This is a genomic window from Amycolatopsis sp. NPDC004625, from assembly GCF_040609695.1.
Classification (GTDB): Bacteria; Actinomycetota; Actinomycetes; order Mycobacteriales; family Pseudonocardiaceae; genus Amycolatopsis.
Window position 1 is genome coordinate 113,452 of sequence record NZ_JBEXKX010000019.1, and the last position, 51,863, is coordinate 165,314.

General features: G+C 73.6%; 48 protein-coding genes (1 of these 48 running past the window's edge). 22 read left to right on the forward strand and 26 right to left on the reverse strand.

What is annotated here, in order from left to right; all coding sequences use genetic code 11:
• Nucleotides 1-3,927: the 3' portion of a type I polyketide synthase gene (locus ABZW17_RS22950; protein ID WP_354817531.1), read on the forward strand. The gene continues 2,418 nt to the left of window position 1, outside the view; 3,927 of the gene's 6,345 nt are visible here — the last part of the coding sequence; its start codon lies off the left edge, out of view; the stop codon is at nt 3,925-3,927.
• 10 nt (nt 3,928-3,937) lie between these two features.
• On the opposite strand, the gene ABZW17_RS22955 is transcribed toward ABZW17_RS22950, so the two are convergent.
• Nucleotides 3,938-4,789, reverse strand: coding sequence for an NAD-dependent epimerase/dehydratase family protein (locus ABZW17_RS22955; RefSeq protein ID WP_354817534.1), 852 nt, complete (start codon nt 4,787-4,789; stop codon nt 3,938-3,940).
• Between the two features lie 125 nt (nt 4,790-4,914).
• Between ABZW17_RS22955 and ABZW17_RS22960 the strand changes: the two genes are divergently transcribed.
• The gene (locus tag ABZW17_RS22960; RefSeq protein WP_354817537.1) at nt 4,915-5,784 is read left to right on the forward strand and encodes a LysR substrate-binding domain-containing protein; all 870 of its coding nucleotides are present in this window, start codon (nt 4,915-4,917) and stop codon (nt 5,782-5,784) included.
• 55 nt (nt 5,785-5,839) lie between these two features.
• Here the strand turns inward: ABZW17_RS22960 and ABZW17_RS22965 are convergent, their stop codons facing one another.
• The 3 genes from ABZW17_RS22965 to ABZW17_RS22975 all read right to left on the reverse strand — a co-directional run bounded on the left by ABZW17_RS22965 (nt 5,840) and on the right by ABZW17_RS22975 (nt 9,906).
• The gene (locus ABZW17_RS22965; RefSeq protein WP_354817540.1) at nt 5,840-6,973 is read right to left on the reverse strand and encodes a M48 family metalloprotease; all 1,134 of its coding nucleotides are present in this window, start codon (nt 6,971-6,973) and stop codon (nt 5,840-5,842) included.
• 184 nt (nt 6,974-7,157) lie between these two features.
• The gene (locus tag ABZW17_RS22970; protein WP_354817543.1) at nt 7,158-8,147 is read right to left on the reverse strand and encodes an SMP-30/gluconolactonase/LRE family protein; all 990 of its coding nucleotides are present in this window, start codon (nt 8,145-8,147) and stop codon (nt 7,158-7,160) included.
• Between the two features lie 16 nt (nt 8,148-8,163).
• Nucleotides 8,164-9,906, reverse strand: coding sequence for a PQQ-dependent sugar dehydrogenase (locus tag ABZW17_RS22975; RefSeq protein WP_354817546.1), 1,743 nt, complete (start codon nt 9,904-9,906; stop codon nt 8,164-8,166).
• A gap of 206 nt (nt 9,907-10,112) precedes the next feature.
• On the opposite strand from ABZW17_RS22975, the gene ABZW17_RS22980 reads away from it, so the two are divergent.
• The 4 genes from ABZW17_RS22980 to ABZW17_RS22995 all read left to right on the forward strand — a co-directional run bounded on the left by ABZW17_RS22980 (nt 10,113) and on the right by ABZW17_RS22995 (nt 14,836).
• Nucleotides 10,113-11,291, forward strand: a complete 1,179-nt coding sequence (locus ABZW17_RS22980; protein ID WP_354817549.1) for a serine hydrolase domain-containing protein — start codon at nt 10,113-10,115, stop codon at nt 11,289-11,291.
• Nucleotides 11,292-11,501: 210 nt separating this feature from the next.
• Nucleotides 11,502-11,708, forward strand: a complete 207-nt coding sequence (locus ABZW17_RS22985) for a heavy-metal-associated domain-containing protein (protein WP_354817552.1) — start codon at nt 11,502-11,504, stop codon at nt 11,706-11,708.
• Between the two features lie 27 nt (nt 11,709-11,735).
• The gene (locus tag ABZW17_RS22990; protein ID WP_354817555.1) at nt 11,736-12,599 is read left to right on the forward strand and encodes a hypothetical protein; all 864 of its coding nucleotides are present in this window, start codon (nt 11,736-11,738) and stop codon (nt 12,597-12,599) included.
• Complete coding sequence (locus ABZW17_RS22995) at nt 12,596-14,836, forward strand: heavy metal translocating P-type ATPase (RefSeq protein WP_354817558.1); 2,241 nt, start codon at nt 12,596-12,598, stop codon at nt 14,834-14,836. Before ABZW17_RS22990 ends, ABZW17_RS22995 begins: the two co-directional genes overlap by 4 nt.
• On the opposite strand, the gene ABZW17_RS23000 is transcribed toward ABZW17_RS22995, so the two are convergent.
• From ABZW17_RS23000 to ABZW17_RS23015, 4 genes are read right to left on the reverse strand one after another with little or no spacing between them, the layout of a single operon-like run.
• The gene (locus ABZW17_RS23000; protein WP_354817561.1) at nt 14,823-15,752 is read right to left on the reverse strand and encodes a M56 family metallopeptidase; all 930 of its coding nucleotides are present in this window, start codon (nt 15,750-15,752) and stop codon (nt 14,823-14,825) included. The genes ABZW17_RS22995 and ABZW17_RS23000 overlap by 14 nt on opposite strands.
• Nucleotides 15,749-16,111 (reverse strand): BlaI/MecI/CopY family transcriptional regulator, encoded by a 363-nt coding sequence (locus ABZW17_RS23005; protein WP_354817564.1) that lies wholly within the window; start codon nt 16,109-16,111, stop codon nt 15,749-15,751. The genes ABZW17_RS23000 and ABZW17_RS23005 overlap by 4 nt, the downstream gene beginning before the upstream one ends.
• Nucleotides 16,112-16,167: 56 nt before the next feature.
• Nucleotides 16,168-16,701, reverse strand: coding sequence for a DUF305 domain-containing protein (locus tag ABZW17_RS23010; RefSeq protein WP_354817567.1), 534 nt, complete (start codon nt 16,699-16,701; stop codon nt 16,168-16,170).
• A 55-nt stretch (nt 16,702-16,756) separates the two neighbouring features.
• Nucleotides 16,757-17,146, reverse strand: coding sequence for a DUF6153 family protein (locus ABZW17_RS23015; RefSeq protein WP_354817571.1), 390 nt, complete (start codon nt 17,144-17,146; stop codon nt 16,757-16,759).
• A gap of 201 nt (nt 17,147-17,347) precedes the next feature.
• On the opposite strand from ABZW17_RS23015, the gene ABZW17_RS23020 reads away from it, so the two are divergent.
• Nucleotides 17,348-18,805, forward strand: coding sequence for an RICIN domain-containing protein (locus ABZW17_RS23020; protein ID WP_354817574.1), 1,458 nt, complete (start codon nt 17,348-17,350; stop codon nt 18,803-18,805).
• Nucleotides 18,806-18,812: 7 nt separating this feature from the next.
• On the opposite strand, the gene ABZW17_RS23025 is transcribed toward ABZW17_RS23020, so the two are convergent.
• The 11 genes from ABZW17_RS23025 to ABZW17_RS23075 form a co-directional block, all read right to left on the reverse strand.
• Nucleotides 18,813-20,261, reverse strand: a complete 1,449-nt coding sequence (locus ABZW17_RS23025; protein ID WP_354817577.1) for a HAMP domain-containing sensor histidine kinase — start codon at nt 20,259-20,261, stop codon at nt 18,813-18,815.
• Nucleotides 20,258-20,950 (reverse strand): response regulator transcription factor, encoded by a 693-nt coding sequence (locus tag ABZW17_RS23030; protein ID WP_354817678.1) that lies wholly within the window; start codon nt 20,948-20,950, stop codon nt 20,258-20,260. Before ABZW17_RS23030 ends, ABZW17_RS23025 begins: the two co-directional genes overlap by 4 nt.
• Nucleotides 20,947-22,122 carry a streptophobe family protein gene (locus tag ABZW17_RS23035; RefSeq protein WP_354817580.1) on the reverse strand — a complete coding sequence of 392 codons (1,176 nt, stop codon included), beginning with the start codon at nt 22,120-22,122 and terminating at the stop codon, nt 20,947-20,949. The genes ABZW17_RS23030 and ABZW17_RS23035 overlap by 4 nt, the downstream gene beginning before the upstream one ends.
• A complete protein-coding gene (locus ABZW17_RS23040; protein WP_354817583.1) occupies nt 22,122-22,886 on the reverse strand; it encodes an ABC transporter permease in 765 nt (254 codons plus the stop codon). The genes ABZW17_RS23035 and ABZW17_RS23040 overlap by 1 nt, the downstream gene beginning before the upstream one ends.
• Nucleotides 22,883-23,785: an ATP-binding cassette domain-containing protein gene (locus ABZW17_RS23045; protein WP_354817586.1), complete on the reverse strand. Its 903-nt coding sequence runs from the start codon at nt 23,783-23,785 to the stop codon at nt 22,883-22,885. Before ABZW17_RS23045 ends, ABZW17_RS23040 begins: the two co-directional genes overlap by 4 nt.
• A 113-nt stretch (nt 23,786-23,898) precedes the next feature.
• Nucleotides 23,899-25,206 (reverse strand): alpha-glucosidase/alpha-galactosidase, encoded by a 1,308-nt coding sequence (locus ABZW17_RS23050; RefSeq protein ID WP_354817589.1) that lies wholly within the window; start codon nt 25,204-25,206, stop codon nt 23,899-23,901.
• 32 nt (nt 25,207-25,238) lie between these two features.
• Entirely contained in the window at nt 25,239-26,111 is an 873-nt protein-coding gene (locus ABZW17_RS23055) for a carbohydrate ABC transporter permease (RefSeq protein WP_354817592.1), read from the reverse strand.
• On the reverse strand, nt 26,108-27,019 hold the full coding sequence (locus ABZW17_RS23060) for a sugar ABC transporter permease (RefSeq protein ID WP_354817595.1): 912 nt from the start codon (nt 27,017-27,019) through the stop codon (nt 26,108-26,110). Before ABZW17_RS23060 ends, ABZW17_RS23055 begins: the two co-directional genes overlap by 4 nt.
• A gap of 9 nt (nt 27,020-27,028) precedes the next feature.
• Nucleotides 27,029-28,294: an ABC transporter substrate-binding protein gene (locus ABZW17_RS23065; RefSeq protein WP_354817598.1), complete on the reverse strand. Its 1,266-nt coding sequence runs from the start codon at nt 28,292-28,294 to the stop codon at nt 27,029-27,031.
• A gap of 197 nt (nt 28,295-28,491) precedes the next feature.
• On the reverse strand, nt 28,492-29,307 hold the full coding sequence (locus ABZW17_RS23070) for an endo alpha-1,4 polygalactosaminidase (protein WP_354817601.1): 816 nt from the start codon (nt 29,305-29,307) through the stop codon (nt 28,492-28,494).
• Between the two features lie 91 nt (nt 29,308-29,398).
• On the reverse strand, nt 29,399-30,205 hold the full coding sequence (locus ABZW17_RS23075) for a DeoR/GlpR family DNA-binding transcription regulator (protein WP_354817604.1): 807 nt from the start codon (nt 30,203-30,205) through the stop codon (nt 29,399-29,401).
• A gap of 126 nt (nt 30,206-30,331) precedes the next feature.
• On the opposite strand from ABZW17_RS23075, the gene ABZW17_RS23080 reads away from it, so the two are divergent.
• The 6 genes from ABZW17_RS23080 to ABZW17_RS23105 all read left to right on the forward strand — a co-directional run bounded on the left by ABZW17_RS23080 (nt 30,332) and on the right by ABZW17_RS23105 (nt 36,147).
• Entirely contained in the window at nt 30,332-31,447 is a 1,116-nt protein-coding gene (locus ABZW17_RS23080) for an SIS domain-containing protein (RefSeq protein WP_354817607.1), read from the forward strand.
• Between the two features lies 1 nt (nt 31,448).
• Complete coding sequence (locus ABZW17_RS23085) at nt 31,449-32,405, forward strand: BadF/BadG/BcrA/BcrD ATPase family protein (protein WP_354817610.1); 957 nt, start codon at nt 31,449-31,451, stop codon at nt 32,403-32,405.
• Nucleotides 32,406-32,415: 10 nt separating this feature from the next.
• A complete protein-coding gene (locus ABZW17_RS23090) occupies nt 32,416-33,330 on the forward strand; it encodes a DMT family transporter (RefSeq protein ID WP_354817612.1) in 915 nt (304 codons plus the stop codon).
• Nucleotides 33,327-34,241: a PfkB family carbohydrate kinase gene (locus ABZW17_RS23095; RefSeq protein ID WP_354817615.1), complete on the forward strand. Its 915-nt coding sequence runs from the start codon at nt 33,327-33,329 to the stop codon at nt 34,239-34,241. Before ABZW17_RS23090 ends, ABZW17_RS23095 begins: the two co-directional genes overlap by 4 nt.
• Nucleotides 34,238-35,062 (forward strand): class II fructose-bisphosphate aldolase, encoded by an 825-nt coding sequence (locus ABZW17_RS23100; protein WP_354817618.1) that lies wholly within the window; start codon nt 34,238-34,240, stop codon nt 35,060-35,062. The genes ABZW17_RS23095 and ABZW17_RS23100 overlap by 4 nt, the downstream gene beginning before the upstream one ends.
• 104 nt (nt 35,063-35,166) lie before the next feature.
• A complete protein-coding gene (locus ABZW17_RS23105; protein WP_354817621.1) occupies nt 35,167-36,147 on the forward strand; it encodes a winged helix-turn-helix domain-containing protein in 981 nt (326 codons plus the stop codon).
• An 84-nt stretch (nt 36,148-36,231) separates the two neighbouring features.
• On the opposite strand, the gene ABZW17_RS23110 is transcribed toward ABZW17_RS23105, so the two are convergent.
• From ABZW17_RS23110 to ABZW17_RS23120, 3 genes are all read right to left on the reverse strand, one after another.
• Nucleotides 36,232-37,161, reverse strand: a complete 930-nt coding sequence (locus ABZW17_RS23110) for an SDR family NAD(P)-dependent oxidoreductase (RefSeq protein ID WP_354817624.1) — start codon at nt 37,159-37,161, stop codon at nt 36,232-36,234.
• Nucleotides 37,162-37,464: 303 nt separating this feature from the next.
• Entirely contained in the window at nt 37,465-37,824 is a 360-nt protein-coding gene (locus ABZW17_RS23115; RefSeq protein ID WP_354817627.1) for a hypothetical protein, read from the reverse strand.
• A gap of 485 nt (nt 37,825-38,309) precedes the next feature.
• On the reverse strand, nt 38,310-39,215 hold the full coding sequence (locus ABZW17_RS23120; protein ID WP_354817630.1) for an MBL fold metallo-hydrolase: 906 nt from the start codon (nt 39,213-39,215) through the stop codon (nt 38,310-38,312).
• Between the two features lie 87 nt (nt 39,216-39,302).
• On the opposite strand from ABZW17_RS23120, the gene ABZW17_RS23125 reads away from it, so the two are divergent.
• Nucleotides 39,303-40,175 carry an AraC family transcriptional regulator gene (locus ABZW17_RS23125; protein ID WP_354817633.1) on the forward strand — a complete coding sequence of 291 codons (873 nt, stop codon included), beginning with the start codon at nt 39,303-39,305 and terminating at the stop codon, nt 40,173-40,175.
• Nucleotides 40,176-40,199: 24 nt separating this feature from the next.
• Entirely contained in the window at nt 40,200-40,721 is a 522-nt protein-coding gene (locus tag ABZW17_RS23130; RefSeq protein ID WP_354817636.1) for a 2'-5' RNA ligase family protein, read from the forward strand.
• Nucleotides 40,722-40,759: 38 nt separating this feature from the next.
• Here ABZW17_RS23130 and ABZW17_RS23135 read toward each other — a convergent pair whose 3' ends face one another.
• Nucleotides 40,760-41,626, reverse strand: a complete 867-nt coding sequence (locus tag ABZW17_RS23135) for a helix-turn-helix transcriptional regulator (RefSeq protein ID WP_354817639.1) — start codon at nt 41,624-41,626, stop codon at nt 40,760-40,762.
• A gap of 101 nt (nt 41,627-41,727) precedes the next feature.
• On the opposite strand from ABZW17_RS23135, the gene ABZW17_RS23140 reads away from it, so the two are divergent.
• On the forward strand, nt 41,728-42,630 hold the full coding sequence (locus tag ABZW17_RS23140; protein WP_354817642.1) for an SDR family NAD(P)-dependent oxidoreductase: 903 nt from the start codon (nt 41,728-41,730) through the stop codon (nt 42,628-42,630).
• Here ABZW17_RS23140 and ABZW17_RS23145 read toward each other — a convergent pair.
• Nucleotides 42,566-43,150 carry a TetR family transcriptional regulator gene (locus ABZW17_RS23145; RefSeq protein WP_354817645.1) on the reverse strand — a complete coding sequence of 195 codons (585 nt, stop codon included), beginning with the start codon at nt 43,148-43,150 and terminating at the stop codon, nt 42,566-42,568. The two genes, ABZW17_RS23140 and ABZW17_RS23145, sit on opposite strands and share 65 nt — an antisense overlap.
• 105 nt (nt 43,151-43,255) lie before the next feature.
• Between ABZW17_RS23145 and ABZW17_RS23150 the strand changes: the two genes are divergently transcribed.
• Nucleotides 43,256-44,152: an SDR family oxidoreductase gene (locus tag ABZW17_RS23150; protein ID WP_354817648.1), complete on the forward strand. Its 897-nt coding sequence runs from the start codon at nt 43,256-43,258 to the stop codon at nt 44,150-44,152.
• Between the two features lie 18 nt (nt 44,153-44,170).
• Here ABZW17_RS23150 and ABZW17_RS23155 read toward each other — a convergent pair whose 3' ends face one another.
• The gene (locus ABZW17_RS23155) at nt 44,171-45,010 is read right to left on the reverse strand and encodes an amidohydrolase family protein (protein WP_354817651.1); all 840 of its coding nucleotides are present in this window, start codon (nt 45,008-45,010) and stop codon (nt 44,171-44,173) included.
• Nucleotides 45,007-45,858, reverse strand: a complete 852-nt coding sequence (locus ABZW17_RS23160; protein WP_354817654.1) for a fumarylacetoacetate hydrolase family protein — start codon at nt 45,856-45,858, stop codon at nt 45,007-45,009. Before ABZW17_RS23160 ends, ABZW17_RS23155 begins: the two co-directional genes overlap by 4 nt.
• A 190-nt stretch (nt 45,859-46,048) precedes the next feature.
• Between ABZW17_RS23160 and ABZW17_RS23165 the strand changes: the two genes are divergently transcribed.
• From ABZW17_RS23165 to ABZW17_RS23185, 5 genes are read left to right on the forward strand one after another with little or no spacing between them, the layout of a single operon-like run.
• Nucleotides 46,049-47,362, forward strand: coding sequence for an enolase C-terminal domain-like protein (locus tag ABZW17_RS23165; RefSeq protein ID WP_354817657.1), 1,314 nt, complete (start codon nt 46,049-46,051; stop codon nt 47,360-47,362).
• Nucleotides 47,359-48,129 (forward strand): SDR family oxidoreductase, encoded by a 771-nt coding sequence (locus tag ABZW17_RS23170; RefSeq protein WP_354817660.1) that lies wholly within the window; start codon nt 47,359-47,361, stop codon nt 48,127-48,129. Before ABZW17_RS23165 ends, ABZW17_RS23170 begins: the two co-directional genes overlap by 4 nt.
• Nucleotides 48,126-49,193, forward strand: a complete 1,068-nt coding sequence (locus ABZW17_RS23175; protein ID WP_354817663.1) for a sugar ABC transporter substrate-binding protein — start codon at nt 48,126-48,128, stop codon at nt 49,191-49,193. The genes ABZW17_RS23170 and ABZW17_RS23175 overlap by 4 nt, the downstream gene beginning before the upstream one ends.
• Nucleotides 49,194-49,218: 25 nt before the next feature.
• Nucleotides 49,219-50,718, forward strand: coding sequence for a sugar ABC transporter ATP-binding protein (locus tag ABZW17_RS23180; RefSeq protein WP_354817666.1), 1,500 nt, complete (start codon nt 49,219-49,221; stop codon nt 50,716-50,718).
• Nucleotides 50,711-51,736 carry an ABC transporter permease gene (locus tag ABZW17_RS23185; protein ID WP_354817669.1) on the forward strand — a complete coding sequence of 342 codons (1,026 nt, stop codon included), beginning with the start codon at nt 50,711-50,713 and terminating at the stop codon, nt 51,734-51,736. Before ABZW17_RS23180 ends, ABZW17_RS23185 begins: the two co-directional genes overlap by 8 nt.
• The last annotated feature ends 127 nt before the right edge of the window (nt 51,737-51,863 follow it).

Consider the following 51,863-nt stretch of genomic DNA (forward strand, 5'->3'; position numbering starts at 1 on the left):
CGCAACGGGCACCCGGTGCTCGCCGTGCTGCGCGGCACCGCGGTGAACGCCGACGGCGCGTCGAACGGCCTGACCGCGCCCAGCGGACGCGCCCAGCAGGCGCTGATCGCGGCGGCGCTCGCGGACGCGGGGCTGACCGCGGCGGACGTCGACGCCGTCGAAGGGCACGGGACGGGAACGCCGCTGGGCGACCCGATCGAGGCGGACGCGCTGATCGCGGCCTACGGGCGCGGTCGGCGCCGGGAACCGCTCCGGCTCGGCTCGGTGAAGTCGAACATCGGCCACACCCAGGCCGCCGCCGGGATCGCCGGCGTGATCAAGGTGGTGACGGCGTTGCAGCACGAGCAGCTGCCGCCGTCGCTGCACGCGGCCGAGCCGAGCCCGCACGTCGACTGGCCGGCCGGCGGGGTGGCGCTGCTGGCGCAGGCCCGGCCGTGGCCGCGGTCCGACCGCGTCCGCCGGGCGGGGGTGTCGGCCTTCGGGATCGGCGGCACCAACGCGCACGCGATCGTCGAGGAGGCACCGCGGCCGGAAACCCCGGCCGCGCGGCCGTTCCCCGCGGCGCCCTGGCTGCTCAGCGCCGCGGACGGCGACGCGCTCCGGCTCGTCGCGGCCGGCCTGGCCGAGGTGCCCGACACCGCCGACGTCGCCTACACCCTCGCCCGGCGGACGCCGCTGGCGCACCGCGTGCTGGTGCCCGCCGGGAACCGGGAGGCCCTGCGCGCCGTCGCCGAGGGGCGCGTGCCCGGCCGCACGGTCCGCAGCGGCACCCGGCTGGCCGTGCTGTTCGGCGGGCAGGGCGCGCAGCGGGCCGGGATGGGCCGGGACCTGGCCGAGCGGTTCCCGGTGTTCGCCGACGCCTTCGCCGAGGCGTGCGAAGCGCTGGGCGGCGACATCGCTTTCGCGGACGGGGAAGCGCTGGACCGCACCGACCACGCGCAGGCCGCGCTGTTCGCCTTCGGCGTGGCGCAGTACCGGTTGTACGAGTCGTGGGGCCTGCGCCCCGACGTCCTGCTGGGCCATTCGATCGGGGAGATCACCGCCGCGCACGTCGCCGGCGTGCTGTCGCTGGCGGACGCGGCGACGCTGGTGGCGGCGCGCGGCCGGCTCATGGCCGCGTTGCCCGGCGGCGGGGTGATGATCGCCGTGGCGGCCGCCGAGGCGGACGTGGTCCCGCTCGTGGGCGGCACGGTGGCCGTCGCCGCGGTCAACGGGCCGCGTTCGGTGGTGCTCTCCGGGGAGCGAGCCGCGACGACGGCGCTCGCCGGCCGCTTCGGCGGCGGGACGCTGCTGCGCGTCAGCCACGCCTTCCATTCACCGCTGCTGGAGCCGATGCTCGGCGAGTTCCACGAGGTCGCCGCCGGGTTGCGGCACCACCGTCCCGTGCTCCCGCTCGTCTCGTGCGTGACCGGCGAGCGGATCGAGGAGATCGAGCCCGGCCACTGGCGACGGCACGCCCGTTCGGCGGTCCGGTTCGCCGACGCGCTCGCCACCGCGGCCGCGCCCGGCCCGGTCGTCGGCCTCGAGATCGGGCCGGCGCCGGTGCTCGGCCGCTTCGCCGCCGACGTCCTGCCGCTCGCGCCGGCCGCGATGTCGGGCACCGGGGTGCTGGCCGCGGCCGGTGCGGTGCACACGGCGGGCGCCCGGGTGGACTGGCCCGCGGTGTTCGCCGGCTCGGGCGCGCGGATCACGCCGGTGCCCACCTACCCGTTCAAGCGCACCCGGTACTGGCTGGACCAGCCGGCCCCGGACCAGCCGGCCGGCGACCACGCGGTGCTCGGCCCGGCCCTGGAAGCGCCCGACTCGCCGCGGGTGGTGCACGGCGGCTCCCTCGGCGTCCGCCGCCACCGGTGGCTCGCCGACCACGTCGTCGGCGGATCCGTGCTGGTGCCCGGGACGGTGTTCGCCGAGCTGGCCCTGCACGCCGGTGCGGCGGCCGTCGAGGAGCTGACGATCGAGGCCCCGCTGCGCCTGGACACCGAGGACGTCCACGTCCAGGTCGTCGTGGACGAGCCGCGGATCGACGTCTACGCCCGGGCGCGCGACGACCGGCAGTGGCGGAAGCACGCCGGGGGCAAGCTGCGCCCTCGCTCTGCCACCCCGCCCGGCTGGAGCGGGGAGTGGCCGCCGCCCGGGGCCGCCGAAGCCGACGTCGCCGAGGCCTACCGCGGGTTGGCGTACGGGCCCGCTTTCCGTGCCGTGCACCGGTTGTGGCTGCGCGGCGAGGAGTTCTTCGCCGAGGTGGCGGTGCCGCCGGACGTCGGGGGCCGGTTCGAGCTGCACCCGGTCCTGCTGGACGCGGCCGTGCACGCGACCGCGCTCGCCGAGGGGCCGGGGGCGCCGGCGCGGGTGCCGTTCCTCTGGAACGGGGTCGAGGTCCACGCGCCCGGGGCCCGGCAGGCCCGGGTGCACGGCGTCCGCCTCGGCACCGGCTCCGTCCGCGTCACGCTGTACGACGAAAACGGGCACCCGGTGGCCGGTGTCGATGCGCTGACGACCCGGCCGATGGCGGCGCCCGACACGATGCTCTACCGTCCACAGTGGATTCCGATGGCCCCGGCGGCGGCCACGGAACCGGTCCGGATCGTCTCCGTCGCACCGGGTGACGTGCGCGCGGCGGCCGGCCACGCTCTGTCCGTGCTCCACGACTGGCAGGGCAGCGCCGACCGGCTGCTGCTCGTCACCCGGAACGCGACCGGCCCCGACCCCGACCCGGCCGCCGCGGCGGCCTGGGGACTCGGCTGCGCGGCCGCGGCGGAGCACCCGGGCCGGATCGGCCTGGTCGACCTCGAACCGGGGTTCCCGGTGGCGCGGGTGGCGGAGCTGGCGGGCGGCAGCGCGGAGCCGCAGATCGCCGTCCGCGACGGCGTGCCGCACGTCCTGCGGATCACCCGCGCCGCCCCGGCGCCGGCCCGGCCGATCGACGTGACCGGGACGGTGCTGATCACCGGCGGGACGGGCGCGCTCGGCGCCCTGCTGGCCCGGCACCTCGTCACCGCGCACGGCGTCCGGCACCTCCTGCTGGTGAGCCGGAGCGGGCCGGCCGCCCCCGGCGCCGCCGAACTGCTCGGCCTCGGCGCGGACGTGCGGATCGTCGCCGCCGACATCGCGGACCGGGCCACCGTCGAGCGGCTGGTCGCCCGCTGCGACCCGCCGTTGACGGCGGTGATCCACAGCGCGGCGGTGGTCGACGACGGTGTGCTGGCGGCCCAGACACCGGACCGCCTGGACGCCGTGCTGCGCCCCAAGGCGGACGCGGCGCTGGTCCTCGACGAGGTGACCCGGGATCTGCCGCTGACGGCGTTCGTGCTGTTCTCCTCGATCGCCGGCGTGTTCGGCAAGGCCGGGCAGGCCAACTACGCGGCGGCGAACCGGGTGCTGGACGCGGTGGCGGCCCGCCGCCGCGCGGCCGGACGGCCCGCGTTGTCGCTGGCGTGGGGGCTGTGGGAGCTCGGCACCGGCCTCGGCGACCGCATCTCGGCCACCGCCCGGCGGCGGATGCAGGCCTCCGGAGTCGAGGGACTGACCGCGGAGCAGGGCCTGGCCCTGTTCGACGCCGCCCTCGGCTCGCCCGAACCAGTGCTGGCGCCGGTCCGCTTCGACCCGTCGGCGTCGATGGCCCCGCCGACCGGCGGGCCGGCCGTCCGCCCGGCGCCGCCGCGGCCGAGCTGGCCGGAGAACCCGGCCGAGCCCGAGCTGCGCGAGCTGCTGCGCGCGGAGGTCGCGGCGGTCCTGGGCCACCCGGACCCGGCGGTGATCGCCGACGACCGCCCGTTCCCGGAGCTCGGCTTCGATTCGCTGACGGTGATCGAGCTGCGCACCCGCCTCACCGGGCTCTCGGGCGTCGACCTGCCGGCGACCGTGGTGTTCGACCGGCCGACCGTCGCGGAGCTGGCGCGCTACCTCCTGGAGGCGGCCGACCGCTGAGCCGCCCGGCTCATACCCCGGTGGCGAGTTCGCTCAGCGGGTCGGTGTGCACCGGTCGCCAGCCCAGTTCGCGCTGGGCCTTGGCCGACGTCAGCTGCTGGTCGAGGGCGAACGCGTCGGCGATCGGGCCCATCCGCTCGCGGGCCTCCTCGAGGCTGAGCGACACCGTCTTCCCGTCGAGCCCGGCGCCCCGGGCGCACGCCTCGGCGACCTCCTTGGCCGTCGGGTTGACCCCGCCCACCCCCAGGTACACCGAGCCCGCCGGAGCCGACAGCGCCGCCGCGTAGAGGGCGGCGAGGTCGTCGAGGTGGATCAACGCCCAGTGGTTGCCTCCGTCGCCGAGGTACGGGACGGCGCCGCCGTCCCGGCCCGGCTGCACGAAAAACGCGTCGATCAGGCGGTTTTCGCCGCCGTAGAGCAGACCGGGTTGGACGACGACCGGCCGTCCGCCGCGGGCCAGCACGGCGTCCTCGGCGGCCCGGCGCCAGGCCACGATCACCGGCGGGTTCCACGGCGCGGTCTCGTCGCGCACGCCGGCGGTGTCGCCGTAGACCCAGCTGCCGCCGGTGTGCACGTAGGCGCCGCCGCCGAGGCCGTCCTGCATCGCGGTGGCGGCCGCCAGGTCCTCCTCGCCGGTCGTGGCCTGCGCGAGGTGGATCACGGCTTCCGCGCGTGCAGCCGCCTGGTTGAGCACGCCGAGGTCGGTCAGGCCGCCGCGGACCGCGCTCGCCCCGGCGGTGGCGACCGCGGCTTCGGCGCGTTCGCTGCGGGCGAGCGCCTCGACGGTGTGCCCGAGCCGCACCAGCTCGCCGATCGTCGCGCGGCCGATGTAGCCCGAACCGCCCGTGAGGAAGATCTTCATCGCTGTCCTTTCGTTCCTCTCCACGGTGACCCGGGCCCCCGCGGCGCGTCCAAGACCCGTTCCGCGCGCTGTGATGCCGCGACGGCATCACCGAGCTGCGATGATGGGGCGGGAGGTGTGCCGAAGTGGACTTCGACCTGCGGAAACTGCGGTACTTCGTGGCGTTGGCCGAAGAGCTGCACTTCGGGCGGGCCGCGGCGCGGCTGCACATCGCCCAGCCCGCGTTGTCGCGGCAGATCCGCGCCCTGGAGAACGAGCTGAAGACGCCGCTGTTCGTCCGGGACCGCCGCACCACGGTCCTCACCGCGGCGGGTGAGCAGCTCCTGGCGGACGCCCGGGACCTGCTGGCGGCGGCCGAGGCCGTGCACCGGCGGGTCGTGGCCGCGGCCGAAGCGAAGCCGGTGCTGACGGTCGGGTTCATGCCGGGGATCGTGGTCACGCCGGCGGTGCGGGTGCTGGCCGCGGCGCGGCCGGACGTCGGCGTCCGGCTGCGGCGCACCGGCTGGCACGACCAGGTCGAGGTCCTGCACGACGGCCGCGTCGACGTCAGCATCGTCCGGCTGCCGATCGACCGGCGCGGGCTGACCGTGCGGCCGCTGTTCGAAGAACCCCGCGTCGTCATGGTGCCCGCCGGCCACCGCCTGGCCGGCAAGGAATCCGTGTCGGTCACCGAACTCGCCGGCGACCACCTGCTGCAGGACCCCGACGCCGTCCCGGAATGGCGGGACATCGCCCTCGAACTGCGCGAGCCCGGCCGCCCGGAAGTCCCGCGGATCCACAGCGTCGAAGAGAAACTGGAGCTGGTCGCGGCCGGAGCGGGGATCAGCGTCATCCCCCTGTCGACGGCGACGTTCTACACCCGCCCGGACGTCGTCGGCATCCCGGTCGAGGACATCGGGCCGAACCGCGTCTGCCTGGCGTGGCTGACGTCGCGCCGGTCACCGCTGATCGACGCGTTCGCCGCCGCGGCGGCGAGTTTGGTGCCCCAGGCCTAGCACGCCGGGCCGTCTCCCTCGGTGGGGAAACGGCCCGGCGGTGGGAAAAACGAACTCAGCTGTGCGCCGCGGCCGGTTGCTCGGTGGCCGGGGGCATCAGCTTCGGGTACTCCTTCTGGAACTTGTCGATCATCGTCGCGGACGGGATGATCCGGTTCGGGTTGGCCTGGCTCGTCGCCTGCTTCTCGCCCCAGGCGCCGGCGGCCTTGCGCTGCTCCGGGGTGCCGTGGCTGTGGTAGCAGTCGCCGATCGAGGCGTCCAGATAGGTCACTTCCTGCTGGGTGCGGGCGTTCCAGGCGAAGCCCTTGGCGTGCGCGACGAAGTAGCCGCCGTAGGCGTCCGGGCCCATTTCGGACGACTCGTTGCGCGGGTGGTTGTCGTGGGCGAAGTCGACCTGGTGACCGTATTCGTGGCCGACCACCGATTCGACCGAGACGTCGTCGAACCCCAGGGCGTCGACGGTGTCGAGCAGGCCGTCGCCGAGGGCCACGCGCTTGCCGCCGAGGCTGCCCGCCGGGGCGGAGAACGCGTTCAGGGTGATCAGCGGGTTGCGGCCGCCCTGCATCGCCGGGACTTCGTACAGCACCTTGGTGGCGAGCGCGGCCGCGGCCTTCACCTTCGCCGGCGCGAGACCGAGGCCGAAGGTCTGCGCCATCTTCGCCTGGCTGCCGAGGTCGGTGCCCTTCCAGGCCACCAGCTGGATGTTCCAGCTCTCGATGTCCCAGAAGCCGCGCAGCTTGTCGATCGTGGCGGTGGCGCGCGGGGTGTACTGGCCGTCGGTGCCGAACACCTGCGGTGTCTTGTCCGAGGCGACACCCTGGACGTAGAGCTGGCTGAGCCCCGAAAGCGCGTCCATCGCCCGGCCCTCGAGCGGGGTGAGCTGGGCGGCGAGCTTGTTCGCGTACGTCAGCAGCGAACCTTCGGTGCAGCCCGGGATCGGGCCCGCCGCGGCCCGGCTCCGCGGGCCGATGCGCGGGACGGGCGAGTCGATGAGCCGGTCGACGTCGCGCAGCGCGTCCGCGGGCAGCCCGTTGTAGAGGTCGATGACGTCCTGGTACAGCTGTGCGACGTCCTGTTCGACCGTGGATGGTGCGGCCGCGGCCGCGGGAACGGCCGTGGCGAGCGCGAGCGCCGCCGCGGCGCCCGCGGCCACGAGCGTCTTGCCGAGGAATCTGGTCCGGTCGGGCAAGGTGGTTTCCCCTCTTCGGTTCCGGTTGAAGATCACCAAGCACCGTCACGCTAGGACGGTTACTGGCGGTCGAACCGGCGCCGGGAAAGGAACCCCGGAATGGCCCACGTCTTTCGGAGGGTTTTCCCCGCGCGGACATCGGCCGAAAGTACCAGACGCGAGACGGTTACCGGTGCGGTGTAACTCAGTAGGGGTTGCCGGGCACGCCGAGCTGAGTCCGGTAGAGACCGAAGCCGGCACCGGGCACACTCGACGTGATGTACAGGGTTCGCCCGTCCGGGCCGCCGAACGCCGCGTTGGTGCTGGTGCGGCCGGCCGAGATGGTGCCGAGCTGCGCTCCCGAGGGCGAGTACACGTGGACGAGCCCCTCGCTGTTGGACACCCAGTACAGGTTGCCCGCGCAGTCGACGGTCGCGCCGTCGGGCGTCCGGATGTGCGCGAACGTCGTGCGGTCGCCGGTGCTGCCGTCGGGACGGACGGTGTACTTCACGATCACGTCGGCGCCGGTGGCGCCCGCGTAGAGCGTCCGGCCGTCGGGGGACAGGACGACGCCGTTCGGCTGCGGCAGCGTGTCGTCGACGAGGCCGACCACGCCGTCGCGGACGCGGAAGACGCTGGTGTGGCCGCCCTGCTCGTCGGCGCGGTTGCCGCGCTGGTAGTTCGGATCGGTGAAGTAGACGGTGCCGTCCTGGGCGATGGTCAGGTCGTTCGGCGAGTTGAACGCGTGGCCGGGAGCGCCGGCCGCGACGGTCGTCCGGCTGCGGTCGGCCAGGCGGTAGGACGAAACCGTGCGGTTGTCGTGGGTGGCGGCGAGCACCCGCGTGCCGTCGGCGGTGATCGCGAGGCCGTTGCTCCCGGAGCCGGCGACGAACGTCTCGAAGGTGGCCGGCGGGGTGTACCGGAGCAGGTTCGAGGGCTGCACGCCCTGGGGGCCGGTGGCGTTCTGCATGTCGGACACCAGCAGGGTGCCCGTCCGCTGGTCCCAGGTGGGCCCTTCGAGGAAGGTGAAGCCGCCGCGGACGAGCTGGGACGTCACCGCCGGGCTGGGCAACGGCGAGCCGTACGTCGTGCCCGGGGTGCACGGCGAGGCCGGGGTGGCGCCGGACGCCGGAGGCGCCACCACGCCCGCGACGACCAGTGCCACCACCGTCCACATGCGACTCTGCTGGGCCATGACGGCTTTCCTTTCGTCAGCGTCCGAGTTCGACCTTCAGGATGCTTTCGTTGCTGTTGTCCGGGATGCTGTCCTTGTCGCCGTAGTTGGTGGTGGTCAGCCACAGGCCGCCGTCGGCGGACGGTTCCACCGTGCGCAGCCGCCCGTAGGTGCCGGTGAGGTACGGCCGGACGTCGGTCAGCTCGTCGCCGGAGATTTCGGCCCGGTACAGCCGCATCCCGCGTTCGCAGGCGATGTAGAGGCCGCCCGAGACCACGGCGATGCCGCTGCACGAACCCTCCGCGACGGGGTAGGTGTGCTTGGGGGCGACGAAGCCGGGCTGCCCGCAGCTGCCGGTGGTGCCTTCGCAGGCGGGCCAGCCGTAGTTGCCGCCGCGGACGATCAGGTTGGTTTCGTCCATGACGGAGTTGCCGAACTCCTGCTCCCAGAGCCGGCCCTGCGAGTCGAAGGCCAGGCCCTGCGGGTTGCGGTGGCCGTAGCTCCACACCGGGGTGCCGAAGGGGTTGTCCGGCGGGACCGAGCCGTCGGTGTCGATGCGCAGGACCTTGCCGGCGAGGACGGTGAGATCCTGCGCCCACGCGCCGTTCTGGCCGTCGCCGGTCGAGATGTAGAGCTTGCCGTCCGGTCCGAACCGCAGCCGGCCGCCGTTGTGGTACTTGTTGCGCGGGATGCCGGTGAGCAGCACCTGCGGGCGGCCGGTGAGCACGCCACCGGCGTAGCGGACGCGCACCACCCGGTTGTCGGTGGCGCTGGTGTGCATGACGTACAGCCACGGATCGGCCGCGAAATCGGCGGCCACGGCGATCCCGAGCACGCCGCCCTCGCCGTCGGTGCCCGCCACGTCGGGAATCCGCCCGGCGACGGTCTTCGTGCCGGTGGCGGGGTCGAGGCGGACGATTTCGTAGGTGTCCCGGCGGCTGAAGAGCACCTGGCCGTCGGGCAGCGTGGTCAGCCCCCACGGCAGGTCGGTTTCGGTGGTCACCCGGGTGACCGAGCACAACGCCGTGGCGCAGGACGAACCCGTGGTGACCGCGGCCGGGGTGCTCGGGGCCGATCGGTTGCCCTGGGCGTCGCGGGCCCGCACCTGGTACCGGTAGCGGGTGTTCGCGGCCAAGCCGCTGTCGGTGAACGACGTCGCACCGCTGGTGGAGCCGGCCGAGGTGCCGTCGCGAAGCACCTCGTAGCCGGTGACGCCGACGTTGTCGGTGGCCGGCGTCCAGCGCACGGTGACCGTGGTGCCCGACGCGGTCGCCCTGACGCCGCCGGGGGTGGTGGGCGGCTCGGTGTCGGCCTGGCACTGCGGCACGCCGACCGGGACCGTGGCGCTGGCCTGCGAGACGTTGCCCGCGGCGTCGCGGGCGTTGACGTAGAGGCCCCAGGTGGCGCCCGGCACGACGGCCAGCTCGGCCGACAACGCCGTGCCCGGCACGGATTTCATGAGCTGCCCGTCGTGGTAGACGTCGTAGAAGGCGACCCCGACGTCGTCCGACGACGCCGACCACGACAACGTCACGCCGGTGCAGGTCAGGTTCGAGGTGCGGGGGTCGGCCGGCGCGGTCGGCGGCGTCGTGTCGGCGGCGAGCGGCCGCGGCCGGGTGATCCTGGCTCCCTCGGAGGTGGCGCTGCCCGGCGCCGGTGCGCCGGTGCGGTTGACGAGCACGGAGGCGGCGGTGGCAGCGGGGGAGGGGAGCGCGACACCCAGACCCACCAGCACCACGGTGCCCACCACCCGGAAGGACGTTCCCCGCGTTTTCCGCATGGTGTTCCTTTCACGGGAGTCCGGCGAAAGTTTCATCGTTGCCGCTGGTAGCAGGACTGGGAGCGCTCCCAAGCACGGTAGCGCAAAGAGTTTGCCGCCGACAAGGGCGGTGAGCGGATAACCAACATGCCGACGTGGCGGATCCCTTACCGGCGTGGCCGTTCTGCGCTACCGTCGAAGGGGACTGCAGGCACCGGGGGGTAATCATGCGTCGAGGGGTCGTCTCCGCCGTTTGTGCCGCGTTTCTGATCGCCGGCACCGGAACCGCTTCCGCGGCAACGGATCCGCGCCAGGCCGCGGTGGACGCGGCGGTGCAGGCGGGAAACGTGGGAATGGTCGCGGTCGCGGCGGATCCGGCCGGCCGGTGGCGGGGGCGGGCCGGCGTCGGCGACGTCGTCACCGGCGCGAAGCCGGACACCGGCGGGCGGTTCCGCGTCGGGAGCGTGTCCAAGACCTTCACGGCGACCCTCGTGCTGAAGCTGGCCGCGAACGGCCGGCTCGGGCTGGACGAGCCGGTCGCGCGGTACCTGCCCGGCCTGCTGCCCTACCCGGAGCCGATCACCGTCCGGCAGCTGCTGCAGCACACCAGCGGCCTGCCCCGGGACCTCGCGCCGCAGTACACCTGGACGACCGCGGAAGAGATCGACACCGAACGCCTCGTGCACTTCGGCGAGGTCGAGGCGATCCACGACAGCACGGTGCAGCCGCTGCTCTTCCCGCCGGGCACGAGCTGGTCGTACTCCAACACCGGCTACAACGTGCTGGCCCTGCTGGTGGAGAAGCTCACCGGACGGCGGTTCGAGCAGGTCCTCGCCGACTGGATCACCGGCCCGCTGCACCTGGCGGACACCTTCCTGCCGCGCGACTTCCCGCTGGTGCCGCGCCCGGCGATCCGCGGCTACGAGCAGCTCTACCCGGCGCCGCGGGGGCTGACCGACGTCACCGTCTACAACCTCAGCCGCTACTTCGGGGCCGGGAACATCATCTCCAGCGGCGCCGACCTGAACCGCTTCTTCCACGCGCTGCTCGGCGGCGAACTGCTGCCGCCCGGGCTGCTCGCGCAGATGAAGACCACGGTGCCGTGGCCGGGCGAGAACGGCCTGGTGGGCTACGGGCTGGGGCTGATGCGCATTTCCCTGAGCGGGATCTGCGGGCCGGGTGCCCCCGACGTCTGGGGCCACGCCGGCGACGTGCCCGGGTACAACACGTGGAGCATGAGCGACGAGGCCGCCACGCGCGGGATCACCGTCGCGTCCAGCCCCGATTTGAGCGCTTCGCCCGCCGCGTCGGGCCGCCGGCTGTTGGCGATGGTGACGGAGTTCTGCGCGCCCGCGGTGCCTGATGCCCAGGCGCGCGCTTCGCGGCTGCAGACCGCCGTGCGCTGACGAACTCCGGGGCGGCACCGCGACGGTGCTGCCCCGGCGACTTTCCTGCGGGCAAAAGAATTCTTCCGGCTTTCGCCGATGATGCTGCCTGCTTCACGAATGGTGGACCGCCTCGGCGCGCCCGTTGCGCGGGTACCCCCCGGGGGTGTATGAATGGTGCCGTCAGCAGATACCCCATGGGGGTAGTGCAGCCACGACGAAGGGGCACCCATGACCACCGGCAGTTACACCGTGACCGGCATGACCTGCGCGCACTGCGTGGCCTCGGTCCGCGAGGAGGTCGGCGCCATCGAGGGCGTCACCGGCGTCGCCGTCGACCTGCCCACCGGGGCCGTCACCGTCACCAGCGACCGGCCGGTCGGCGACGCGCGGGTGCGCGCGGCCGTCGAGGAGGCCGGGTACACGCTCGCCGGGTAGTTCCCGCGGGCGAAGGAGGAAGCGGACATGAACACCACAGCACGGCTGGCCGGGTTCGGCGGGGCGCTCGTCCTGCTGGCGGCCGGGGGATTCGCCCTGGGGAACGCGGTGGGCCCGAGCCCCGCCACCGGCGAGCACCGCGAAACGGGCGGCGAGCACGCGGGCATGACCGGACCGGTGGACGAACTGCCGGGCGGGCTCGCGTCGAGCCAGGACGGCTACACCTTCGCCGCCGCCCCGACACCGGAGGCCGGGCGGTTCTCGTTCACCATCACCGGACCGGACGGCGAGCCCGTCACCGCGTTCGACGTCGAGCACGAAAAGAAGCTGCACCTGATCGTGGTGCGCCGGGACACCGCGGTGTACCGGCACGTCCACCCGGAACCGGCGCCGGACGGCACGTGGAGCGTCCCGCTCACCCTGCCGGCGGCCGGGTCCTACCGGGCGTTCGCCGACTTCACGCCCACCGGCGGCAAGCCGATGACGCTCGGCCTGGACCTGTCGGTCGCGGGCGACTACCGGCCGGCGTCCTACGCGCCCGGCCGCACGGCGCAGGTCGACGGCTACACCGTCCGGCTCGACGGCGACCTGACGGCCGGGAAGGCGTCGCCGCTGACGCTGACCGTCAGCCGCGGCGGCGTGCCGGTCACCGACCTGCAGCCCTACCTCGCCGCCTACGGGCACCTGGTCGCGCTGCGCGAAGGCGACCTCGCCTACCTGCACGTCCACCCGGACGGTGGTCCCGGCGACGGCCGGACGGCCGCGGGCCCGCAGGTGAGGTTCGCCGCCGAAGTCCCCAGCGCGGGCACCTACCGGCTGTTCCTCGACTTCAAGCACGGCGGGGTCGTGCGGACCGCCGAATTCACCGTCACGACGGAGCGCCGGGCATGACCACCACCGAAACCCCGGTCACCGGGATCGAACTCGCGATCGGCGGCATGACCTGCGCGTCCTGCGCCCACCGCATCGAACGCAAGCTCAACAAGCTCGACGGCGTCACCGCGTCGGTCAACTACGCGACGGAGAAGGCGCGCGTGCACGCGCCCGGGGGTGTCGACCCGGCCGTGCTCGTCGCCCAGGTCGAGGCCGCGGGCTACCGCGCGACCCTGCCGGCGGAACCGGCACCGGCCGCGGAAGCCGGCGATCCGTTGCGGCAGCGGCTGATCACGAGCGCCGTGCTCGCGGTGCCGGTGATCCTCCTGGCCATGGTGCCGGCGCTGCAGTTCACCTACTGGCAGTGGATTTCGCTGACGCTCGCCGCGCCGGTCGTCACCTGGGGCGCGTGGCCGTTCCACCGGGCGGCGTGGACGAACCTGCGCCACGGCGCGGCGACCATGGACACCCTGGTGTCGATGGGCGTGCTCGCGGCGTCGGCCTGGTCGGTGTGGGCGCTGCTGTTCGGCACGGCCGGGACGCCCGGCATGGTGCACCCGTTCGAGCTGACGGTGGCGCCCTCGGACGGCGCCGGCAACCTCTACCTCGAGGTCGCCGCCGGCGTCACCACGTTCCTCCTGGCCGGCCGGTACTTCGAGGCGCGGTCCAAGCGCCGCGCGGGTGCCGCCCTGCGGGCGCTGCTGGAGCTGGGCGCCAAGGAGGTCGCGGTCCTGCGGGCCGGCGCCGAGGTGCGGATCCCGACGTCGGACCTGGCGGTGGGGGACCGGTTCGTCGTGCGGCCGGGCGAGAAGATCGCCACCGACGGCGTGGTCGAGGACGGCAAGTCCGCCGTGGACGCGTCGATGCTCACCGGCGAGCCGGTGCCCGTCGAGGTCGGCCGGGGCGACGCGGTCACCGGCGCGACGGTCAACGCCGGCGGGCGGCTGGTCGTGCGCGCCACCCGCGTCGGGGCGGACACCCAGCTGGCGCAGATGGCCGAGCTGGTCGAGGCGGCCCAGAGCGGGAAGGCCGAGGTCCAGCGGCTGGCCGACCGGGTGTCCGGGGTGTTCGTGCCGATCGTGATCGGGCTGGCGGCCGCCACGCTCGGCTTCTGGCTCGGCAGCGGAGTCGGTACGGCGGCCGCGTTCACCGCCGCGGTCGCCGTGCTGATCATCGCCTGCCCGTGCGCGCTCGGCCTGGCCACGCCGACGGCGCTGCTCGTCGGCACCGGCCGCGGCGCCCAGCTCGGGGTGCTGATCAAGGGGCCGGAGGTGCTCGAGTCCACCCGCCGGGTCGACACCGTCGTGCTGGACAAGACCGGGACCGTGACCGCGGGCCGGATGACGCTGGCCGGCGTCCACGTCGCCGGAGGCGTCGACGAGCACGAGCTGCTGCGGCTGGCCGGTGCCCTGGAGGACGCGTCCGAGCACCCGATCGCCGCCGCGATCGCCCGCGGCGCCCGGGAGCGGGCCGGGGACCTGCCCAAGGTCCAGGACTTCGCGAACGTGGAAGGGCTCGGCGTGCGGGGCGTGGTCGACGGCCACGCGGTCCTGGTCGGTCGCACGGCGCTGCTGGCGGACTGGAGCCAGCCGCTGCCGGACGACCTCGCGGCCGCGAAGGCCGCGGCCGAGGAGCGCGGGCACACCGCGGTGGCGGTGGCCTCGGACGGCGCGGCCCGGGGCGTCCTGGTGGTCGCCGACACCGTCAAGCCGACCTCGGCCGAGGCCGTCGTGCAGCTGCGGGAGCTGGGCCTGAACCCGGTGCTGCTCACCGGCGACACCACGGCCGTCGCCCGGGCGGTGGCGGCCGAGGTCGGGATCGCCGAGGTGATCGCGGAGGTGCTGCCCGCGGACAAGCTGGCCGTCGTCAAGCGGCTGCAGGACGAGGGCAAGGTGGTGGCGATGGTCGGCGACGGCGTGAACGACGCGCCGGCCCTGGCCCAGGCCGACCTCGGGCTGGCCATGGGCACCGGGACGGACGTCGCGATCGAGGCGAGCGACATCACGCTGGTCCGCGGCGACCTGCGCGCGGTGGCCGACGCGATCCGGCTGTCCCGGCGGACGTTGCGGACGATCAGGGGCAACCTGTTCTGGGCGTTCGCCTACAACCTGGCGGCGCTCCCGCTCGCGGCGGCCGGGCTGCTGAACCCGATGATCGCGGGCGCGGCGATGGCGTTCAGTTCGGTGTTCGTGGTGGGCAACAGCTTGCGGCTGCGTGGTTTCACGCCTCGGCCGGGCACGGTCAGGGGCAGGTGACCACTCCGGTGACGAGCAGCAGGCCCGCCGCGATGGCGGGCGCGGCGAGGAAGGCGGCGGCACCGCCGGCGACGGTCACCGAACGCGGCACCCGCGCCGCGCCGGGGCCGAGCCGGCTCAGGCGGAGGGCCGTGCCGCCGCCCGCCATGGCGAGGGCGCGTCGCGGGCCGTCCACCGCGTGGATCGACAGCAGGGCCGACCGGAGCGGTCCGGGGCCGCACCGGGCGGCCGCTGCCCGGTCGGCGGCCAGTTCCACCAGCAGCCGCGTCGCCGCGGGCAGTTCCCGCAGCAGGGGCACGAACCCGAGCGTCCGGCCCAGCACCTCCGCGACGCCGGTCAGCAGGTGGTGGTGCCCGAGGACGTGGGCGCGTTCGTGCGCCAGCACCGCGCCGAGTTCGGGTTCCGTCAGCCGTGCCGCGAGGCCGTCGCTGGCGACCACCAGGGGCCGGCGGCCGCCGAGGCTGTAGGCGATCGGCCGCTCGTCCGGCAGCCACAGGGTGGGCAGCGGCCGGGTGTCGCGGGCGCCGGCGAGCCGCAGCGCGGTCAGGTGCCGGCGGTGCAGGACGGTCCACCGTCGCCGCCGCGCCAGCCAGGTCAGCGCCAGCCGGCCGGTCGCGGCGGCCAGGACGGCAGCCGCGACCGTGCCGGCGACCGGATCGAGGGCGGGCAGCTCGTCGTGGTCGAGCGCGGCCCGGCAGTCGTGCAGCAGGCGCAGGACGGCGTCGGCCGGGCCGTGTCCCGGCAGGACGAGCAGCAGCACCCCGGCCACCGTGGCGCCGAGCATCCCGGCGGCGGTGAGCAGCCACCAGGCGAGCGCGGTCCGCGGATCGGTCCGCGCGGTGAGCCGGCCCAGCAGCCACGGGGACCACCAGCCGACCGCGGTGGTGCCCAGCAGCAGGGCGGCCGCGAGGATCACCGCTTCTTCGGCTTCCGGCGCAGGGCCCGGCGCAGGACGTCGGACTCCTCGTCCGTGACGGTGCTGACGAAGTGCAGCAGCACGGACTCGCGGTCGTCGACCGAGTCGAGCACCTCGCGCAGGCTCTGCGCGGTCGCCTCCGCCCGGGTGGTGGCGGCGCGGTAGCGGTACGCGCGGTTCTCCAGGTCGCGCACGACCCGGCCCTTGCGGTGCAGGTTGTCCAGGACCGTCATCACCGTCGTGTAGGCCAGGGTGCGGTTGCGGTTCAGCTCGTCGAGCACCTGGCGGACCCGCAACGGTTCCGCCGCGTCCCAGAGCACGTCCATCACCGACGCTTCGAGCTCGCCCAGACCCCGCATGACACCTCCGCGGGCCAGGGTACTGCCGGGGCGGTCGCCCGCCCCGGCGACCGTGATCAGCCCTGGGAGAGCAGGCCCCGCATCTCGGTGATCTCCGCCTGCTGCGCGTCGATGATCTTCCGCGCGAGCGCCTTGGCGTCGGCGTTGCCGCCCTTGGCCAGTTCGGTGCCCGCCATGTCGATCGCGCCCTGGTGGTGCTTGATCATCGTGCCGAGCCACAGCTGGTCGAACTCGGTGCCCTTGACCCGCTCGAGCTGCTTCGTCTCGTCGCCGGACATCATGCCCGGCATCGGCTCGCGGGTCATGCCGGGCATGGCGGCGTCCCAGGTGGTCAGCCAGCCCTGCAGCTGCCGGATCTCCGGTTCCTGGGCCTTTTCGATCCGGCTCGCGAGGTCGAGCACCTTCGGGTCGGTGCTGCGCGACGGGACGAGCTTCGCCATGTCGAGCGCCTGGCTGTGGTGCGGGACCATCTGCCGGGCGAAGGTGACGTCGTCGGCGTTGTGGTCGGCGGCCGCTTCGTTGCCGCTGCAGGCGCCGAGCAGGACGGCGGCGGCCAGCACGAAGCCGCCGATGAGGAAGTTTTTGCGCATGACAGGACTTTCTGTGTGGGGTACGTGATTCGGCCGTGCGGTGGAAGCCGGTCGATCACGTGCGCAGCACACACAGGGAAGTCAGGATGCGGCGGCCGTCGGGCGGCCGACCCCGGCCCGGCGGGCCGCGGGAGCCGATCGTGCGGGAGAACTTCGTGGTGCACCGGGCGGCACCCAGGAAGAGGACGACGGTCAGCAGCAGCGCGCCCGCCGCGCACAGCACGGCCAGGCAGAGGTGCAGGACGTCGTGCAGGCCGCCCGGATCGTGGTCGCCCGAACCCGAACCCGAGCCGGTGGCGGCCGGCGGGCCGGGATCGGCCATGGCGTGGATGGCCGTGCCACCGGCGGCGTCCGCCATCCCGACGTGGTGCATCGCGACGACGCCCAGGGCCAGGGCGCACAGCAGGAGAACCCGCTGCACCCTGCCGAGCCGGTCCGCCGCCACGGCTCCACGGTACTACTTGCGATAGTAGATGCTTCTCCGGCCCGGCTGATCGAACCGATTCGATAGCTGGCCGCATGTAAGTTTCCGGCGTTTTGCTGCTCGGACAGCCCCGTTCGTTGACCGTCGGCCGACCGCGTTCCTACGATCCTGATCGGTCGGATGCGAACCGGTTCGACACTCGGCGCGGGAAAGGAAGCCAGCATGATCAGGTCACCGCAGCGGTTCCCGGGCAGGTGGGCAGGCGTGCCGCTCGCCCTGCTCGTCGTCCTGATCACCGTCCTGGTGCCCGCGCACCCGGCGCACGCCGCCACGAACACGTTCACCCTCGGCGCCGTGCGGACCGACACCGAGGGCCACGCGTTGCAGCTGCACGGCTTGGGCATCGTCAAGGCCGGGGACACCTGGTACGGCTTCGGCGAGGACAAGACCGGCCAGACCACGGCGAACACGTCGTTCCAGGACATCCCCTGCTACACCTCCACCGACCTGGCGAACTGGACCCACCAGGGGATCGCGCTGGCGAAGCAGGGCAGCGGCGACCTCGGGCCGAACCGCATCGTCGAACGGCCCAAGGTCCTCTACAACGCCACCACCCGGCAGTACGTGATGTACCTGCACATCGACAACACGAGCTACTCCGAGCAGCGGGTCGGCGTGGCGACCAGCCCCACGCCGTGCGGGCCGTACACCTACCGGGGCAGCTTCCAGCCGCTGGGCAACCAGAGCCGTGACATCGGCCTGTACCAGGACACCGACGGGTCCGCGTACCTGCTGAGCGAGAACGCCGGCCGCAGCCTGCGCGTCTACCGGCTGTCCGCGGACTACCTGTCGGTGGCGAGCGCGGTGGCGACGTTGCCGAACTACGAGTCGCCCGCCGTGATCAAGGTGGGCGGGACGTACTACCTGCTGGCCTCCCACCTGACCGGGTGGGCCACGAACGACAACGTGTACGCCACGGCGACGTCGCTCGCCGGACCGTGGTCGCCGTTCCGGAACTTCGCGGCGACGGGCACGAACACCTACAACAGCCAGACTGCGAACATCATCACGGTCCAGGGCAGCTCCGCGACCACCTACATCTACGCGGGGGACCGCTGGACGGGCAACGCCATGGGCACTTCGCCGCTGATCTGGCTCCCGCTCACGATCCGCGGCACGACGGTCAACCTGGGCCAGTACCCGAGCTGGAACCTCGACGCCGCCGCGGGGACGTGGTCGGCGAACGCGGGCCTGCCGAGCGACGGCACGCACGTGCTGAAGAACGGCGGCAGTTCGATGGTGCTGGACGCTTCGGGTGCCTCGACCGCGGCCGGCGGCAAGATCATCCAGTGGCCCGCGCACGGGGGCGCCAACCAGCAGTGGCGGCTGACGAAGCTCGCGGACAACGTCTTCACGCTGGTCAACGTCAACAGCGGGCTGTGCCTCGACGTGCCGGACGGGTCCACGGCGAGCGGCACCCAGCTGCAGCAGTGGACCTGCACCGGCGGGGCCGGCCAGCAGTGGGCGGCGGACCTGGTGGGCAGCCTCACCGGCAGCCAGTACGTGCTGGCCAATGTCGGCAGCGGTCTCGTGCTCGGGGTGACGTCGACCGCGAGCGGCGCGCCGGCCGTCCAGCTCGGCGGGACGGGCGCGTCGAGCCAGGTGTGGACGGTGTCCTGAGCCGCCGTCAGTCCGCGAAGCCGTTCACCGGCAGCACGAGCCGGAAGCAGGCGCCTTCCCCGACGGTGGTCTCCAGCTCCACGTCGCCGCCGTGGGCGCGGGCCAGGGAACGGGCGATGGCCAGGCCGAGGCCGGCGTCGGCGCCCGGGGTGCGGGTGCGGGAGCGGTCGGCGCGGTAGAAGCGGGTGAACGCCCGGCTCGCCTGCTCGGCCGTCATCCCCGGGCCCTCGTCGGCCACCTCCAGCACGGCGCGCCCGGCCACCGTGCCGACCCCGATCCGGACGCGGGTGCCCGCCGGCGTGTGGGCGGCGGCGTTGCCCACCAGGTTGGTGACCACCTGCCGCAGCCGGGCCTCGTCGGCGTCGACCGGCGCCGGGCCGGGCGGGCCCGCGCCGCCCGGCCCGGTCAGGGCGACGTCGCGGGCGGGGTCGAGGGCCCGCAGGTCGTGGCGGGCGTCGCCGGCCAGGGTGCGCAGGTCCATCGGGGCCCGGTCGAGGTGCTCTTCGGGGGCCTCGTCGAGCTGGGCGAGCAGCAGCAGGTCCTCGGTCAGCGCGGTGAGGCGAGTGGCTTCGCGGTCGATGCGGCGCATCGCATCGTCCACATCGGACGGTTCGGGCAGCGCCCCCATCCGGTGGAGCTCGGTGAAACCCTTGATGCCGAACAGCGGCGTGCGGAGCTCGTGGCTGACGTCCGAAACGAAGGTGCGCATCCGGGTCTCCGACGCGGCCCGGTCGGCGAAGGCCCGTTCCAGCTGCCCGAGCATGGTGTTGAGCGACGCCGCCAGGTGCCCGATCTCGGTGCCGGGCGGCGCGAGGCCGGGGACGCGGCGGGTGAGGTCGCCGCCGGCGATGGCCGCGGCCGTGTGCTCGATCTGGCGCAGCGGCCGCAGGCCCCGGCCGAGGGCGAACCAGCCGGCCGCGGTCAGCACGACGAGCAGCGCGGCGCCGGTGACCAGGCTGCTCGTCCGCAGCTGGGCGATCGTGGCGTCGGCCTCGGCGAGCGGCGCGGCCGAAACGACCGTCCCGCCCCACCGGACGGCCGGCCGCGCGACGGCCCGCCACCGCTGGGACCCGTCGGCCGCGTCCACGTCGACGGCGGTCCCGTCGGCCGGGACCGCGCGCAGGGCGTCGATCGGTGGCAGCGTCGCGCCGTCCACCCGCGAGGAGTGCAGGCCGCCCGCCACCGCGCCGCCCGCGTCGAGGTACACGACGTACGGGGTGCCGAACAGCTCGAGCGCGGGGTCGACGAGATCGGGCCGCACGGCCGGGCTCGCGGCCGGCGGCGGCCCGGCCGCCCGGGAGATGAGCTCGGTCATCGAGCGCAGCTGGCCGTCGAGCCGTTCGAGCTGGAACCGTTCCAGCTGCCCGGAAACCAGCGTGCCGATGAGCGTCAGACCGGCCAGCAGCAGGCCCGCGGTGAGCAGCAGGAGCCGGGCCCGCAGGGAGAGCCGCCTCACCGGCGGGGCTCCCGCAGCACGTAGCCGACGCCGTGCACGGTGTGGATCAGCTTCGGTTCACCGGTGTCGGCCTTGCGCCGCAGGTAGGAGATGTAGGTGTCGACGATGCCGGCGTCGCCGCCGAAGTCCTCGCGCCACACCCGGTCGAGGATCTGCGCCTTCGACACCACGCGCCCGGCGTTCTCCATCAGGTAGCGCAGCAGCCGGAACTCCGTGGCGGACAAGCGGATCGGCCGCCCTTCGCGCGTCACGTGGTGGCCCTCGGCGTCGAGCGTCAGCGTGCCCACCGTGAGCACGGCCGCCGGGTGGCCCGCGGTCCGGCGCAGGATCGCGCGGATCCGCGCGATCAGCTCCGCCAGGTCGAAGGGCTTGGTGACGTAGTCGTCGGCGCCCAGGGAGAGGCCGGTGACCTTGTCGGCCGGGCGGTCCCGCGCGGTGAGGAACAGGACCGGCACCGGCGCGCCGTGGCCGGGCGGCTGTTCGCGCAGCCGCCGGACCACCTCGAAGCCGTCCAGGTCGGGCAGCATGACGTCCAGCAGGACCAGGTCCGGCGGCTGCGCGGTGGCGGCGGCGACGGCCTCGCCCGCCGTCGCCGCCGACGTCACCTGGAAGCCGGCGAACCGCAGCGCGGCGGAGAGCAGTTCGCGGACGGTGGCTTCGTCGTCCACCACCAGCAGCCGGGACGTCATCGCTTCCATGCCCGCGAGGATACGGAGATCCCGTCGGCGAGCAGGGAACCCGCGAGACCCGCGACGGCGCCACCCGCGAGCCCGGCCACCAGCGCGAGCAGCGGGTTCGCCGTCAGCCGAGCGGCGAAGACGGGCAGCGACAGGCCGAACGCGCCGACCGAGACGTCGACGGAAGCCCTTGCCAGCAGCGCCGTGACGGCGAGCACGCCACCGGTCGCCGGAGCGAGCCGCACGGCGCTCGCCACGGCCCGGCGCACGGGGCTGCCGGGCCGTCGGCTCCGGACCGCGACCCCGCAGGCGAGCAGCACCGCCGCCGCCACCCAGGACGCCGGACCACCGGGGTGCAGGTCCGGTGCGCAGGGCAGCAGACCGGTGGTGGTGACCGTCCACGGCACGCCCAGCCCCAGCAGCAGGACGCCGGCCACCAGCTGCGGCAGGAGGAGCAGCACGGCCCCGGCCGCGGCGGGGCCGCCGAACGCCCACGCGAGGGTCAGGCACAGGACGGTGATCCCGCCGGCCGGCCACCCGACGCTCCGCGCGCGGACGGGGAACCGGGCGAGGACCCAGCAGCCGCCGAGCACCAGCACCGTCCAAATCAGCGCACCCGACATCGCCGAGCCCACGGAGACGGAGAACACGGCGTCGAGCGTGGGGAGGCGCGGGGAACCTCCGCTGCGCACACAGCCGCCGGGGACGCCGGCCGAGAGGGGCAGGGTTCCTCGTGCTGCCAACGCGAACGCGCCGAGCGCGAGCGGAAACGCCACGGCGGCCGCCGCACCGCGCACCAGGAGGGCGCCCTCGCGGCGGCGCAGCAGCAGCCAGGCCAGCACCACCGCGCCCGCCAGGGAGACGCTCAGCGGTATCACCTCGATAGTGCCTCGCACGGCGACCGGGAGCCCGCCCGCCGGGACGGCGCCGACGTCGGCCGAGCCGCCCACGGCCAGCGCGACGACGGCCGCGGTCAGTGCGCCGAGATCACCGGCCCCCAGGAGGGCGAGGCCGGCCGCGGCGACCCCCGCCATGGCGAGCACCGCGGCGACGGCCGCCACCAGACCCCGGCCCGCCTCGCGCAGCAGACGTCCCGCCGGACGGCGGCGCACATCCCGGCCGGGGTGAGCTGCGGGGGCGGGAAGCCCGGGGCGGGCATCGTCGGCCGAGCCTGCCTCGCGCATCAGACGTCCCGCTGCCGGAAGACCACGAACGCCACGGCCAGCACCGCGGCGACGCCGGCGCACATCCCGGCCAGGTTCAGCCACGGGTGCGGGAAGTCCGGATCGGGCACCGTCTTGAGGACCGCGGACGCGCCGAGCGTCGGCCAGTAGAAGAAGAGCTGCCGCAGCCAGGCCGGGAAGAGGCCGGCCATCGCGGGGACCAGGAAGACGATCCCGACCAGCGTGGCGAGCGCGCCCGCGGTGGCGCGCAGGATCGTGCCGAGCCCGGCCGCCAGCAGCGCGATCGCCGCGAGGTAGAGCCCGCCGCCCGTCACCGCCGAGAGCACGCCCGGATCGCCGAGGCCGGCGTGCGGCACGCCGTGGGCGGCGAGGACGGCTTGGCCGAGGAAAAAGGCGCCGGACATCAGCACCTGGCCCGCCACCACGGCGACCGCCACCGCCACGACCAGCTTCGCCGCCAGCAGCCGGTGCCGGCGCGGGGTGGCGATCAGGGACGTCTGCATCAGGCCGGTCGCGTGCTCGGACGTGACGACCAGGATGCCGAGCACGCCGATGATCAGCTGCGCGACGATGTAGGACGTCAGGCTGCGGTTCGTCGGATCCCACGGTCCCTCACCGGGGTAGCCCTTCGCGGCGGCGTTCATCGCGAGGCCGGTGATCCCGAGCCCGGCCGCGAACAGGCACGCGAGGGTGTACCAGGTGGAGCGCAGGCTGCGGAGCTTGATCCACTCCGCGCGGACGGACCGGGTGAAGGGCACGCTCACGCGACGGCCCCCCGGTAGTCGATGCTGTCCTCGGTCAGCGCCATGAACGCGTCCTCCAGGGAGACGCGCTGCGGGGTGAGCTCGGCGAGCGCGACGCCGTGGTAGGCCGCGAGTTTCCCGATGTCGGCGCCGCTCATGCCGGACACGACCAGCGAGGCCTCGGTCCCCGCCCGCACGGTGGCCCCGGCGGTGGCCAGCAGCCGCGCGAACCCCGGCTCGGGTGTGCGGACGAGCACCGTGCCCTCGCCCCGCACGAGCTCGCTCACGGCGGTGTCGGCGACGAGCCGGCCCCGGCCGATGACGACCAGGTGGTCGGCGGTCTGCGCCATCTCGCTCATCAGGTGGCTGGACACCAGCACCGCCCGGCCCTCGGCGGCCAGCGAGCGCATGAAGTCCCGGATCCAGCGGATCCCCTCGGGGTCGAGCCCGTTCACCGGCTCGTCGAAGATCAGCACCCCGGGGTCGCCGAGCAGCGCCGCCGCGATGCCGAGGCGCTGCCGCATGCCGAGGGAGAACCCGCCGGCGCGCTGGCCGGCCACGCCGTCCAGCCCGGTCCGGGCCAGCACCTCGCCGACCCGGCGCCGGGGGAGGCCGTTGCTCACCGCGAGGGCCAGCAGGTGGTCGCGGGCCCTCCGGCCCCCGTGGACGGCCCCGGCGTCGAGCAACGCGCCCACCTCGGTGAGCGGCACGGGCAGGTCCCGGTAGCGGCGCCCGCCGATGGTGACCGTGCCCCGCGTCGGCGCGGCGAGGTCCACGATCAGCTTCATGGTCGTGGACTTCCCGGCGCCGTTGGGCCCGAGGAACCCGGTCACCTGCCCGGGCCGGACGGTGAACGAGAGGTCGTCCACCACGGTGTCGGGCCCGTACCGCTTGGTCAGGCCCCGGATTTCGATGGTCATGCGGCGAGCGTGGCCGACCCGCCTGGCCACTTCCTGGGAAGTTCTGTGCGAACTCCGAGAACCCGGCGGTCACGAGCGGGGCCGGCCGGGAACCGCTCCGGAAATCGCAACCGTCAGGGCCCGAGAACCGCCCGCAGCCCGGGCTGGAGCCGGTCGCCGTGGGCGCGGACCAGGTCGTCGCACAGCTCGAAGATCCGCTCGACCGGCAGCGCGGCCGCCGTCGCCGGGTCGGTCATCGCCGCGTGGCGGACGTGCCGGGGGTCGTCCTCGACGGCCGCCCGCACGACCAGGTCGTTGACGCTCAGGTACGTCCGGTTGAGCGCCGCGAGCTGCGGTGGCAGCGCGCCGACGCGGGTCGGGCGGAGGCCGGTGCCGTCGACCAGGCACGGCACCTCGACCACGCCGCCGGCGGGCAGGTTCTCGATCAGGCCCCGGTTGACGACGTTGCCGTAGACCGTCCGCGGCGTGCCGGTCAGGACACTGTGGACGATCTGCGGGGCGTATTCGCCGGTCCCTTCGACCGGCAGCGGCTCGTCGGCCGCGATCGCCCGCCGGGTCCGCTCGTACTCGGCTTCGTTCTCCGCGACGATGCCGAGGTAGTCCCCGATCGGCAGGCGCAGGCGCTCGACTTCGCTGTCGTGCTTGAGGTACCAGGGCACGTACTCGGCGGAGTGCTCGCTGGTCTCGGTGGGGTAGTAGCCCAGCCGGCGCAGCATGTCGAACCGGACGCGCCGCCGCAGCTGCCCGTCGGCGGCGGCCAGCTCGTGCAGCCGCGGGTACAGGTCCGCGCCCGCGTGCTCGAACCGCAGCACCCACGCCTGGTGGTTGACGCCGGCCGCGACGTAGGTGACCTCGTCGAACGGCACCCCGACCAGCGCGGCGAGCCCGTGCACCGTCCAGTACACCGAGTGGCACAGCCCGACGACCCGGGTCAGCCCGGTCGCCTCGCTCAGGTACTGGACGTTCATCGCCATCGGGTTCGTGTAGTTCAGCAGCCACGCCTGCGGGCAGACGTCGGCGATGTCCTCGCCGAGCGCCTTGAGGAAGGGGAACGTCCGCAGCGCGCGGAAGATCCCGCCGATGCCGAGGGTGTCTCCGATGGTCTGGCGCAGGCCGTAGCGTGCCGGGACCTCGAAGTCGGTGCGCGTCGCCGCCGCCATCCCGATCTGGACCATGTTGACGACGAAGTCCGCGCCGGACAACGCTTCCCGGCGGTCCGCGTGCGCGGTGAACACCGGTTCGGCGCCGCGTGCGGCGGCGATCCGCTCGGCCGCGGCCAGCGCCGTGGCCAGCCGGTCGGGGTCGATGTCGTGCAGGGCGACGTGCACGCCGCCCAGTTCCGGGTAGCCGAACAGGTCGGCGAGCAGGCCCTGGGTGAACACGACGCTGCCCGCGCCGACGAAGGTGATCTTGGTGGTCATCGAATCCGATCCGGAGTGTGCGAAGTGGACGGTCAGCCCTTGAGTCCGCTGGCGGTGACCGACTGGATGAACGTCTTCTGCGCGCCGAGGAAGGCCAGCAGCACGGGCAGCACGGTGATGACGTTGCCCGCCATCACCGCGGCCCAGTTCGTGTGGTGCTGGCCTTGGAACGTCGTCAGCCCCAGCTGCAGCGTGTACGTCGTGTCGTGGTTGACCGCGATCAGCGGCCAGGTCAGGTCGTTCCACGTGCTCAGGAACGTCAGCACGGCCACCGTGCTCAGTGCCGGCCGCGAGAGCGGGAGCACGATGGTGAACAGCACGCGCAGCCGCGAGCAGCCGTCGATCCACGCCGCTTCTTCGAGTTCCCGGGGCAGGGACAGGAAGAACTGGCGCAGCAGGAACACCGCGAACGGCGTCACCAGCGACGGCACGATGAGCGCGCCGAGGGTGTCGATCAGGCCGAGCCGCTTCATCACCAGGAACGTCGGGATCATGGTGAGCTGGAACGGGATCGCCATCGTCGCGACCATCAGCGCGAGCAGCGCCCGCGAGCCGGTGAACCGCATCCGCGCGAACGCGTACCCGCCCAGCGTGCCGAACAGCAGGTTCGACGCGACGGTGACCGCCGAGACGATCAGCGAGTTCGTGAACCAGCGCACGAACAGCGCGTTCTCGACGACGTAGCGGTACCCCGAGAAGTCCACACGGGACGGGAACAGCGCGGGCGGGAACCGGTTGATCTCGGCGTTGCTCATCACCGAACTGAGCAGCAGCCAGACCAGCGGCGCCGCGAACACCAGCGCCAGCGGCACCAGCAGCAGGTGCCACGGGCTGAACGGTAGCCGGGGCCGGCGCAGCACGGGCAGTGCGGCGCGCGTGGCGGGCGCCTCGAGCCGGGCGGTCATCGCAGCGCCTTCCCGGGCCGGCGCAGCACACGAAGGACGACCACGACGGCGAGCAGGGCCAGCGCGAGCACGTAGGCCGACGCCGCGCCGTAGCCGGCGGTGAAGTTCTTGAACGCCTGCTCCCAGACGAAGTAGACGATGACCGTGGTCGAGCCGAGCGGGCCGCCCTTGGTCGTCACGTAGACCAGGTCGAACACCTGCAGCGACGTGATCAGCTGCCACACCACGAGGAACGCCGTCACCGGGGTGACCGCGGGCAGCGTCACGTGCCGGAGCACGCGCCACGTCCCGGCGCCGTCCAGCCGCGCGGCCTCGACCAGCGACGGCGGCACGTCCTGCAGCGCGGCCAGGTACACCACGACGCAGAAGCCGGTGCCGCTCCACAGCGTGATGCCGACCAGCACCAGCAGCGCCTGCGCCGGGTCGGTCAGGAACCCCTGCGGTGACAGGCCGAGGTGGTGCATCAGGGAGTTGGCCGCGCCGAACTGCGGGTCGAGGATGAAGGAGAACAGCACGCCCTGGGCCGTCGCCGACAGCACGAACGGGACGAACACGAGCGTCCGGTAGACGCCGACCAGGCGGATGCGCCGGTTCAGCGCCTGCGCCAGCAGGAACCCGAACAGGATGCTGAGCGGGACGTACAACGCCGTGTACAGCAGCGTGTTCCCGACCGCCTGGGCGAAGTGCGGGTCCTGGGCCAGCGCGGCGTAGTTGTCCAGGCCCACCCAGCGGCTCGGCGTCACCAGGTCGTCGGCCTGGAAGGACAGGACGAGAGACCAGGCCACCGGCACCACGCCGAGGCCGAGGATGATGAGCACGGCGGGGGAGATGTAGGCCCACGCGGCCGCGGTCTCGGTGCGCCGTCGGCGTATGGGTGTGACGGTGATGGGCCTGGGCAGTCCGGGCATGGCGGCCTCCTATCGCGGAATGATCAGGGCGGCGTTCGCGGCCGCGGCGCAGTCGCGCATCGCGTCGGCCGGGGTCGCCCGGCCGAGCAGCACGGCGACGATCGCGGTGCCGAGCGCCGCCGACACCTGGGGGTAGGCCGGGTGCACCGGCCGGACGCGCGCGTTCTCCAGCGCGTCGACGAACACCGGCAGGCCCGGTGTCGCGGCGGTTTTCTCGCTCCAGGCGGGCAGTTGCTGCGTCCGGCGGCTCAGCGGGAGGCTGCCCGCGCCGTCGTCCCAGCGGACGTCCTGGGCCGGGTCGGCCAGCCAGGACAGGAACGTGCGGGCCGCCGCGACCCGGTCTTCGCCGTTGTCGAACAGCGTCCAGGTGTCCGGGCCGGAGATGGTGACCGGACGGCGGCTGAAGCTGGGCAGCGGCACGACCGCGTAGTCGATCCCGGCGTCGGCGATGTCGGGCAGCTGCCACGGTCCGGTCGGCACCATGCCGATGTGCCCGGCTTCGAACGCCTGGTACATCTGCTCGCTGCCGGTCTTCGGGTCGAGGTAGACCGCGTGCGCCGCGGCGAGGTCGCGGACGACTTCCAGGGCGCGCACACCTTGCCCGGCGAACCCGATGCCGCGCCCGCCGGCGCCGATGACGTCGCCGCCGAGGTCCCAGATCATCGGCCACAGCCGCCACACGGTGTCCTCGTCGCCGGTGGCGGGCCAGGCGGTGCCGAAGGTGCCGTTGCCCGGGTCGGTCAGTTTCCCTGCGGTGGCGACGAAGTCGGCCCACGTCCAGCCCGCGGCGGGCAGCGGGATCCCGGCCGTGGCGAACAGCTGCTTGTTGCACACCACGGCGAGGGAGTCGAGCAGCGCCGGGACCGCGCGGACGCGGCCGTTGACCGTGACCGCTTCCCGGGCCGGGGCCCAGAACCCGGGGCCCGCGTCGACGAGGTCGGTGACGTCGACGACGCTGGGGCTGCGCGCCACGCTGGCGAGGTCCGAGCCGAAGACGTAGGCGATGTCCGGGAAGGACCCCGACGCGAGCGCCGCGGTGATCTTCTGCAGCATCGCGTCGGCCAGGACCCCGCCGCCGAGGTCGATCCGGATCCCGGGGTGCGTGCGGTGGAAGTCCGCGACGAGCTCGTCGAGGACCTTCTTGCCGGTGTCGGTCTGGCCGTGCCAGACCTCGACGGTGACCGGGCCCCCGGTGGCCCGCGCCGGGCCGCAGCCGGCCAGGGCGGCACCGAGGGCCAGACCGCCGGTGCCGCGCAGGAATCCGCGGCGGTCCATCAGCTTGTCCTGCCGGGGAACGGGAAGCACATCATCGCCGACTCCGGATGATGGTGGGCACGACCCCGCCTCGGACCACGGGGTCCTGGCGACTCGGTCCGGGCTCGCGGTGGAACCGACATACCGGCTGGGCGTACCTCTGACGTCGGGGGTTCGCGCCGACGTGGACAGCAGTAAAGCGAGTGCGTCCGGACGTGTCAACAGGTCTTGCGGACGTACCCGCTCGTCCCCTGGGGCACCACGTACAGGTCACGCCGGACCATGCTGATCTTGGACTTCCACTCCGGGCAGCCCTTGCTCATGCCCGAAGCGGTGTACTCGACGTCGACCACCCGGTTGTCGAACGGGCCGGCGTAGTCGGCGCATTCTTCGTACTCGCCGCACTCCTCGGTGACGGCGAAGTCGAGGCCGTTGGCGACCCGGTTGCCGGCCAGCTCCGGGGTGTTCTTCTGCGCGATGGCGAGGTTCTTGCCGTGCGCGTGGGCGGAGAGGAGCTTGATGTACTCCTGCGCGTGCGTCGTGGTGAGCAGGTTCTTGGACCGGCTGTAGCTGTCGTAGTTGTCCGGCTCGATCGCCTGGTACCCCTTGGCGGCGCACGTGTCGATCCAGCCGCCGACCTTGGCCGCGACCCGGGAGCGCTTGTCGGCGGTGCGCAGGTCGAGCAGGGTTTCCTTCCAGTCCGGGTCGACGACCTTGTTCCCGTTCGAATCGCGGAGCAGTAGGTCGCTCGGCCAGTCGCCGTCCGCGCCTTCCTGGGCCTGGAAAGCGTTGAGGTAGCAGATGTTGTACTTGCCGCTCGCCGGCGCCGCGGAGACGTCGCGGCTCACGATCTGCACGCCCGAGGGCGGGGTGTAGGCGCCACCGATCTGGTAGTCGAACCCGGCGGCCTGCGGCGGCAGGGTGACCGCGGCCGCCGCCGGCCCGGCCAGCGCGGCGAGGGTACCGGCGGCCAGCGCACCGGCGGCCGCGAAGGAGGCGAACCGCTTGCCGTGGACGGGGAAGGAACGCTTCATCCGGACTCCATCGTCGTCGAGGGCTGTTGTCGGCGAAAGGTAGGCAGGACGACCGGCGCGGTCAACGAAACGCGCATTCGCGGTGCGCGTTTCACCGGTCCTTCGCGGCGCGGGCCTCGACCACGGTGACCCGGACCCCGGCCCGGCGGATCGCCGCGACCGCGCCGGGATCCGCCGAGGAATCGGTGATCACTTCGTGCACGTCCTGGATGTCCCCCATCCGGGCGAGGGTGGTGCGTCCGAGCTTGCTGCCGTCGGCCAGGACGACCACCCGCCGGGCGCGCCCGAGCATCGCGCGGTTGGTCCGGGCCTCGTTCTCGTCGTGCGTGGTGATGCCCGCCGTCGCGTCGATGCCGTCCACGCCGACGAACGCCGTGCCGACGCTGATCGAGGCCAGCACGTGCTCGGCCCACGGACCGACCAGCTCGTAGGACTGGGGCCGGGCGACGCCGCCGACGACGACCAGCTTCAGCCGGGGGTGCAGGGCCAGGTCCATCGCGATGTTCAGCGCGTTCGTGACCACCGTCAGATCCGCCCGGCCCGGCAGTTCCCTGGCGAGTTCGCTCGTGGTCGAGCCGCCGGTCAGGGCGAGCACGTGCGGCCCGGTCGGCAGCGTGCGGATCGCCGCCTGCACGATCGCGCGCTTGGCGTCCCGCGACCGGCCTTCCCGGTACGGCGGCGGCACCTCGTTCGTGCGGCCGCGGGGCCGCGCGCCGCCGTGGGTGCGGGTCAGCAGCCGCTGTTCCTCCAGTTTGGCCAGATCGCGCCGCAGCGTCGCGGCGGAGACGCCGAAGCGGGCGCTGAGCTCGCCCACGTGCAGCGAGCCGGTGTCCGCGAGCACCCGCAACAGCTCCGAAAGCCGTTCGGCCCGGGTGGTGCGCCGCTTCCGCGTGGACATGGGCCGAGCCTACGACAACCGGCGAAACGCTCACTCCGGATGCGCGTTTGGACACCGGACCTTGCCTCCGCGGACCGGCGCGGATGACTCTCCCGGAGTACGTCCCGGAAATCGGAGGCAGCACCTATGCACAGCAGCGGGCGGTGGCCCGGCGACAGCCGGACCGCGCGGGAGATCGGGCAGCAGCCCGCCACCTGGCTCCGGGTGGCGGACGCGGTGCGGCGGGCCCGGCCGGAAATCGGGCGGCTCGTCGGGGACGAGCGGCGGCGGATCGTGCTGACCGGTGCGGGTACTTCGGCGTTCGTCGGCGAAGTCGTGGCCCGCGACCTCGCGCGTCACCTCGGCCGGCCGGTCGAAGCGATCGCGACCACGGACATCGTGGCCGACCCCTCGGCGGTGACCGTCGACGAGCGGCCGATCCTCCTGGTGTCGTTCGCCCGCAGCGGCAACAGCCCCGAGTCCGTCGCCGCGGCGGACCTGCTGGACCGGCTGACTCCCGGGCTGCGGCACCTGGTGATCACGTGCGACCCGGAAGGACAGCTGGCGCGGCGGTGGTCCGGCGCCGCGGACGCGGTCGTGGTGGCCCTGCCGGACGAGGTCAACGACCGCGGGTTCGCGATGACGTCCTCGTTCACCGGGATGGCACTGGCGGCCCTGCTCGCGTTCGGCGTGGACGTCGACGTCGAGGCGCTGGCCCGCGCCGGGACGGCGGTGCTCGAGGAGGCCGCCGAGCACGCGTCCGCGATCTCCGGCGCCAAGCCGGCCCGGCTGGTGTTCCTGGGTTCCGGGCCGCTGCTCGGGCTCGCGCGGGAAGCCGCGCTCAAGTGCCTGGAGCTGACCCGGGGTGAGGTGGTCGGCATCGCCGATTCCGCGCTGGGCTTCCGGCACGGCCCGAAGTCGGTGCTCGACGAGCGCACGATCGCCGTGGTCTTCCTCTCCACCGATCCGCACGCGCGGCAGTACGACGTCGACATCGCCCGCGAGCTGGTGCAGTCCCTCGGCGAGGAACGCGTGGTCGTGGTGGGCACCGGGTTCGGGGGTGCCCGGGTCTGGCCCGTGCCCTCGCCGCCCCAGGTACCCGTGGCCGGTTACGCGCTGCTCGCCGTCATCGCGGCGCAGACCACGGCGCTCGCGTGCTCGCTCGCCCTGGGCATCACCCCGGACAACCCGTTCCCGGACGGCGAAGTGAACCGCGTCGTGCAGGGCGTGGTCATCCACGACTTCACCCCGGAGGTGAGCTGAGGTGTTCCTCGGTGTCGACGGCGGCGGGACGAAAACCGCCTTCTGCCTGATCGGTCCGGACGGCCGGGTCCTCGCGGAGGCCAGGACCGCGAGCGTGTACTACCTCAGCGAGGGCCTCCAGATCGTGGAACCCCTGCTGCGGCAGGGGATCGGCGAAGTCTGCCAGGCCGCGGGCATCGAGGTCCCCGACCTCGCCTACGCCTTCTTCGGCCTGCCGGCCTACGGCGAGATCAGCGCCGACGTGCCGACGCTCGACGCGATCCCCGCCCGGATCCTCGGGACCGGGAACTACCGCTGCGGCAACGACATGATCTGCGGCTGGGCCGGGTCGCTGGGGGCGATCGACGGCATCAACGTCGTCGCCGGCACCGGTTCGATCGCGTACGGCGAACACGAGGGCAGGCAGTGGCGCGGCGGGGGCTGGAGCGAGCTGTTCGGTGACGAAGGCTCCGGCTACTGGGTCGCCATCCAGGGTCTCAACGCCTTCAGCCGGATGGTGGACGGCCGGCTGCCCGCCGGGCCGCTCGCCGGGGAGATGCGCGAGGCGCTCGGTCTCGCCGTCGACTTCGACGCGATCGACGTCGTGGTGAACCGGTGGCACGGCGACCGGGGCCGGATCGCGGCCCTGAGCAAGGTCGTGGTCCGGGCCGCGGACGCCGGCGACGGGGTTGCGACCGGGGTGCTCCGGGAGGCCGGGCGGGAGCTCGCGCTGCTCGTGGACGTCGGCCGGACTGCGCTCGGGTTCGAGGCCACGAAACGGGTTCCGGTGTCGTACTCCGGGGGCATGTTCGGCTCGGCGCACGTGCTGTCGTCGTTCCGCGACGCCCTGTCGGTGGAGTACAACCTCCGGGAACCCCTGCTGGAACCGCACATCGGTGCCGCGTTGTACGCGGCGCGCCTGCACGGACACCCGTTGCGGGCCGAGCAAGTCCGTCCGACCGCGTCCCTGCCCCGGTGAGGAGCTCGTCATGACCGGAACCGCCCGCGGCACCGGCTGGATCCCGTACGCGGGACTGCTGGTGGTGTTCTGGGGCCTGTGGGGGGCCATTTCCAGCCTGCCCACCAAGCTCTACGCCTACCCCGACCCGATGGTGTACGTGGTCTGGGCGCTGACCATGCTCGTGCCCGCGTACTTTTCCCTGCGGGGCAAGAGGTTCGACCGCGGCCGGACCGCCGCCGGGTACGGGCTGCTGATCGGGCTCACCGGCGCGGGCGGGCAGCTGCTGCTGTTCAAGGCCCTCACGATCGGACCGGCCTACGTGATCTTCCCGATCGTCGCGCTTTCGCCCGCGGTGACGGTGTTGTTCGCCTTCTTCGCGCTGCGGGAGCGGCTCGGCGGGTGGTCGTGGGCCGGGGTGCTGCTCGCGCTCGTCGCCGTCGTCCTGTTCTCCGTGTCCACAGGGGACGGTGGCGACGCCGGGTGGCTGTACCTGGTGCTGGCCGCCGGGGTCTGCGTGGCCTGGGGTGTCCAGGCGTTCTTCATGCGCAAGGCCGCGCTCGCCGGGGTGGACGACGCTTCGACGTTCGGCTGGATGACGATCAGCGGGCTGCTGCTGATCCCGGTCGCCGTGCTGATGATGGGCGGGCTCCCGCTCGGGTTCCCGTGGCAGGCGCCCGCGCTCACCGCGGGGACCCAGCTGCTCAACGCGGTCGGCGCGCTGTTCCTCGTGATGGCGATGAGCCGCGGCAAGGCGTCGATCGTGGCGCCGGTGACCAACGCCCTCGCCCCGGTGCTGACGATCGTCCTCTCGCTGCTGTTCTTCGGCGCCGCCCCGACCGGGTTCCAGCTGGCGGGCATCGTGCTGGCCCTGATCGGCTCGACCCTGATGGTGTACCGCGCGGAAAAGTCCACGGAACTGGTCCCCGGCGGCGCGGTTTCATGACGCCGCGGATCCTCACGGTCACCCTCAACCCCGCCGTCGACGTGACCTACCGGGTCGGCGAACTGCGCCTGGGCGGGACCACCCGGGTGCCGGACGTCCGGTCGCGCGCCGGCGGCAAGGGCGTCAACGTCGCGGCGGTGGTCCGTGAGCTGGGTGGCGACAGCCTGGTGCTGGCGCTGACCACGACCCGGGCACCCGACGAGTTCCGGGCCGGCCTGGACGAGCTGGGCCTGCCGCACCGGCTCGTCCCGGCGCTGCCCGCGGTGCGGCGGACCGTGGCGGTGGTCACCGCCACCGAGGGCACGACCATGCTGCAGGAGAACGGTTTTCCGCCCGACGCGACCGCGGAGGCGGGCATCTTCGCCGCACTCGGCGCCGAACTGCCGGCCGCCGCCGTCGTGATCTCCGGCAGCGTGCCCGAGGGGCTGGGGGCCGACGTTCCCGCGAGGCTGGCCCGGCTGTGCGCCCGGCACGGCGTGCCGGTGATCGCCGACGTCTCCGGCGCCGCCCTGCGCGCGGCCGCCGGGAGCGGTGCGGTGCTCATGCCGAACGAAGAGGAGCTGAAGGAAGTGGCCGGATCCGGAGCCGAGGCGTGCCGGGAGCTCGTGGCCGCGGGCGCGCCGGCGGTCGTGGCGACCTTCGGGGCCGAAGGCGCGATCGCCGTCACCGCGCAGGGCGCCTGGCGCGCCCGGCCGGCCGAAGTCGTCACCGGCAATCCGGCCGGCGCCGGGGACGCGGGCGCCGCCGCGCTGGCCATGCACCTCGCGGAGTCCGAAGTGGACTGGCCGGCCGCCCTCGCGGACGTGGTCGCCACGTCGGCCGCCGCGGTGCTGCGGCCGGTCGCCGGCGAGCTCGACATCGCGGCCCGGGACCGGTGGCTGCGGACGGTGGAAGTGGAGCGGATCCGATGAACTGGGCCACCTTGCCGGCGGACCTGCGGGCGCAGCGGCGCGGGATCGGGGCGTTCAACGCGATCCTGATCGAGCACGCCGAAGCCGTCGTGGCCGGCGCCGAGCAGAGCGGGCTGCCGGTGGTCCTGCAGATCTCGCAGAACGCCGTCCGCTACCACGGTTCGCTCGCGCCGTTCGCGCTCGCCTGCCTGCGGCTGGCCGAGACCGCGACCGTGCCCGTCCTGGTGCACCTCGACCACGTCGAGGACGAGGACCTGATCCGGGAGGGACTCGACCTGGGCATCACGTCCGTCATGTTCGACGCCGCCACGCTGCCCTACGCCGAGAACGTCGCCCGGACGAAGGCCGTCGTCGAACGCTGCCACGCCGCCGGCTGCCGGGTCGAGGCGGAACTCGGCGAGATCGGCGGCAAGGACGGCGCCCACGCGCCCGGGGTGCGCACGGACCCGGCCGAGGCGACCGCGTTCGTCGCCGCGACCGGAGTGGACTCCCTGGCCGTGGCCGTCGGGTCGTCGCACGCGATGGCCGACCGCAGCGCGGTGCTCGACGAGGAGCTGATCGCCGCGCTCGCGAAGAGCGTTCCGGTGCCGCTGGTGCTGCACGGCTCGTCCGGCGTGCCCGACGAGGGCCTGCGCGGGGCGGTCGCGAGCGGCATCGTGAAGGTCAACATCGGAACGCGGCTGAACCAGGTGCTCACCGAGGCCGTGCGCTCGACGCTCGGGACGCACGCGGGCCTCACCGATCCCCGCCGCTACCTGGCCCCCGGCCGGGCCGCGGTCCGCGACGAGGTGGCCCGGCTGCTGACCCTGCTCGCGAAATGAGGAATGTCTACTGATTGCTCCGCCGGGGTGTTTTTGTTGTGGCAGTAGCAAGTCGGCGTGCAAAAGCGATGCCCTGTACGAGGTCGACGATCGGGGGGATCGCGATGCCGTACCTGCGGATCCACTTCACCGAAGGCGATCTGGGGCGCACCCGGCTCGCGCCGCGTGTGGACCACATGTGGGAGATCGTCAGTGCGGTGCAGCTGCTGCAGCACCGGGAGGGTGCCCTGTACTTCGACGGCTGGCGGCGCCGGGTGCGGCAGGAAGCGCTCGCCGATCCCCGGCTGCGGAGGCTCCTGCACACCCTTCCGTGCATCGCTCCGCACGCGGAGTACTTCCCGGATTTCCTCACCCCGCCCGGGGAGTACGACGATCTCGGCGACGCGCTCGACGCCGTGGTCTGCGTGCCGAAGCCCCAGCTGCACGCGCAGATCGCTTTGCTGGGCGAAGAATCGGCACCCCTGCGGGCCGTCGCCGACGGCGGGACGTCCGCCCGGCACGGACTGCGCGACGCGCTGGGCGGGTTCTACCGTGCGGCCGTCCTGCCGCACCTGGACGTCGTCAAGGCCGCCCTGCACGCCGACCTCGCCCGCCGCATGCACACCTACCTGCACGACGGCATCGAAGCGATGCTGACCGGGATCGCGCCCGGCGCGGTCTGGGAGGCCCCGACGCTGCGGGTGCCCTACGCGATCGACAGCGACCTCCACCTCGCCGGCCGGGGGCTGCGGCTCGTGCCGTGCTACTTCTCCCTGATGCACCCGGTGGCGCTGGCCGACCGCGAGCTGCCGCCGACGGTGGCCGTCCCGATCGACCCGGCCACCCGGCTGCTGGCCGGCGAACGCCGCCCGGGTGACCACCTCGGCGCCCTGGTCGGCACCACCCGCGCGGCCATCCTGCGGCTGGCGATGGAGGGCTGCAGCACCCGCGAGCTGATCCGCCGCACCGGCGTGGCCCCGGCCACGGTCACCCACCACACGGCCATCCTGCGCGACTCCGGCATGATCACCACCCACCGCGAGGGGACGGTCGCCTCCCACCACATCACGCCGCTGGGCCTGCAAGTGCTCTCGTGGAACGGATGAGGCCGCGAGGTGAGCGGTGTGGTGGCCGTGCTCGGGGCCGTCGAACTGCGCACGTGGTTCGGCCGGGCGCTGTACCGGACGTGATCAGTCCCCGCCGCGGCCGTGCACCGGCCAGCGGCCGTGGACGCGTTCCCGGTCGGGCGCCGGCCGGTGCACGGTTCCCGGGGTGGGCCGCACCCGCCCGCGGGTGAACACGGCCAGGTGCAGCAGGGGGCCGACGAGCCGGTCGTAGAGCCGGGGCAGCAGCCGGAACCCGGTGACGACGAGCGGGTTGCCCGGCCCGACCGGCACGGACACGTGGCGCCGGGGCCGGTCGGCCAGCCGCGTGATCACCGCGGCCACCCGTTCCGGGGCGAGGACCGGCCACGGGGGCCGGACGGCGCGGCCGGTGTAGTTGGCCGCCTGGTCGTAGATCGGGGTGTTGATGCTGCCAGGGCTGACGATGCAGACCGAGACACCGGGCTCGTCCCGCGTTTCCTGCTGCAGGGTGCGCAGGACGGCGCGCTGGCCCCATTTCGCCGTCGCGTAGGCCCCCATCCGCGGCACGGTGACCGATCCCAGTAGCGAGTTGACCCCGATGAACGTCCCGCGGTGCCGGCGGCGCATGACCGGGAGCACCGCGCGGGCGAGGTGGAGGGTGCCGTGCACGGCGGTGTCGACGACGGTGGTGAAGACGTCGGCCGGCATCGTCTCGACGCTGCCGTACCCCATCACCGTCGCGGTGTGCACGACGACGTCGACGCGGCCGTGCCGGTCCAGCACCCGGTCGACGAGCCGCCCGGCGGCCGCAGGGGCGCCGATGTCCTCGGCGACGGTGTCCACAGTGCACGCACCGGCACGCCGGCACGCCCTTTCGGCGGACTCGAGCGCTTCGGAGCTGCGGGAGACGAGGACGAGGTGATCGCCCCGGCCCGCGAACGCGACGGCGGAGGCCAAGCCGATCCCGCTGGAGGCACCGACAACGACCACCACCCGCCCGGCGGCGGCCCGCGGAGCCGGTTTCAAGCGGCGCATGGCGCTCTCCTGTTCAGCCGGCTGGCGGCGACATCGCTGCAGAATCGCCGTGCGGGCGCGGGGATTCGTGGGTTCCGCGCCCGCACGACTCGCGGCCGGCGCACCGGTAGTGGCTCGGGCGCGCGGCGGGTTCGGGTCTGGCGTCGGTGTGCTGGGCCGGCGGGCGGTCGGACGGTTTCCGGCGCCTGGTCATGGCAAGGGCCCCGCGCCTGCCAGGGCGCCGGTGGCGGCTCGGGCGCGGGGCGGGCCCCGATCTCACGCGGGCGTACTGGATCCGAACTCGGTCCGACACCCGCCGCGCGGTCAGGGCAGCAGGCCGGAGACGGCGCACAGGGCGGCCCAGCCCGCGGCGAAGGCGGCGACCTTCGTGCGGGCGGAGCGGTCGGGCAAACCTGTCCCGAAGACCAGGGCGTCCGCGGCGTCGGACGCCACCCGGGCGGCGAGGGCGATCCGCAGCGGGCGGCCGGGTGGGGCGAACACCATCGCGAGGCCGATGGCGGCGTCGCGCGCCCCGATGCCGCCGATCAGGGTCCGCACCTCCCGGCTGACCCCGCCGGCGGGCGTGGTCAGGCCACACGGTTTCGCCAGCACCTTCGGCGCGGCGATGATGGTCGCGCTGTAGGCGGCGGTCGCCGCTCCGAGTACGCGGGTCAGCGCAGGCATCGGTCACTTCCTTCGCGTCGGGTTCGCGACCGCATACCCGGTCGAACCGCTCACAAACCGATGCATCCCCGGAGACAGGGCTCGGCGGCGAACGGGGGGCGTTTCGCCGCCGAGCCGGACTGCCGGTGAGCGGGCCGGTCGGGGGGCTGCCGGACCGATCACCTCAGCACCGGACATGAGGGCCGGCGGCGGCCGGAATGACGTCCCGGACCGCAGATCACCGGATCGGGTGACGCTGCGGGCTCTCCGGTCCGAAGTCACGGCTTCCAGAGCGCCCCGCCGGGTCGGCGGGGGCACGGCCGAGCCCCGCGCACCACAACCTGGGCGAGACAGACAGACGGCATGGTGTCCTCCCGGTCTCCGCGCCGAGGGGGAACGCTCCGTGGCCGGCCGGGGCCCGGGCCGCCGGAGAGGGTGTCCGCGCGGGCTGCCCGCCGGGGCGGCCACTCCGGCAGGAACCGGACAGGGGCCCACCCGGCGCCGCGTCAGGCGCTCGGGGGCCACCGGCGGACGGCGAACCGGCTGCCGTCCCGGCGGACCTCGGCCGCGCCCGATCCGCCGAAGTGGGCGGGGACGACCAGCTCTCCGGTGTCCGCCGCCCGCCCGAGGACGGCCTGCCGGGTGGCGGCCGCCTGACCGGGGTCTTCGCAGAAGCAGCTGCTGTGCTCCGGGGCCAGGATCTGGACCGGGCTGTGCAGCAGGTCCCCGACGAACACCGCGCGGTCCGCGCCGGACGTCACGCGCAGCACCGACGAGCCCGGGGTGTGGCCGGGTGCCGCTTCGAGCGTCAGGTTCCGGTCGATGCGGTGACTGCCTTCCCACAGCACCGCCCGGCCCAGCACGGGAGCGACGCTGTCGGCGTAGACGAGCAGGCTGCCTTCGCGGCGAAGCTGCTCTTGCCCGGTACGCGGCGCGGGACGGCGGTGGGCGTTGCGCGGGTCGAAGTACACCTGGTCCGCGCGCGGGATCAGGTAGGTGGCGCGCGGGAAGGCCGGCACCCACTCGCCGTTGCGGAGCTCCGTGTTCCAGCCGACGTGGTCGTAGTGGATGTGGGTGTTGACCACGAGGTCGACGTCCCCGGGGCGGACGCCGGCCGCGGCCAGCCGGTCGAGGAAGGGCGTGGCCAGGTGGTCGAACCGGGGGATCTGCGGGCGGTCGCGGTCGTTGCCGACGCCGGTGTCGACCAGGATCACGCGGCCTTCGCTGCGGAGCACCCAGGTCTGCACGGCACCGCGGTAGCCGCCGGTCTCCGGGTTCCAGTGGTCGGGGGCGAGCCAGCCGGCGTTGTCCGTCCAGAGCCGGTCCGGGCTGCCGGGGATGATGGAGCGCGCCGGGGCGATCTCGCCCTGCCACTCGATGACCTTCAGGACTTCGACCTCGCCGATGTGCATGCCTCCACGCTAGGACGCCTTAATGAGCGTTCCCATGCTCGAACAGCTCATTCTGATGCGTGATCGTCTCACGGCTACGATGACTGGGTGGACGTCCTGAGTGCGGCGATCGCCGCGGTGCGGGTCGGGCAGCCGACGTCGAACCGCCTCCGGGCCGGTTCGGAGTGGTGTTACCGCTTCGCCCCTTACGAGGGCGCCGGCTTCCACGTGCTGCTGCGCGGCAGCGGCTGGCTGCTGCCGGACGCCGGGCCGCCGGTGCCCCTCGGCCCGGGCGACGCCGTCCTGGTCCCGCACGGCAGCGCGCACACGCTCTCCGCGACGCCGGACGCGACCGGCGCGGTGCCGTTCGAAACGGCGGTGGCCGACCCGGCGGGCCGCACCGAGTTCCTGTGCGGCAAGTACCGGCTGTCCCGCGCGCGGCGGCACCCCCTGCTCGCGAGCCTGCCCGAGGTCGTGCACCTGCCCGCCGACGTCGGACGGCACCCCGAGCTGCGTGCGGCCATCGCCCTGCTCGGCAGCGAGGTGAGCGACCGGCGGCCGGGCTCGGCCACCGTCGTCACCGGCCTGCTGGACCTCCTGCTCGTCTACCTCGTTCGCGCGTGGCTGGCCGAGCACCCCGGCACGGGCTGGCCGCAGGCGCTGCGGGACCCCGAAGTCGCCGCCGCGCTGGAAGCCCTGCACGACCACCCCGAAGCGCACTGGCGGATCGAGGACCTGGCCGCCCGGGTCGGGGTTTCGCGGGCGACGTTGGCGCGCCGGTTCACGGCGCTGACGGGACAGCCGCCGATGGCGTACCTGGCCTGGTGGCGGCTCACGACGGCGGCGCGCCTGCTCCAGGACACCGACCTGCCACTGCCATCGATCGCCGCGAAGGTCGGCTACGCCTCGCAGTTCGCGTTCTCGCACGCGTTCAAACGCCGGTTCGGCGTCGCGCCGGGGGGTTTCCGGGCCGCCCGGTGACGGCGGCCGTGCGACGATGGCCGGGTGCGCCGAGCGAGTGCCCCGGAGCCGCTGGTGGTCACCCTGGCGGTCGACGAGCGCGCCCAAGCCGCGTGGAACACCCTGCGCCGCCGGTGGTTCCCGCCGGACCGGCTCCACGTCGACGCTCACCTGACGCTGTTCCACGCCCTGCCGGGCGAGCACCTGGCGGCGGTCCTCGCGGACAGCGCGGAGGTGGCGGACGGCGTGTCGCCGTTCACCCTGACGGTGGCCGGTGCCCGCTCACTCGGCCGCGGCGTCGCGCTCGACGTCGTGTCGCCGCTCCTGCTGGGGGTGCACGCCGCGCTGCGGACGCGCTGGTCGGCGTGGCTCACCGCGCAGGACGCCCAGCCGCTGAAGCCGCACGTGACGGTCCAGAACAAGGTGACCCCGGAAACCGCCGCGGAGACACTCGAGGCGGTGCGGCGCGACCCTGGGCCACGCACGGCGACCGCGACCGGCCTGACCGTGTGGCGGTACGTCGGCGGCCCGTGGACGTTCGCCGCCGCGGTGCCCTTCACCGCCTGACGGCGCGGACTTCGCAGTGGGCGCCCGGACCCGGCGGGTCATCGCGATCGGCGGCCGGCGGGGAACTCCTCGGTGCCGAGCACCGCGAGCAAGGCGAGCTTCTCCCGGTCTTCGCTCCCCGGCGTCGCCGTGAAGACGAGCAGTGACTGGCCCTCGTCGGGTTCCAGCAACAGCTGGCAGTACAGGTCGAGCCGGCCGATCGCGGGGTGGACGAACCGCTTGGTCTCGCTGAACCGCAGGCCCACCTCGTGGCGTTCCCACCACCGCCCGAACTCGTCGCTGGTGCCGCGCAGGGCCGCGACGAGGTCCGCGGCGGCCGATCCGGGGCCGTCGCGGGTGACCGCCGCACGCAGCTGGGCCACGTTGACGCGGCTGGTCTTCTCGTGGTCGCCGGGGTGGTACCGCTCGCGGGCGGCCGGGTCGGTGAACCAGCGGAAGGGTGCGCTGCGGGCGTGGCCGGTGTACCGGGTCTGCTCGCCCAGCAGCGCGACCGCGGACGGGGTCTGCAGCAGCGTCTCGCCCAGCGGGCCCATGATCTGGGCCGGCGTGCCGGCGATGCCGTCCATGACGCGCAGCAGCCCGGGGCTCACGTGCCGCACCCGCAGGTCGCGGCGGGCGGCGCGGTAGCCGGCCAGGAGGAACAGGTGGTCGCGTTCGTCCGGGGTGAGCCGCAGTCCGCGGGCGACGGCCGCGAGCATCGGCTCGGACGGCTGCGTCCCGTCGCCGCGCTCCAGCCGGGCGAAGTAGTCCGCGGACATGCTGCACAGCTGCGCGACCTCCTCCCGCCGCAGCCCCGGCGCGCGCCGGCGTTGCCCCCGGGGCAGCCCGACGTCCTCAGGCTGCAGCGCCGCTCGCCGGGCGCGCAGAAAGGCGCCGAGCGTGGCGGGGTCGAACGTGCTGTCCATGAGCTCATTCTCGCCACTCCGGTGTTGCCTGGCCACGACCTGCGAGTCAGTGGTTGCGCGTGTCCTTCCCCGTCCGGGCCGCGGTCCGTTCACTGGGCTGCATGACCCAATGGACGGAAAACGACCTCCCGGACCAGACCGGCCGGACCGTGGTGATCACCGGCGCCGGGCGCGGGCTCGGCCTGCTCACCGCCCGGGCGCTGGCCCGGGCCGGCGCGCGGGTCGTGCTCGGGGTGCGCGACCTCGACCGGGCCCGGCGGGCCGTCGCGGGGCTGCCCGGCGCCTTCGACGTCCGGCCGCTCGACGTGGCCGACCTCGGCTCGGTGCGGGCCTTCGCCGGCACCTGGTCCGGCCACCTCGACGTGCTGATCAACAACGCCGGGGTGATGGACGTCCCGGCCGCGCGGACGGCGGACGGCCTCGACCGCCAGACGGCCACCAACCACCTCGGCCCGTTCGCGCTGACGACCGCGCTGCTCGGGCACGTCACCGACCGGGTGGTGCACGTGACGAGCCAGCTGCACCGCCAGGGCCGGATCGATCTGGCCGACCTGGACTGGCGCACCCGCGCGTACCGCGGGATGGCCGCTTACCGGGCGTCGAAGCTCGCCGTCGTGCTGTTCTCACTCGAACTGCAGCGCCGCCTGGACGCGCAGGGCAGCGTGGTCCGCTCGGTGCTGGCCAGCCCGGGGATCGCCCGCACCGGCCTGGCCGCCCACTCGCGCGCGAACGTCGTCAACCGGGTCCGGTTCCTCACCAACCCGCCCGAAGTGGGTGCCCTGTCGGTGCTCTACGCCGCGACGCAGGACGTTCCCGGCAACGCCTACGTCGGTCCCGGCGGCTTCGGCGGCCTGCGCGGCTGTCCGGTCGTCGGCCGGCCGGGCCGGAACGGGCGGGACGAGGTGCTGGCCGGCCGGCTCTGGGACGTGTCCGCCGAGCTCAGCGGCGTGCCGGCGGGACTTCTCCCGCCAGCTTCAGCAGTGCGGCGAACACCTCGTCGGTGATGTCCGCCAGGGATCGGTCCTCGTCCTCGCGGAGCCAGCGGATGAACGAGATCCCGAACACCGTGACACCCGATTCCGCGGCCAGGGTGGCCGCGAGTTCGTCGACACCCCGGGCGCGGAGGGCGGCGGCGACCGTCGTGGCCAGGGTGGTCAGCTTGTGCCGCTCGCGTTCCTGCAGCGCGGGGTTCCGGTCGATCACGGACTGGCGCAGGCGGGAGTGCGCGCGGCGCTCGGCCGGGAAGAAGGCCGACGCCGAGCGCAGGGCGGTGGCGACGACTTCGAGGGGTGCCGCCGACGGCGGTGCCGCGGTCACGCCGTCGAGGAAGCTGTCGACCAGCACCTGCTGCCCGTGGAAGAGCGCCTCGCGCTTGTCGCTGAAGTGGCGGAAGAAGGTGCGCTCGGTCAGGCCGACCGCCTCGGCGATCTCCGCCGCGGTCGTCTGCTCGAACCCGCGGGTGGCGAACAGTTCGAGCGCGGCCTTCTGCAGCCGCTCCGGGGCTCCCGGTTCCCAGCGCACCATGCGGCCAGCCTAGTGATGACAGCGGCTGACATCTAGGCGTAGGGTGGCGATGTCAGCGGCTGACGTCGGTCACTGACATCATCGCATCCCGAAGGAGAGCACGTCATGCACGTTTTCGTCACCGGAGCTTCCGGCTGGATCGGCTCCGCCGTCGTCGCCGAGCTGCTCGCCGCCGGCCACGAGGTCGGCGGACTGGCCCGGTCGGCCGCCTCCGCCGAGCGGCTCGAGGCGCAGGGCGTCCGCGTCCGCCGCGGTGACCTCGACGACCTCGACGGCATCCGCGCCGGCGCGGAAGCGGCCGACGCCGTCATCCACCTCGCGAACAAGCACGACTTCGCGAACCCGGCCGTGTCGAACGCGGCCGAGCGCGGCGCCGTCCGGACCATCGGCGAGGCCCTGTCCGGCAGCGGCCGCCCGTTCCTGCTCGCGTCGGGGATCGCCGGCGTCGCGCCGGGCCGTCCGGTGACCGAGGCCGACGCGTCGCCGTTCCACGGCCCGGACTCGCCGCGCGGCGGCAGCGAAAACCTCGCGCTCGAGTTCGCCGACCGCGGCGTGCACCCGGTGAGCCTGCGGTTCTCGCCGACCGTGCACGGCCACCGCGACCACGGGTTCATCGCGGTCCTCGCCGCGATCGCCCGGCAGCAGGGCGTTTCCGGCTACCCCGGCGACGGGACCAACCGCTGGGCCGCCGTGCACGTGGGCGACGCCGCGCGCATGGTCCGGCTCGGCCTCGAGAAGGCGCCCGCGGGTGCCCGCCTGCACGCGGTCGCCGAACAAGGCGTGCCGACCCGCGAGATCGCCGAGGCGATCGGCCGCGCCTTCGATCTGCCGGTCGCCTCGATCCCGGCGGACGCCGTCCAGGACCACTTCGGGTGGATCGGCGGGTTCTTCGCCCTCGACCTCGCGGCGACGAGCACCGGCACGCAGGAGCTGCTCGGCTGGACCCCGACCGGGCCGACCCTCCTCGAGGACCTCGCGGCGGGCGCGTACTCGGGGGAGTAGCCGCGGTTCCCGGCCTCGTCAGGGCAACCCGTAGACGCGGGTCGCGGTCCCGCCGCGGACGGCGTCGCGTTCCGCCGGGGTCAGGTCGTCGAGCAGGCTGCCGGTCGCGTCCATGACCTCCGCGTACGTCCCCGCGAGCAGGCACACGGGCCAGTCGGAACCGGCCATCAGCCGGTCCGGGCCGAACGCGGTGAGCGCGGTTTCCGTGTAGGGCCGCAGATCCTCGGCCCGCCACGGCCGGCCGGCTTCGGTCACCAGGCCGGACAGCTTGGCGACGACGTTGGGTTCCCGGGCCAGCGTGGCCAGGCCGGTCGCCCACGGTTCGAGCGCCCGGGCGGCGATCGGCGGTTTCGCGAGGTGGTCCAGGACGAAGATGAGCTCCGGCAGCGCCCGGACCGCCGCGGTGGCCGCCGGGAGCTGGTGGGGCCGCACGAGCAGGTCGTACACCAGCCCGGCGTCGCGGACCGCGGCGAGCCCGGCCAGCACGTCTTCGCGTTCCAGCCAGCGCGGGTCGGGTTCGGCCTGAACGAGGTGCCGGACGCCGGTCAGGAGTTCGCCGCCCGGGGCCGAGCGCAGCCGTTCGAGGTCCCGCGCGGGCGAGCCGGTGAGGTCGATCCAGCCGACCACCCCGGCGATGAGCGGCTCGGCGGCGGCGATCGCGAGGAACTCGATCGACTCGTCCAGGTCCGGCAGGACCTGGACGAGCACCGTCGCGTCGATGCCGGCGGCGGCCGCGCGCAGGTCGGCCGGGGTGAAGTCGCGGCGGATCGCCGCGGTGTCGTCGCCGTCGAGCCACGCGTGGCGGCGGACGGAGGTCCGCCACAGGTGGTGGTGGGCGTCGACGCGCCGGCCGGTCACGCCCGGCCGATCCGGTGGTGCTGGCGGCCGAGGCCGTCGATCGCCACGGTCACTTCGTCCCCTTCGGACAGGTAGGGGAAGTCGTTGGCCCCGAAGGCGACCCCGGCCGGCGTGCCCGTGTTCACGACGTCACCCGGTTCCAGCACCATGAACTGGCTGAGGTACCAGACGAGGTGCCGGACGCCGAACAGCATGTTCCGCGTGGTGCCGTCCTGGCGCGGCTGCCCGTTGACGGCCAGCCGCAGGCGGAGGTCCTGGGGGTCGCCGGCCTCGTCCGGAGTGACCAGCCACGGGCCGAGCGGGTTGAACGTCTCGCAGGACTTGCCCTTGGTCCACTGGCCGCCGCGGTCGTGCTGGAACCCGCGCTCGCTGACGTCGTCCGAAATCGTGTACCCGGCGATCACCGCGTCGGCGTCCGCCGGCGTCGCGAGGTACCGCGCCCGGCCGCCGAGCACCACCGCGAGCTCGACCTCGTAGTCGGTGCGGGTGCTGGTCCGCGGGATGAGCACGGTGTCGTCCGGGCCGACGACCGTGCTGGTGGCCTTGAGGAACACCACCGGTTCCGCGGGCGGCTCCGCGCCGGTTTCGGCGGCGTGGTCGGAGTAGTTCAGCCCGATGCAGACGAGCAGGCCGGGCCGGGCCACCGGGGCGCCGACGCGCAGCCCCGCGGGATCCAGCACGGGGAGGGTGCCTTCGCGCACCGCCGACCGGGCCCGCGCGACGCCGTCCGCGGCGAAGAAGGCACCGTCGATGTCCGGCGTCAGCGCACGCAGGTCCCGTGCCGCGCCGGTTCCGTCGAGGACGACCGGGATCTCCCGGCCGGGTTCGCCGAGGCGTTGGAAGCGCATGCGGGAACCGTAACAGACATATGATGTCTCGCTCAAAGATCGAACCGGTCGTCATACGTAAAGCGACAACCAGTAGTCATCGACTACGCAAAGTCCACGTTATTGCCGTGTTACGGCCCGGCTCTGGACAATCCGCGGACCGGCGCGTAGCCATACATATGTTGTCTGCGCCGGATGAGAGGTGGCCCCGTTGGCCGAAGTGATCAGCGCCATCGACGCCGTGGACGTGCGCTTCCCGACGTCGCTGAGCCTGGACGGGTCGGACGCGATGAACCCGGAACCGGACTACTCGGCGGCGTACGTGACCATCCGCACGAGTGCCGGCGACGAAGGCTACGGCCTCGCCTTCACCGTCGGCCGCGGCAACGACGTCGAGGTCGCCGCCGTCCGGGCGCTGGTGCCCCTGGTCGCCGGGATGCCGGTCGCCGACGCGCTCGCCGACCTCGGCGCGTTTTCCCGCCGGCTGACCGGGGACAGCCAGCTGCGGTGGCTGGGCCCGGACAAGGGCGCGATCCACATGGCCGCGGCCGCGATCGTCAACGCGGCCTGGGACCTGCGCGCCCGCCGCGAAGGCAAGCCCGTCTGGCGGCTGCTCGCCGAACTGCCGCCCGAAGAACTGGTCGACCTGGTCGACTTCCGGTACCTGCAGGACGCCCTGACCCGCGACGAAGCCCTCGGCATCCTCCGCCGCGCCGAACCCGGCCGCGCGGCGCGCCAGGCCGAACTCCTGGACTCCGGTTTTCCCGCCTACACCACGACTCCCGGCTGGCTCGGGTACTCCCCGGAAAAGCTGGCGGCGCTGTCGGCGGAGGCGGTCCGCGACGGATTCACCCAGATCAAGCTCAAGGTCGGCGCCGACCTCGACGAGGACGTCCGCCGGCTGCGGCTCGCGCGGGACGTCGTCGGGCCGGACGTCCGGATCGCCATCGACGCCAACCAGGCGTGGGGCGTCGGCCAGGCCATCGAATGGCTGCGCCCGCTGGCCGAGTTCGACCCGTACTGGATCGAGGAGCCGACCTCGCCCGACGACGTGCTCGGCCACGCGGCGATCCGCCGGGCGGTCGCCCCGATCAAGGTGGCCACCGGCGAGCACACCCACAACGCGGTGATGTTCAAGCAACTGCTGCAGGCGCAGGCGATCGACGTCCTCCAGCTCGACGCCAGCCGGGTCGCCGGGGTCACCGAGAACATCGCGATCCTGTTGCTGGCCGCCAAGTTCGGCGTCCCGGTGTGCCCGCACGCCGGCGGGGTCGGGCTGTGCGAGATGGTGCAGCACCTGGCGATGTTCGACTTCGTCGCGGTGAGCGGCACCCAGACCGACCGGGTCATCGAGTACGTCGACCACCTGCACGAGCACTTCGTCGACCCGGTGCGCATCGAGCGGGGCCGCTACCTCGCCCCGCGCGAGCCGGGCCTCGGGGCGCGGCTGCACGACGAATCCGTGGCGCAGTACCGGTTCCCCGACGGCCCGGTCTGGCAGCGGGACGCGGTGGTGGTCGCGTGAGCGGCGAGTTCGACGGCGTCCGGGCGATCGTGACCGGTGGCGCGTCCGGCATCGGGCTCGCCACCGCGCTGAGGTTGTCCGCGCGCGGCGCCCGCGTGGTCTGCCTCGACCTGAACGACCGGGTCGAGCCCCCGCTGACCGGCGTGCGGGCCGACGTCTCGGACGACGAGTCGGTACGGGCCGCGGTCGCCGCCGCGGTCGAGCACCTCGGCGGCCTGGACGTCCTGGTCAACAACGCGGGGATCGGCGCGCAGGGAACCGTCGAGGACAACGACGACGCCGAGTGGCACCGCGTCTTCGACGTCAACGTCGTGGGCATGGTCCGGGTGGCCCGCGCGGCCCTGCCGCACCTGCGCGAGTCGGGCGCGGCGGCGATCGTCAACACCTGCTCGATCGCGGCCACCGCCGGGCTTCCGCAGCGAACGCTCTACAGCGCCACCAAGGGCGCGGTCCTCGCGCTCACCCGCGCGATGGCCGCCGACCACCTGGCCGAAGGCATCCGCGTGTGCTGCGTGAACCCCGGCACCGCGCACACCCCGTGGATCGACCGGCTGCTCGCGCGGGCCGACGATCCCGCGGCCGAGCTGGCCGCGCTCGCCGCGCGTCAGCCCACCGGCCGGCTCGTCACCGCCGAGGAGGTCGCCGCGGCGATCTGCTACCTGGCCGGCCCGGACTCCGGCGCCACCACCGGCACCGATCTCGCCGTGGACGGCGGGATGTCCGGCCTCCGTCTCCGCCCGAAACCTGTCAACGAGGAGAGGTCATGAAGTTCCAGCACCTGCGCGCCGCGACTGTCGTCACCGCCGGCGTCCTGACCGCGGCCGCACTGGCCGGATGCAGTGGCAGCGGTTCGACCGCCGCTTCGGGCGGCAAAACCGTCGTGGGGGTCGACTACCCGCGCTCGGACACCGACTTCTGGAACGCCTACATCAAGTACGTGCCCCAGTTCGGCGGCCAGTTCGGCCTCGACCTCAAGACCACGAACTCGCAGAACGACGTCGCCAACCTGACGGCCAACGTGCAGACGATGATCAGCCAGGGTGTCAAGGGCGTGGTGATGGCGCCGCAGGACACCGCGGCGATCATCCCGACCCTGCAGCAGCTGGCGAGCAAGAAGATCCCGGTCGTGTCCGTCGACACCCGGCCCGACCAGGGCAACGTCTACATGGTCGTGCGGGCCGACAACCGCGCCTACGGCGAGAAGGCCTGCCAGTTCCTCGGCACCAAGCTCGGCGGCCAGGGCAAGGTCGTCATGCTGCAGGGCGACCTCGCCTCGATCAACGGCCGCGACCGCACCGAGGCGTTCAACGACTGCATGAAGAAGACCTTCCCGGGCATCACGGTGTTCGGCGAGGCGACCAACTGGGACGCCAACACCGCGGCCCAGAAGCTGCAGACCCGGCTGACGGCGAACCCGGACATCAAGGGCGTCTACATGCAGTCCAGCTTCGCCCTGTCCGGCACGCTGCAGCTGCTGAAGCAGCGCGGCCTGGCTGTCCCGGCGAGCGACCCGAAGCACGTGTTCATCGTGTCCAACGACGGCATCCCCGAGGAACTCGCGAAGATCCGGGCCGGCGAGATGGACGCGACCGTGTCCCAGCCCGCCGACCTGTTCGCCAAGTACGCCCTGCAGTACGTCAAGGACGCCATCGACGGCAAGACGCCCGCCGTGGGCAAGACCGACCACGACAGCACCGTCATCCAGGTCCGCGAGGGCCTGATGGAGGACCAGCTGGCCGCGCCGCTGGTGACCGCGGACGGGGCCGCGTTCGGGCCCGTGCACAGCGTCAAGGTCGACGACCCGTCCCTGTGGGGCAACAGCAAGAGCTGAGGCGCTTTCCGGAGAGGAACCGAACATGAACACCGTGCCGGTCGTCGAGGCCCGACAGGTGGTCAAGCGCTACGGCGCCACGGTCGCGCTGGACCACGCCGACCTGACCGTCCTACCCGGACAGACGCACGCCCTGGTCGGCCGCAACGGCGCCGGCAAGTCGACCCTGGTGTCCGTCCTCACCGGACTGACCGGACCGGACGCCGGGACCGTGCGGCTGAACGGGCACCCGGCGCCGGCCCCGGCCGACCGGGACGGCTGGCGGTCCCGGGTGGCGTGCGTGTACCAGCGCTCGACGATCATCCCCGACCTGTCCGTGGCGGAGAACCTGTTCCTCAACCGGCAGGAGACCCGCGGCGGGTTCGTCCGCTGGGCGGCGCTGCGCCGCTCGGCCGCCGAGCTCCTGGAGCGCTGGTCGGTGGACGTCGACGTGCACCGGCCGGCCCGCGAGCTCGGCGTCGAGCAGCGGCAGTTCGTCGAGATCGCGCGGGCCCTGTCGTTCGGCGCCCGGTTCGTCATCCTCGACGAGCCGACCGCGCAGCTCGACGGCGCCGCCATCACCCGGCTGTTCGGGCACATCGCCGAACTGCAGCGCCAGGGCGTCACCTTCCTGTTCATCAGCCACCACCTCCAGGAGGTGTACGAAATCTGCGACACGGTGACGGTGTACCGGGACGCCCGGCACGTCCTCACCGCGCCGGTCGCCGAGCTGCCGAAGGCCGGCCTCGTGGCCGCGATGACCGGCGAGAACGCCGTCACCACACAGGAACGGACGTCGTCGGCCCGCCGCGGCACTGAACCCGTGCTGCGGGTGGACGACCTCACGCTGGCCCCGCACTTCGAGAACGTCTCGTTCGCCGTCGCGCCCGGCGAGATCGTCGGCCTGGCCGGGGCGGGCGGCAGCGGCAAGACCGAGCTGGCCGAAACCCTCGCCGGGCTGCGCAGACCGACGTCCGGCACGGTGCTCGTCGGGGACCGGCGGCCGCGGCCCGGCGACGTCCCGTCGGCGCTGGCGGCGGGTGTCGGGTTCGTCCCGGAAGACCGGCACCACCAGGGTTTCGTGCCCGAGATGTCCATTGCGGACAACTCCACGATGAGCGTCATGGACCGGCTCGGCCCGGGCATCTTCGTCCGGTCCGCCCTGCGGGACCGGCTCGCCGGGAAGCTGATCACGCGGCTGGCGGTGAAGACGCCCGGGCCGGACCTGCCGGTCTCCGCGCTGTCCGGCGGCAACCAGCAGAAGGTCGTCATGGCCCGGGCCCTCGCGGGCGACCCGCGGCTGCTCGTGCTGATCACCCCCACCGCCGGGGTCGACGTCCGGTCGAAGGAGTTCCTCCTGGGCAAGGTCGCCGAGGCCGCCGCGGCGGGCACCGCGGTGCTGATCGCCTCGGACGAGCTCGACGACCTGCGCCTCTGCGACCGGCTGCTGGTCGTGGTGCACGGCCGGCTCACGACCGAAATCCCCGCCGGCCGGCCGGACCGCGAGGTCGTGGCCGCCATGGAAGGAGTCGACCTCGATGCCTGAAAGCCCCGTCGCGGTGGACGCCCCGCCGCGGACCGGACCCGGCGCCGCCCGGCCGCCCCGGCGGATCGCGCTGGCCCGCCTGCGCGACTTCGCGCTCGTGCCGGGGATCGTCGCGATCGCCGTCGTCGGCCAGCTGGTGAACCCGGTGTTCCTCCAGTACGACAACGTGATCAACATCCTGCAGACGATGTCGGAGATCGCGCTGCTGGTGCTCGCCCAGACGATGGTCCTGGTCGTCGGCAAGATGGACCTCTCGCTGGAATCGACGTTCGGGCTCGCGCCCGGCGTGGCGGCCTGGCTGACGATCGAAGGCGGCCACTCGCTCGGGGTGCTGCCGTCGTGGACCGGCGTCCCCGTCGTCCTGGTCGTCGGGGTGGTGGTCGGGGCCCTCAACGCCCTGCTGATCGTCCGTTTCGGGCTGAGCGGGTTCGTCGTGACGCTCGGCATGCTCATCGTCCTGCGCGGCCTGCTGACCGGCATCTCCGGCGGCCAGACGTTCTTCGGCATGTCCGACTCGATGCTCTACCTCGGCACCACGCTGTGGGCCGGGATCCCGGCGTCGATCTGGATCTGCGTGCTGCTGTTCGCCGGCGGGATCGTCCTGCTCGGCTACACCCGGTTCGGCCGCAGCCTGTACGCGATCGGCGGCAACGAGGACGCGGCGAAGGCGGCGGGCATCCGGACCGACCGGATCGTGTGGATCGTGCTGATCGGGGCGAGCGTGCTGGCCGCGCTCGGCGGGCTGCTGCTCTCGGGCCGGCTGGCCTCGGTGGCCGCGGCGCAGGGCAACGGCTACATCTTCACGGTGTTCGCCGCGGCCGTGATCGGCGGGGTGAGCCTGAACGGCGGCCGCGGCACGCTCTTCGGCGCCTTCACCGGCATCCTGCTGCTGTACATGATCCAGAACGTGCTGACCCTGGCCGGCGTGCCCGCCCAGTGGATCGGCGCGCTCAACGGGGCGATCATCCTCATCGCGCTGGTGATGTCCCGCATCACCAGCGGCAAGCGGCAGACCTGAAGCGCCCGGCAAAGCGGCTGCCGCAGCCTGTCGTGAGTGAGAAACAGGGTTAGAACACTGTTTCTCACTCACGACGAGCCGCGGCAGACCGGACTCGCGAGCTCCTCCCATCCGACACGAGATTACA

What these genes read in the sequence shown, in the direction of transcription:
- ABZW17_RS22955 (WP_354817534.1), bottom strand. Translation starts at nt 4,789, where the DNA reads ATGAAGATCTTCCTCACGGGCGGTTCGGGCTACATCGGCCGCGCGACG.
- ABZW17_RS22970 (WP_354817543.1), bottom strand. Translation starts at nt 8,147, where the DNA reads ATGGCCCAGCAGAGTCGCATGTGGACGGTGGTGGCACTGGTCGTCGCG.
- ABZW17_RS22975 (WP_354817546.1), bottom strand. Translation starts at nt 9,906, where the DNA reads ATGCGGAAAACGCGGGGAACGTCCTTCCGGGTGGTGGGCACCGTGGTG.
- ABZW17_RS22980 (WP_354817549.1), top strand. Translation starts at nt 10,113, where the DNA reads ATGCGTCGAGGGGTCGTCTCCGCCGTTTGTGCCGCGTTTCTGATCGCC.
- ABZW17_RS22985 (WP_354817552.1), top strand. Translation starts at nt 11,502, where the DNA reads ATGACCACCGGCAGTTACACCGTGACCGGCATGACCTGCGCGCACTGC.
- ABZW17_RS22990 (WP_354817555.1), top strand. Translation starts at nt 11,736, where the DNA reads ATGAACACCACAGCACGGCTGGCCGGGTTCGGCGGGGCGCTCGTCCTG.
- ABZW17_RS22995 (WP_354817558.1), top strand. Translation starts at nt 12,596, where the DNA reads ATGACCACCACCGAAACCCCGGTCACCGGGATCGAACTCGCGATCGGC.
- ABZW17_RS23005 (WP_354817564.1), bottom strand. Translation starts at nt 16,111, where the DNA reads ATGCGGGGTCTGGGCGAGCTCGAAGCGTCGGTGATGGACGTGCTCTGG.
- ABZW17_RS23010 (WP_354817567.1), bottom strand. Translation starts at nt 16,701, where the DNA reads ATGCGCAAAAACTTCCTCATCGGCGGCTTCGTGCTGGCCGCCGCCGTC.
- ABZW17_RS23020 (WP_354817574.1), top strand. Translation starts at nt 17,348, where the DNA reads ATGATCAGGTCACCGCAGCGGTTCCCGGGCAGGTGGGCAGGCGTGCCG.
- ABZW17_RS23030 (WP_354817678.1), bottom strand. Translation starts at nt 20,950, where the DNA reads ATGACGTCCCGGCTGCTGGTGGTGGACGACGAAGCCACCGTCCGCGAA.
- ABZW17_RS23035 (WP_354817580.1), bottom strand. Translation starts at nt 22,122, where the DNA reads ATGCGCGAGGCAGGCTCGGCCGACGATGCCCGCCCCGGGCTTCCCGCC.
- ABZW17_RS23045 (WP_354817586.1), bottom strand. Translation starts at nt 23,785, where the DNA reads ATGACCATCGAAATCCGGGGCCTGACCAAGCGGTACGGGCCCGACACC.
- ABZW17_RS23050 (WP_354817589.1), bottom strand. Translation starts at nt 25,206, where the DNA reads ATGACCACCAAGATCACCTTCGTCGGCGCGGGCAGCGTCGTGTTCACC.
- ABZW17_RS23055 (WP_354817592.1), bottom strand. Translation starts at nt 26,111, where the DNA reads ATGACCGCCCGGCTCGAGGCGCCCGCCACGCGCGCCGCACTGCCCGTG.
- ABZW17_RS23060 (WP_354817595.1), bottom strand. Translation starts at nt 27,019, where the DNA reads ATGCCCGGACTGCCCAGGCCCATCACCGTCACACCCATACGCCGACGG.
- ABZW17_RS23065 (WP_354817598.1), bottom strand. Translation starts at nt 28,294, where the DNA reads ATGGACCGCCGCGGATTCCTGCGCGGCACCGGCGGTCTGGCCCTCGGT.
- ABZW17_RS23070 (WP_354817601.1), bottom strand. Translation starts at nt 29,307, where the DNA reads ATGAAGCGTTCCTTCCCCGTCCACGGCAAGCGGTTCGCCTCCTTCGCG.
- ABZW17_RS23075 (WP_354817604.1), bottom strand. Translation starts at nt 30,205, where the DNA reads ATGTCCACGCGGAAGCGGCGCACCACCCGGGCCGAACGGCTTTCGGAG.
- ABZW17_RS23080 (WP_354817607.1), top strand. Translation starts at nt 30,332, where the DNA reads ATGCACAGCAGCGGGCGGTGGCCCGGCGACAGCCGGACCGCGCGGGAG.
- ABZW17_RS23090 (WP_354817612.1), top strand. Translation starts at nt 32,416, where the DNA reads ATGACCGGAACCGCCCGCGGCACCGGCTGGATCCCGTACGCGGGACTG.
- ABZW17_RS23095 (WP_354817615.1), top strand. Translation starts at nt 33,327, where the DNA reads ATGACGCCGCGGATCCTCACGGTCACCCTCAACCCCGCCGTCGACGTG.
- ABZW17_RS23100 (WP_354817618.1), top strand. Translation starts at nt 34,238, where the DNA reads ATGAACTGGGCCACCTTGCCGGCGGACCTGCGGGCGCAGCGGCGCGGG.
- ABZW17_RS23105 (WP_354817621.1), top strand. Translation starts at nt 35,167, where the DNA reads ATGCCGTACCTGCGGATCCACTTCACCGAAGGCGATCTGGGGCGCACC.
- ABZW17_RS23110 (WP_354817624.1), bottom strand. Translation starts at nt 37,161, where the DNA reads ATGCGCCGCTTGAAACCGGCTCCGCGGGCCGCCGCCGGGCGGGTGGTG.
- ABZW17_RS23115 (WP_354817627.1), bottom strand. Translation starts at nt 37,824, where the DNA reads ATGCCTGCGCTGACCCGCGTACTCGGAGCGGCGACCGCCGCCTACAGC.
- ABZW17_RS23120 (WP_354817630.1), bottom strand. Translation starts at nt 39,215, where the DNA reads ATGCACATCGGCGAGGTCGAAGTCCTGAAGGTCATCGAGTGGCAGGGC.
- ABZW17_RS23135 (WP_354817639.1), bottom strand. Translation starts at nt 41,626, where the DNA reads ATGGACAGCACGTTCGACCCCGCCACGCTCGGCGCCTTTCTGCGCGCC.
- ABZW17_RS23140 (WP_354817642.1), top strand. Translation starts at nt 41,728, where the DNA reads ATGACCCAATGGACGGAAAACGACCTCCCGGACCAGACCGGCCGGACC.
- ABZW17_RS23145 (WP_354817645.1), bottom strand. Translation starts at nt 43,150, where the DNA reads ATGGTGCGCTGGGAACCGGGAGCCCCGGAGCGGCTGCAGAAGGCCGCG.
- ABZW17_RS23150 (WP_354817648.1), top strand. Translation starts at nt 43,256, where the DNA reads ATGCACGTTTTCGTCACCGGAGCTTCCGGCTGGATCGGCTCCGCCGTC.
- ABZW17_RS23160 (WP_354817654.1), bottom strand. Translation starts at nt 45,858, where the DNA reads ATGCGCTTCCAACGCCTCGGCGAACCCGGCCGGGAGATCCCGGTCGTC.
- ABZW17_RS23175 (WP_354817663.1), top strand. Translation starts at nt 48,126, where the DNA reads ATGAAGTTCCAGCACCTGCGCGCCGCGACTGTCGTCACCGCCGGCGTC.
- ABZW17_RS23180 (WP_354817666.1), top strand. Translation starts at nt 49,219, where the DNA reads ATGAACACCGTGCCGGTCGTCGAGGCCCGACAGGTGGTCAAGCGCTAC.
- ABZW17_RS23185 (WP_354817669.1), top strand. Translation starts at nt 50,711, where the DNA reads ATGCCTGAAAGCCCCGTCGCGGTGGACGCCCCGCCGCGGACCGGACCC.